At 67.8% G+C, this 56237-nt stretch carries 57 protein-coding genes and 1 tRNA gene (1 of these 58 running past the window's edge); 24 read left to right on the top strand and 34 right to left on the bottom strand.

The genetic code is table 11. The annotated features are described in order from the left end of the window. The 5 genes from I6N91_RS15480 to I6N91_RS15460 all read left to right on the top strand — a co-directional run. On the top strand, positions 1-734 hold the 3' portion of the coding sequence (locus tag I6N91_RS15480; protein ID WP_198814031.1) for a GDSL-type esterase/lipase family protein. 427 nt of this gene lie to the left of the window's left edge; the window shows 734 of its 1161 coding nt (coding positions 428-1161); its start codon lies off the left edge, out of view; its stop codon occupies positions 732-734. 33 nt (positions 735-767) lie between these two features. Continuing rightward, positions 768-1526: a hypothetical protein gene (locus I6N91_RS15475; RefSeq protein WP_307843386.1), complete on the top strand. Its 759-nt coding sequence runs from the start codon at positions 768-770 to the stop codon at positions 1524-1526. Between the two features lie 125 nt (positions 1527-1651). Next, entirely contained in the window at positions 1652-2680 is a 1029-nt protein-coding gene (locus I6N91_RS15470; protein WP_307843385.1) for an ion channel, read from the top strand. Positions 2681-2751: 71 nt separating this feature from the next. Next, positions 2752-3075 carry a helix-turn-helix domain-containing protein gene (locus tag I6N91_RS15465; protein ID WP_269823101.1) on the top strand — a complete coding sequence of 108 codons (324 nt, stop codon included), beginning with the start codon at positions 2752-2754 and terminating at the stop codon, positions 3073-3075. A 137-nt stretch (positions 3076-3212) separates the two neighbouring features. Further along, a complete protein-coding gene (locus I6N91_RS15460) occupies positions 3213-3686 on the top strand; it encodes a cupin domain-containing protein (protein WP_198814027.1) in 474 nt (157 codons plus the stop codon). A gap of 53 nt (positions 3687-3739) precedes the next feature. Here I6N91_RS15460 and I6N91_RS15455 read toward each other — a convergent pair whose 3' ends face one another. Further along, positions 3740-4138: an MmcQ/YjbR family DNA-binding protein gene (locus I6N91_RS15455; RefSeq protein ID WP_198814025.1), complete on the bottom strand. Its 399-nt coding sequence runs from the start codon at positions 4136-4138 to the stop codon at positions 3740-3742. Between the two features lie 111 nt (positions 4139-4249). On the opposite strand from I6N91_RS15455, the gene I6N91_RS15450 reads away from it, so the two are divergent. The 4 genes from I6N91_RS15450 (at position 4250) to I6N91_RS15435 (ending at position 7590) form a co-directional block, all read left to right on the top strand. Continuing rightward, positions 4250-5533 carry a cyclopropane-fatty-acyl-phospholipid synthase family protein gene (locus I6N91_RS15450; protein WP_198814023.1) on the top strand — a complete coding sequence of 428 codons (1284 nt, stop codon included), beginning with the start codon at positions 4250-4252 and terminating at the stop codon, positions 5531-5533. A gap of 211 nt (positions 5534-5744) precedes the next feature. Then, the gene (locus I6N91_RS15445) at positions 5745-6485 is read left to right on the top strand and encodes an alpha/beta fold hydrolase (protein ID WP_198814022.1); all 741 of its coding nucleotides are present in this window, start codon (positions 5745-5747) and stop codon (positions 6483-6485) included. A 103-nt stretch (positions 6486-6588) separates the two neighbouring features. Then, entirely contained in the window at positions 6589-7281 is a 693-nt protein-coding gene (locus I6N91_RS15440; protein ID WP_198814021.1) for an LmeA family phospholipid-binding protein, read from the top strand. Between the two features lie 120 nt (positions 7282-7401). Next, a complete protein-coding gene (locus I6N91_RS15435; RefSeq protein ID WP_198814020.1) occupies positions 7402-7590 on the top strand; it encodes a hypothetical protein in 189 nt (62 codons plus the stop codon). A gap of 25 nt (positions 7591-7615) precedes the next feature. On the opposite strand, the gene I6N91_RS15430 is transcribed toward I6N91_RS15435, so the two are convergent. Both I6N91_RS15430 and I6N91_RS15425 read right to left on the bottom strand, forming a co-directional pair. Continuing rightward, positions 7616-8284, bottom strand: a complete 669-nt coding sequence (locus I6N91_RS15430; protein ID WP_269823100.1) for a VOC family protein — start codon at positions 8282-8284, stop codon at positions 7616-7618. A 185-nt stretch (positions 8285-8469) separates the two neighbouring features. Next, entirely contained in the window at positions 8470-9216 is a 747-nt protein-coding gene (locus I6N91_RS15425; protein ID WP_198814019.1) for an SDR family oxidoreductase, read from the bottom strand. Positions 9217-9429: 213 nt separating this feature from the next. On the opposite strand from I6N91_RS15425, the gene I6N91_RS15420 reads away from it, so the two are divergent. After that, entirely contained in the window at positions 9430-10029 is a 600-nt protein-coding gene (locus tag I6N91_RS15420) for a hypothetical protein (protein ID WP_198814018.1), read from the top strand. Positions 10030-10113: 84 nt separating this feature from the next. Here I6N91_RS15420 and I6N91_RS15415 read toward each other — a convergent pair whose 3' ends face one another. After that, on the bottom strand, positions 10114-11655 hold the full coding sequence (locus tag I6N91_RS15415; protein WP_198814017.1) for an LTA synthase family protein: 1542 nt from the start codon (positions 11653-11655) through the stop codon (positions 10114-10116). 362 nt (positions 11656-12017) lie between these two features. Between I6N91_RS15415 and I6N91_RS15410 the strand changes: the two genes are divergently transcribed. Together I6N91_RS15410 and I6N91_RS15405 are read left to right on the top strand one after the other, a co-directional pair. Then, positions 12018-12791, top strand: a complete 774-nt coding sequence (locus I6N91_RS15410) for an isocitrate lyase/phosphoenolpyruvate mutase family protein (RefSeq protein ID WP_198814015.1) — start codon at positions 12018-12020, stop codon at positions 12789-12791. 46 nt (positions 12792-12837) lie between these two features. After that, positions 12838-13104 (top strand): hypothetical protein, encoded by a 267-nt coding sequence (locus tag I6N91_RS15405; RefSeq protein ID WP_198814014.1) that lies wholly within the window; start codon positions 12838-12840, stop codon positions 13102-13104. 62 nt (positions 13105-13166) lie between these two features. Here I6N91_RS15405 and I6N91_RS15400 read toward each other — a convergent pair whose 3' ends face one another. Further along, positions 13167-13712, bottom strand: a complete 546-nt coding sequence (locus I6N91_RS15400; protein ID WP_198814013.1) for a hypothetical protein — start codon at positions 13710-13712, stop codon at positions 13167-13169. Between the two features lie 103 nt (positions 13713-13815). Here I6N91_RS15400 and I6N91_RS15395 point away from each other — a divergent pair, with 103 nt between their 5' ends. The 3 genes from I6N91_RS15395 to I6N91_RS15385 are packed head-to-tail and all read left to right on the top strand — an operon-like array spanning position 13816 to position 15854. Further along, positions 13816-14523 (top strand): histidine phosphatase family protein, encoded by a 708-nt coding sequence (locus I6N91_RS15395; RefSeq protein WP_198814012.1) that lies wholly within the window; start codon positions 13816-13818, stop codon positions 14521-14523. A 9-nt stretch (positions 14524-14532) separates the two neighbouring features. Continuing rightward, the gene (locus tag I6N91_RS15390) at positions 14533-15087 is read left to right on the top strand and encodes a DUF3090 domain-containing protein (RefSeq protein ID WP_198814011.1); all 555 of its coding nucleotides are present in this window, start codon (positions 14533-14535) and stop codon (positions 15085-15087) included. After that, the gene (locus I6N91_RS15385; protein WP_198814010.1) at positions 15087-15854 is read left to right on the top strand and encodes an SCO1664 family protein; all 768 of its coding nucleotides are present in this window, start codon (positions 15087-15089) and stop codon (positions 15852-15854) included. The genes I6N91_RS15390 and I6N91_RS15385 overlap by 1 nt, the downstream gene beginning before the upstream one ends. Positions 15855-15928: 74 nt before the next feature. Here the strand turns inward: I6N91_RS15385 and I6N91_RS15380 are convergent, their stop codons facing one another. Next, positions 15929-16822, bottom strand: a complete 894-nt coding sequence (locus tag I6N91_RS15380; protein WP_198814009.1) for a helix-turn-helix domain-containing protein — start codon at positions 16820-16822, stop codon at positions 15929-15931. Positions 16823-16996: 174 nt separating this feature from the next. On the opposite strand from I6N91_RS15380, the gene I6N91_RS15375 reads away from it, so the two are divergent. Beyond that, entirely contained in the window at positions 16997-18040 is a 1044-nt protein-coding gene (locus tag I6N91_RS15375; RefSeq protein WP_198814008.1) for an NAD(P)-dependent alcohol dehydrogenase, read from the top strand. A 68-nt stretch (positions 18041-18108) separates the two neighbouring features. Here the strand turns inward: I6N91_RS15375 and I6N91_RS17255 are convergent, their stop codons facing one another. The 10 genes from I6N91_RS17255 to nrdH form a co-directional block, all read right to left on the bottom strand. Then, entirely contained in the window at positions 18109-19236 is a 1128-nt protein-coding gene (locus I6N91_RS17255; RefSeq protein ID WP_233091924.1) for an MFS transporter, read from the bottom strand. Positions 19237-19324: 88 nt separating this feature from the next. After that, positions 19325-20221: a dihydrodipicolinate synthase family protein gene (locus I6N91_RS15365; protein WP_198814007.1), complete on the bottom strand. Its 897-nt coding sequence runs from the start codon at positions 20219-20221 to the stop codon at positions 19325-19327. An 86-nt stretch (positions 20222-20307) separates the two neighbouring features. Next, positions 20308-21198, bottom strand: coding sequence for a DMT family transporter (locus tag I6N91_RS15360; RefSeq protein ID WP_198814059.1), 891 nt, complete (start codon positions 21196-21198; stop codon positions 20308-20310). Between the two features lie 10 nt (positions 21199-21208). Then, positions 21209-21814 (bottom strand): cupin domain-containing protein, encoded by a 606-nt coding sequence (locus I6N91_RS15355; protein ID WP_198814006.1) that lies wholly within the window; start codon positions 21812-21814, stop codon positions 21209-21211. Between the two features lie 76 nt (positions 21815-21890). After that, positions 21891-22544, bottom strand: a complete 654-nt coding sequence (locus I6N91_RS15350) for an HAD family phosphatase (RefSeq protein ID WP_198814005.1) — start codon at positions 22542-22544, stop codon at positions 21891-21893. A 60-nt stretch (positions 22545-22604) separates the two neighbouring features. After that, entirely contained in the window at positions 22605-23477 is an 873-nt protein-coding gene (gene ppk2, locus I6N91_RS15345) for a polyphosphate kinase 2 (protein WP_307843384.1), read from the bottom strand. Positions 23478-23774: 297 nt separating this feature from the next. Next, positions 23775-24749 (bottom strand): class 1b ribonucleoside-diphosphate reductase subunit beta, encoded by a 975-nt coding sequence (gene nrdF / locus I6N91_RS15340; RefSeq protein WP_120168956.1) that lies wholly within the window; start codon positions 24747-24749, stop codon positions 23775-23777. Between the two features lie 143 nt (positions 24750-24892). Then, positions 24893-27058: a class 1b ribonucleoside-diphosphate reductase subunit alpha gene (gene nrdE / locus I6N91_RS15335; RefSeq protein ID WP_198814004.1), complete on the bottom strand. Its 2166-nt coding sequence runs from the start codon at positions 27056-27058 to the stop codon at positions 24893-24895. Beyond that, on the bottom strand, positions 27055-27513 hold the full coding sequence (gene nrdI, locus I6N91_RS15330; RefSeq protein WP_198814003.1) for a class Ib ribonucleoside-diphosphate reductase assembly flavoprotein NrdI: 459 nt from the start codon (positions 27511-27513) through the stop codon (positions 27055-27057). The genes nrdE and nrdI overlap by 4 nt, the downstream gene beginning before the upstream one ends. Positions 27514-27556: 43 nt before the next feature. Next, entirely contained in the window at positions 27557-27802 is a 246-nt protein-coding gene (nrdH, locus tag I6N91_RS15325) for a glutaredoxin-like protein NrdH (protein ID WP_120168950.1), read from the bottom strand. A gap of 669 nt (positions 27803-28471) precedes the next feature. On the opposite strand from nrdH, the gene I6N91_RS15320 reads away from it, so the two are divergent. The 3 genes from I6N91_RS15320 (at position 28472) to I6N91_RS15310 (ending at position 31778) form a co-directional block, all read left to right on the top strand. Continuing rightward, positions 28472-29398 carry a LysR family transcriptional regulator gene (locus tag I6N91_RS15320; RefSeq protein WP_198814002.1) on the top strand — a complete coding sequence of 309 codons (927 nt, stop codon included), beginning with the start codon at positions 28472-28474 and terminating at the stop codon, positions 29396-29398. 169 nt (positions 29399-29567) lie between these two features. Further along, complete coding sequence (locus I6N91_RS15315; protein WP_198814000.1) at positions 29568-30545, top strand: SDR family oxidoreductase; 978 nt, start codon at positions 29568-29570, stop codon at positions 30543-30545. Between the two features lie 150 nt (positions 30546-30695). Further along, a complete protein-coding gene (locus tag I6N91_RS15310) occupies positions 30696-31778 on the top strand; it encodes an FUSC family protein (protein WP_233091923.1) in 1083 nt (360 codons plus the stop codon). Here the strand turns inward: I6N91_RS15310 and I6N91_RS15305 are convergent. Next, positions 31775-32839, bottom strand: a complete 1065-nt coding sequence (locus I6N91_RS15305; protein ID WP_233091929.1) for an App1 family protein — start codon at positions 32837-32839, stop codon at positions 31775-31777. The genes I6N91_RS15310 and I6N91_RS15305 overlap by 4 nt on opposite strands. A gap of 262 nt (positions 32840-33101) precedes the next feature. On the opposite strand from I6N91_RS15305, the gene I6N91_RS15300 reads away from it, so the two are divergent. Further along, entirely contained in the window at positions 33102-34658 is a 1557-nt protein-coding gene (locus I6N91_RS15300) for a CHAD domain-containing protein (RefSeq protein ID WP_198813996.1), read from the top strand. An 8-nt stretch (positions 34659-34666) separates the two neighbouring features. Here I6N91_RS15300 and I6N91_RS15295 read toward each other — a convergent pair whose 3' ends face one another. Then, positions 34667-35437 carry a TM2 domain-containing protein gene (locus I6N91_RS15295; RefSeq protein ID WP_198813994.1) on the bottom strand — a complete coding sequence of 257 codons (771 nt, stop codon included), beginning with the start codon at positions 35435-35437 and terminating at the stop codon, positions 34667-34669. A 179-nt stretch (positions 35438-35616) separates the two neighbouring features. Between I6N91_RS15295 and I6N91_RS15290 the strand changes: the two genes are divergently transcribed. Then, positions 35617-36504 carry a YsnF/AvaK domain-containing protein gene (locus I6N91_RS15290; RefSeq protein ID WP_198813992.1) on the top strand — a complete coding sequence of 296 codons (888 nt, stop codon included), beginning with the start codon at positions 35617-35619 and terminating at the stop codon, positions 36502-36504. Between the two features lie 60 nt (positions 36505-36564). Further along, positions 36565-37014, top strand: a complete 450-nt coding sequence (locus I6N91_RS15285) for a GNAT family N-acetyltransferase (RefSeq protein WP_198813990.1) — start codon at positions 36565-36567, stop codon at positions 37012-37014. 130 nt (positions 37015-37144) lie between these two features. On the opposite strand, the gene I6N91_RS15280 is transcribed toward I6N91_RS15285, so the two are convergent. After that, complete coding sequence (locus tag I6N91_RS15280) at positions 37145-37327, bottom strand: PspC domain-containing protein (RefSeq protein ID WP_133404792.1); 183 nt, start codon at positions 37325-37327, stop codon at positions 37145-37147. Between the two features lie 130 nt (positions 37328-37457). On the opposite strand from I6N91_RS15280, the gene I6N91_RS15275 reads away from it, so the two are divergent. Then, the gene (locus I6N91_RS15275) at positions 37458-37718 is read left to right on the top strand and encodes a hypothetical protein (protein WP_198813982.1); all 261 of its coding nucleotides are present in this window, start codon (positions 37458-37460) and stop codon (positions 37716-37718) included. A 51-nt stretch (positions 37719-37769) separates the two neighbouring features. Here the strand turns inward: I6N91_RS15275 and I6N91_RS15270 are convergent, their stop codons facing one another. The 13 genes from I6N91_RS15270 to I6N91_RS15210 form a co-directional block, all read right to left on the bottom strand. Next, positions 37770-38546: a hypothetical protein gene (locus I6N91_RS15270; RefSeq protein WP_198813980.1), complete on the bottom strand. Its 777-nt coding sequence runs from the start codon at positions 38544-38546 to the stop codon at positions 37770-37772. A 194-nt stretch (positions 38547-38740) separates the two neighbouring features. Continuing rightward, positions 38741-38816: transfer RNA gene (locus I6N91_RS15265), tRNA-Ala, on the bottom strand. A 94-nt stretch (positions 38817-38910) separates the two neighbouring features. Further along, on the bottom strand, positions 38911-39591 hold the full coding sequence (locus I6N91_RS15260) for a histidine phosphatase family protein (protein WP_307843382.1): 681 nt from the start codon (positions 39589-39591) through the stop codon (positions 38911-38913). Next, positions 39588-40010, bottom strand: coding sequence for a ribosome silencing factor (gene rsfS / locus I6N91_RS15255; protein ID WP_120168924.1), 423 nt, complete (start codon positions 40008-40010; stop codon positions 39588-39590). Before rsfS ends, I6N91_RS15260 begins: the two co-directional genes overlap by 4 nt. A gap of 18 nt (positions 40011-40028) precedes the next feature. Beyond that, a complete protein-coding gene (locus I6N91_RS15250) occupies positions 40029-41372 on the bottom strand; it encodes a hypothetical protein (RefSeq protein WP_198813978.1) in 1344 nt (447 codons plus the stop codon). A 7-nt stretch (positions 41373-41379) separates the two neighbouring features. Further along, on the bottom strand, positions 41380-42030 hold the full coding sequence (nadD, locus tag I6N91_RS15245; protein ID WP_198814055.1) for a nicotinate-nucleotide adenylyltransferase: 651 nt from the start codon (positions 42028-42030) through the stop codon (positions 41380-41382). Positions 42031-42125: 95 nt separating this feature from the next. Further along, a complete protein-coding gene (locus tag I6N91_RS15240; RefSeq protein WP_198813976.1) occupies positions 42126-42362 on the bottom strand; it encodes a hypothetical protein in 237 nt (78 codons plus the stop codon). A 103-nt stretch (positions 42363-42465) separates the two neighbouring features. Continuing rightward, positions 42466-43866: a glutamate-5-semialdehyde dehydrogenase gene (locus I6N91_RS15235; protein ID WP_198813974.1), complete on the bottom strand. Its 1401-nt coding sequence runs from the start codon at positions 43864-43866 to the stop codon at positions 42466-42468. A gap of 69 nt (positions 43867-43935) precedes the next feature. Next, positions 43936-45066, bottom strand: a complete 1131-nt coding sequence (proB, locus tag I6N91_RS15230) for a glutamate 5-kinase (RefSeq protein ID WP_198813972.1) — start codon at positions 45064-45066, stop codon at positions 43936-43938. Between the two features lie 7 nt (positions 45067-45073). Then, positions 45074-46654 (bottom strand): GTPase ObgE, encoded by a 1581-nt coding sequence (gene obgE, locus I6N91_RS15225; protein ID WP_198813970.1) that lies wholly within the window; start codon positions 46652-46654, stop codon positions 45074-45076. A 121-nt stretch (positions 46655-46775) separates the two neighbouring features. After that, positions 46776-47036 (bottom strand): 50S ribosomal protein L27, encoded by a 261-nt coding sequence (rpmA, locus tag I6N91_RS15220; protein ID WP_026545518.1) that lies wholly within the window; start codon positions 47034-47036, stop codon positions 46776-46778. 57 nt (positions 47037-47093) lie between these two features. After that, the gene (gene rplU / locus I6N91_RS15215) at positions 47094-47402 is read right to left on the bottom strand and encodes a 50S ribosomal protein L21 (protein ID WP_120168912.1); all 309 of its coding nucleotides are present in this window, start codon (positions 47400-47402) and stop codon (positions 47094-47096) included. 380 nt (positions 47403-47782) lie between these two features. Beyond that, on the bottom strand, positions 47783-51196 hold the full coding sequence (locus tag I6N91_RS15210) for an Rne/Rng family ribonuclease (RefSeq protein ID WP_198813968.1): 3414 nt from the start codon (positions 51194-51196) through the stop codon (positions 47783-47785). A gap of 488 nt (positions 51197-51684) precedes the next feature. Between I6N91_RS15210 and I6N91_RS15205 the strand changes: the two genes are divergently transcribed. Continuing rightward, on the top strand, positions 51685-52263 hold the full coding sequence (locus tag I6N91_RS15205; protein ID WP_307843381.1) for a vitamin K epoxide reductase family protein: 579 nt from the start codon (positions 51685-51687) through the stop codon (positions 52261-52263). A 14-nt stretch (positions 52264-52277) separates the two neighbouring features. Here I6N91_RS15205 and dxs read toward each other — a convergent pair whose 3' ends face one another. Continuing rightward, the gene (gene dxs, locus I6N91_RS15200; protein WP_198813964.1) at positions 52278-54284 is read right to left on the bottom strand and encodes a 1-deoxy-D-xylulose-5-phosphate synthase; all 2007 of its coding nucleotides are present in this window, start codon (positions 54282-54284) and stop codon (positions 52278-52280) included. 177 nt (positions 54285-54461) lie between these two features. Beyond that, the coding region (acnA, locus tag I6N91_RS15195; protein WP_198813963.1) for an aconitate hydratase AcnA at positions 54462-56237 on the bottom strand (1776 nt) is incomplete at its 5' end.

The following is a 56237-nucleotide window of genomic DNA, read 5'->3' as shown; positions in this document are numbered from 1 at the left end:
AGTCCGTCGAATTGGTGGAACTCCGGGCGGACGCTCCCGTTGCTGTGGTGGCTCCGGCCGGGCCGGTCTGGCTTCACCACGGCAGCTCCATCAGCCAGGGCTCGAACTCGAGCACTCCGACAGGGACCTGGCCGGCAGTCGCGGCGCGCGCAGGCGGAGCCCAGCTTCACAACCTCGGCTTCGGTGGAAGCGCACTTGCTGATCCTTTCGTCGCCCGGGTGATCCGTGACACCCCCGCTGATTTCATCAGCGTCAAGCTCGGCATCAACCTGGTGAATCTGGACGTGATGAGGATGAGGGCGTTCGAATCCGCGGTTCACGGGTTCCTCGATACGATCCGCGACGGTCACCCCGAAACACCACTCCTGCTCGTCTCTCCAATCTTCTGCGGCATCCACGAGGACACACCCGGCCCGGGAGCCATCGATCCTGCAAGCTTCGGCACATCTCAGATCCGGTTCATGGCGACCGGCGAGGAGGCTGATTCAGCCCAGGGCCGTCTGACTCTTCGCACCATCAGGGCCTGCCTGGCATCGATCGTTGAACGGAGATCGGAAGATGAAAACCTCCACTTCCTCGACGGCCTTCACCTTTACGGTCAGGACGACGCAATCGAGCAACCGCTGCCGGATGCGCTCCATCCCGATATGGCCACCCACGAGATGATCGGCGAACGGTTCGCCGCGTACGCATTCTCGCCCCTAGGGCCCTTCGCCCGCAGGGACGGTTCATGATTGAAGCATGGACCGCCACGCCCTCGCACAGCTGTGAACTCCAGCAAAACCCTCCGCCGCCGCACGCGGCCGATTGTGGGCGTGCTCCTGCTCGGGATCCTGCTCTCCGTGCTGGTACTTTTCGGACCCGGACTGCTCAGCGCCCTGCGCCTCGGGGACGGCCCGCTGCTGGCGGGCTCGGAGTGCCTGGTGCAAACCGCGGACGGAGCGATCGGGCTTGACCGGGAGGAGGCGAAGCTGGCGACGACGGCGGTGGCACTGCGGGCGCGCGGGGCGGAGGCCCCGGACACCTCAGGGATCGACGAAGCGGTGCTGCAGCGGCTGGCCGAGGGACCGTCCGGGGATGCCGGCCCCAGTCTGAGCTGCCGTGGCTCCGCCGCCGATGACTTGCCGGAACAGCAGCTGACTGCCGCTGGCCTGACGCCGCGCGCCGAGCAGGTGAGGACGGCGATGACCGAGGTGTTCGGTGAACAGAGCCTCGGCGGGTTCGTTCCAGGCGGCGTCGAGCAGGGGCACGGGGCGGACTCGACCCACTACGACGGGCGGGCCATCGACATCTTTTTCCGCCCGGTGAGTGAGGAGAACCGGCGTCAGGGGTGGATTCTCGCCCATTGGCTCGTCGCCCATGCCGAGGACCTCGATATCCAGTACGTCATCTTCGACGACCTATTCTGGAGCGCACATCTTCCCCGGGGCCGGTGGCACGACTATGACGCACCCGATCCCGGCAACGAAATCCTGCGCCACCTCGACCACGTCCATGTGGACGTACTCCGTGGAGGTGCCGGCTAAGGATTGGTCCGCGCCCGGCAGAGCCCGCCCAGCTCCCGCCGCGACACGCCCAGACGGCGTCCCCGCCCGGTAGTGGGGGTATGGTCAATCGGTATATGCCGGCAGGGAACGAAGGGAACGCAGGGGTGCCATTTGTACTATCCCGTCTGATCCGGCGGCTTGGACGTGCGCGCTTCTGGGTACTGCCGGCTTTCATCATCGCCGCTGTGTTCGTTACCAGCTGGCCTCTCATGGTGTGGGCCGAGCCCTCCAGCAACTCGATCACGTCGGTGAAGACGTACTGGTGGTGGTTTCTGGTCACCGCCGCCACTGTGGGATACGGCGATTTTTTCCCCACCACGGTCGGCGGCCGCCTCGTCGGGGTGTATGTCATCGTCGGCGGCATCGTGACGCTGACCACCTTGTTTACCAGAATCGCAACCGCGATCGACAATGCGAAGGGACAACGCATGAAAGGCCACCGGCATGTGGAGCTGTCGGATCACCTCGTGATCGTGGGCTACACCCCAGGACGAACCGAACGCCTGATTCAGGAAATCACGGCGGACGATGCCCGTCGGGTCGTCCTGTGCGCCGCGGAGGACGTGCGGGAAAATCCGATGCCCGAGCAGCACGGTCTGGATTTCGTCCGCGGTGATCTCGCCGAGGAAAGCGTTCTGCAGCGTGCCGGGGTGCACCGGGCCGCCCGTGTGCTCATCGACGCCCGCGACGACAATGAAGCGCTCGCCGTCACCGTCGCCGTCACGCATGTGAACCCCACCGCGCACACGGTCGTCACGCTGCGCGATATGGGCCGGGCCCGCAACTTCTCCTATGTCGACGCCAACGTCCGCTGCGTCCAGTGGCACTCGCCCCGCCTCGCCACCGAGGAGCTCGAAGATCCCGGGATCGCCGTCGTGTACGCCGACCTCATGAGCCACGGCGGCCGCAACACCTACAGCACGCGGCTGCCCGATGCGCTGCCGCCGGTGAACTTCGGACAGATTCAGGAAGTCCTGGGACGCAGCTTCACCACCACGGTGCTCGCCGTGCAGCACGAGGGCACCATCATCAATCCCGGCTGGGATACGCCGCTGCCCGAGAGCGCTGTCCTGTTCTACGTTGGCGAGCGCAGGCTCTCCGACGAGGAAATCCTCGGCGCCCTCGCACCGTAGCCCGCGGACGTCGCCCTCACAGATGACCGCCCCGCGCCCGACGGGCCGCGGAGCCCACGGGCTCCCTGGGCTTGCCGGTCATTGCCCCGCCGAGCGCCCAGAATCCACTGGGCTTCCGGTCCGCACAGCGGAGACGCCAAGCAGCTTCGCGCAAGTTCCATAAGGAGACCGGAACTCTACCTTTGCGCTGGCTGACCAGCCAGCGGATGGCCGGGGCGTGCCGTCTGCTCGAAACGACCGACCTGACTGTGCAGGCAGTTGCCGCCAAGACGGGCCTGGGAACGCCAGCCAATTTCCGCCTGCACTTCACGCGCGAGCTCAACACCACGCCCTCCAGCTACCGCCGCCTCTACCAGGGACGGAACCGGTCTGCGATTGCACTCCGGTCCTCCTGACCGCCTTGCCTCCGTAGGCTCTGGTCCGCCAGTTGACGCATCGAAGCCGCCGTTTACGCCTTCGCGCTGCTCCCGGCTGGGCCGTGATCGGCCGGGGCGCCTTGGCGATCCCGGGGCGAATGGGACAGAATGCGGTCATGGACATCACTGACAACGGCCCACAGCCCAACGCCTTTGACATCGAGAGCGCGACGACGGCGAACTCCGACTACCGCCGCGTCGCCTGGACCGGCAAGCACCTGCAGGTGACCCTCATGTCGATCGAACCCGGAGGTGCGATCGGCCTCGAGGTGCATCACGGCACCGACCAGTTTCTGCGCATCGATGCCGGGAAGGGCCGGGTGAAGATGGGGCCCTCGAAGGACGACCTGTCGTTCCAGCAGGACGTCGGGGACGGCTGGAGCATCCAGGTGCCCGCCGGCACCTGGCACGACGTCGAGAACACCGGGGACGAACCACTCCGCCTCTACACCATCTACGCGCCCACGCACCACGCGCAGGGCATCGTGCAGGCGACGCCGGAGGACGCCGAGAAGGACGAGGAACAGGGCCGCGACGAGCCGCCGGCGTGGGTCGAGGAAGTGGACGACAAGGGCGAAGAATCCGCCTGAGTCCTTCTTCATGAGCCGTCCGCGAAAGTTCGCTGGACGGCTCATGGCGTTTGTCAGGGCGTGCCGGTCGACCAGCCCAGTCCCTCCCGGTCCGCCGCGGGCAGGGATGCGACGATCAGGTCGTAGGAGTCCTCGATCATGTCGTGCACGGTGCCCGCGGGCAGGCTTCCGTCGAGCCTCACTCCGTTCCAGTGCCTCTTATTCAGGTGCCAGGCTCCGGTGATCTCGCGGTGCGCCGCGCGGAGCTGGACGGCAAGCGCCGGATCGCACTTCAAGGAAATGGACAGCGGGCGGGCGTCGACGCCGACCAAGGCGAAGATCTTCCCAGGCACCGGTCTCCTGTCCTGCTGCCGGATCCTGACACGGAACACCGCGGTCTCCGGGCCGAAGGGGTAGTCCTCATAGGCGCCGGGGAAGGACAGGCACGAGGCGCGGAGCCAGTCGAAGTCCATGCGACCACCCTAACCGTGCCTCCTTCGGCGTGACCAGCAAGGGCCGGGTGCGGGATGTCCGCCGCCGAACTGCCTCTGGCTCCCCCGGACGAGTCGTAGTAGACAGGGGGCATGACGAAGAGGACCGGAGTGGCACCCCGCCTGGCCGAAGCCCTGGGCATCGTGCTTGGCACCCAGGAGATCCCGCTGAGGCTCCGGGCCTGGGACGGTTCGGAAGCCGGGCCCTCCGGTGCGCCCGTGATCGAGTTCCGTTCCCGGCGGGGGCTTCGGCGGATGCTGTGGTCGCCAAACCAGCTCGGGCTGAGCCGTGCATATGTGGCCGGCGACATCGACGGACCCGGCGACCTCTTTGAGAGCTTCTCCGTGCTCAGCTCGGTGGGCAAGTTCGCCGAACTGAAGGCGTTCCGCCCTCTCACTTTGGGTGAGCGTTCCTCACTTCTCCGGGCAGCAGTCCGGGTAGGTGCGCTCGGACGTCCGCCTGCACCGCCGCCGGAGGAAATGAACGTCACCCGGTTCGGAAGAAAGCACTCCAAGAAGCGTGACGCCGCGGCGATCTCCTCCCACTACGACGTCGGCAATGACTTCTATGCGCTGGTGCTCGGACCGTCAATGGTCTACTCGTGCGCAGTCTGGGAGGACGGAAGCACGGACCTGGACGCGGCACAGGAGGCGAAGCTCGACCTGGTCTGCCGAAAACTCGCCCTTCGGCCCGGTATGCGGGTGCTCGACGTGGGCTGCGGCTGGGGCAGTTTTGCGCTGCACGCCGCACGGAACTACGGAGTCGACGTCGTCGGCGTCACGCTCTCCAAAGAGCAGGCGGCCCTCGGGCGGAAGCGGGCCGCCGACGCCGGGCTCGCCGACCTCGTCGAGATCCGGGTCCAGGATTACCGCGATGTCACCGATGGTCCATTCGACGCTATCAGCTCGATCGGCATGGCCGAACATGTCGGCCGGGAGCAGATCGGGAACTACGCGTCCCACCTCTACGGCCTGCTGCGTCCCGGCGGGCGACTGCTCAACCACGCGATTTCGTGGAACGCCGGCGACATGCCGCCGGATCCGGACTCCTTCATCCCCCGTTACGTCTTTCCCGACGGCGAGATGCTCAGCCTCACCGTCATGCTCGGGGCGCTCGAGTCGGCCGGCCTTGAAGTGCTCGACGTCGAAGCGCTGCGCCTGCACTATGGGCTGACGCTGCGCGCTTGGGTGCGCAACCTTGAGGAGAACTGGGACGAAGCGGTACGGCTCACAAGCGAGGGGCGGGCCCGGGTGTGGCGGTTGTACATGGCGGCGAGCGCGCTCGGCTTCGAGCGCGGGCTGAACGGCGTCAACCAAGTGCTGGCGCAACGCCCGGGCGGCGGAAACCCACCACTGCGGCTGCGCGAATGGACCTAGGCGTCAGTTAGAACACCGACGTCACGAGCTCAGTGAGGCCGGCGCGCCCGGTGCCGCCTGAAGTTCATCTGCCGTCCTCATACCTTGACGCCTGCTTGAGCGCGTCTTCACATTTTCCGGCCACCATTGAAGGTGGGGGCTAATTAATCCCTGGACCGGTTGCAGCCTGAGCACAAGCGAGGGCAGCCCGACCTCATTCAAAGGAGACAACATGACGCAGTCCACCCCCGATTCGGCCGCTGGCCCCACAGTGGTCCTGATCCATGGCGCCTTCGCCGACAGTTCCAGCTGGAACGGCGTCGTCGAGCGGCTCCTGGCCGCCGGCGTCCCGGTGACAGCTGTCAGCAATCCACTCCGCGGCATCTCCCACGACGCGGCGTACGCCGCCAGCGCCATCCGGCAGATCCCCGGACCGGTGCTCGCCGTCGGGCACTCCTATGGAGGAGCGGTCATCACCAATGCCTCTCCCCAGACCGACAACGTCGTCGGTCTGGTCTATGTCGCGGCCTTCGCCCCCGATGAGGGCGAAACCCTCGAGGGCATCGAGAACGGCTCCACCGACAGCGTCCTCAACACCGCACTGATCCCCACTCAGTATCCCGTGGGGCAGGACTTCGAGACAGCAGTCGAGCTTACTGTTGACCCCGCCAAGTTCCATGACGCCTTTGCCGCCGATGTGTCCGTGAAGGAGGCTGCGGTGATGGCCGCCACGCAGCGCCCCGTCGCCGCCGCCGCCTTCGGCGAGCCGACCGGAACGCCCGCCTGGAAGACCCTGCCGTCCTGGGCCGTCGTCCCGACCGGAGACAAGGCCGCCGGCAGCGACGTGCTGCGTTCCATGGCGCAGCGGGCTCAAGCGACGATCACCGAGACCGAGGGTTCGCACGTCATCATGGTGTCCCAGCCCCAGATCGTCACCGACGTCATTCTGCAGGCACTGGAGGGCGTCCGATAATTCAGGCCTAGCGGCGCACCGCGAACTCCGGGCAATGTGACCTTCGGCGTGTCCGACCAGCGGGGGTATCGCTCCTCAGGCGGTGAGCCATCAGACTGTCCTCATGGAGTGGAAGCGTGCGAAGGACTGGCTGATCGGTGCTGTGGGGATGGTCCTCGCCCTGGGCGTTGCGCTCGTCGTCCTCTGGTGGGCGGCAAGCGACCCGGCCAACGGGAACGAAGCGGAGCCTGTGCCGTCGCCCACACAGGGCACCGGGCGCCCGACGGATGCCGTGCCCCCTGACGGGCTGCGCGAGGACGAGGTGTGGCTCGCCGACCTTGACCTCGACGCCGGGACGGTGATGACGGCGGGGTCGTTGCTCCACGACGTCCGGGCGGTCGGCCAGGACGTGGTCTCGCGTCCCGAGGGGCTTGTCGCCGGCCGGCTCACCGTGGATGCGACGGTGCCGTTCGAGGTCGTCGCCCAGGAGCTTGGCGGCGGGTCGGTGATCCGGGCCGCCGACGGCGGCCAGGCCACCGTGGTCCGCACGGTCGAGGCCCTCGGCCGCGAACTGCGCGTCACCGCCACCGGAACCGTCGATGTTGAGGAGGGCAGGCTCGTTGTCGACCCGCGGTCGATCGACATCGGCGGACCGGACTTCCTCTCGGATGCCACCGCCGCCGTCGTGCGCAGGTTCGTGACTATTGAGCACGACATCGAGGGCCTGCCGGAGGGCCTCGTACTCCAGGACGTCGTGGTCCGGGTCGACGGGTTCCGTGCCAACCTCCGGGGCGAGGACATCGAGCTCGCCCCCTGAGGTGTGCTCGCCCTGAAATATTCTTCCAAGATCCTGCGCGATTCGGGAGAATGGTCCCCCGGCGACCCGCGCTGCGGCTCCCGTCAACCATCAGCGACCAACGTTTGGGAAGGACCACCAATGGACGTGTCGACACTGACCTCACTTCTCCATGAGGCCGAGGAACACCACGGCAAGTACGAAGCGAACTCCGCTCCTCATGCCTGGCCAGACTGGTACGCAGCGTTTATCGTCTCGCGCGAGCAGGGCCGCACCCCGGAACAGGCGTACGACGACGCCGTCCAGCACCTCGAGGGAGGAGCGCAGTAACCACCCCCGGGTGGCCTCCCTGATCCTATGACGTCTGTTCTTCGCCGCTCTGCTGCCGTGCGAGGTACGAGGCGTACCACTGCGCCCAGTTCGGGTCCTCCTGGGTATTGCGCTTCTCCAGGTCCTGGTAGGCCGCGGCGGCGCGCTCGAGCGCCTGTGCGAGGTCGGCGGGCGAGCCGAACGTGGTCCCGCCTTGGACGCGGCCCGGGAACCGCTGAGTGATCTCCTGCAGGATCCAGCTGTTTCCGTCCGGATCACTGAACGAGACGAATGACCCATACGTACCCCGGTCGGGGTGGGGTCCCGGAACGGGCTCGTCGTTGCCTGGAAACCTGCACGCGTAGCCGGACTCGCAGTGGAAGACCTCGCTGGCATCAACACCGCGGGAGACGAGGTCGCGGCGTGCTGCTTCGATGTCGGTGACGATCAGGTGCGTGCCCTGAGCGGAACCAGGCTCGGCCAGCGTGACCTGCCTGCCGAACTGGACCGAGCATCCGGAGCCGGGGGGTGTGTATTGAAGGCTACGGAAGTTCCCGTCGACGCGCTCACCGTCGAGTCTCCACCCCAGGCTGTCGTAGAACTCCTTGGCGCGGTCGACGTCGGCAACCGGTATAACGATCACCTCCAGCTTCATGTCCACCGCGACGCTCGGAGCGGCGGCCTCGGTGCTGGTATCGGATTCTGTCGGGTTCACGTTGGCCTCCCTTGTCGTACCCTCTCAGGTCAGCCTTAGGGTGGCACCGTGGAGCACCCGGCGCAAGGGTCCCCCGCTGGTATTACGTGCCGGGAACGCCTGCTCGCGGTCGCAGCTCTGCGAGCGCCCGGGCACGTCCTAAGCGTCCGAGCGTCGACGGGGTCGATCTCTCGAGGACACCGGAATCAACCGTCGGCGAGGAGGGCGTCGGCCCGGCGGGGCGCAAGACGGTGCAGGAGAAGAAAAGCCCTGGCCTTTCCCACGTGGATTTCGGAGCGGTCAGCACGCAGGCCGGCGAGGATTTCGCGGGCGGCCTGCTCGGCGCTGATCTTGCCGGTGCCGCGGCCGGCGTTCATGGGAGTATCGACGAGGGGCAGGACGACGTCGACGGCGTTGATGCCGGGAGCGTCCACGGCGAGCTGGTAGCGCAAAGCCTTTGTGAAGGTGCGCAGCCCGGCCTTGGCCGCTCCGTACACCGCCGCGCTGCGCTTGGGGGAAACAGCGAGGCCTGAACTGATGTTCACGACGGCGGCACTCGGTGCCTTCATCAGGTGGGGCAGGCTGAGGGCGGTGAGCTGAATCGGAGCGGTCAGGTCGGTGCGCAACTCGAGCTCGACCTCGGTGAGCACCTCGGCCACCGGCCGGGTGGCCAGGTGATAGTTGAGTTGAATTCCGGCATTGTTCACCAGCAGCGAGAGTCCGCCCAGCTGCGCGAGCGCGGCATCGACCATCCGCGGCAAATCCTCCGCGCGGGCGAGGTCAGCCGCCAGCGTCCGGAGCCCGGGAATCTGCGTCGCGGCCACGTCGAGGCGTCCCTCGTCCCGGCCGGTGATGAGCACATCACCGCCTGCGGCGACCAGCTGGCGGGCCAGTTCCAGCCCCACGCCCGAGCCGCCGCCCGTGAGAAGTACCTTGAGTCCCTGGAGCTCCATGAGGAATCCGTTCTGTCCCGCGGACGATGATGGTCTTCGACGCGGTACGGCTCATTTCGGGTGTCACTCCACGTTCCAGGCCATTGTGCCATTCGACGGGGAAACCCCGACCACGGTGCGGCAGGATCTGCGGCCTGCCCGGGCGCCACTGGGATAGGCTCGATCGCAACCGGATCGCGCATCGATCCCGACTGCAGGGGGCGGGGAAATACCTTGGATCTATTGGGCGGCATCAGCCTCGACGTACTCCGCATCCTTCCGTGGGTCGCGGCCATCGTCTTCGCGCTCGCGGCCGGCCTCTGGCGTCCGCGGAAGCTTCATTGGACCGCGCTTGCCTCAGTCCTCCTCTTCGCGGCACTCAATGCGGGTGCCGCCATTTACGTCCTGAATCATTTCGACGATCCGCGCTGGTCTTCAGGGGAAGACCCGTCGCTGAGCGCCCCCTCGCTCTCGGAGACGCCCATCGTGGGTGAGTATCTGGGCCCCCTGGATTCCACTCTGGATGGCGTGATCGGCGGGGTAAACCAGTTCCTCGCGTTCAAGCAGGCGCTTCCCGTCGCACTGGACTTCCTTGCCGCGTCCGGCTGGGCCCTGCTGGCGTCGTTCCCTCTTGCCATTCTCGCCGCCGGCATCGGCTTTACGATGGCCCGGCGCCGGACGGCTGCCTTCGATCGGTACCGCGCCGACGTCGACCTGCTCAAGAAAGAGGTTGAGCAGCTCAAACGGCAGATGTCGTCGGGGCACTCCGGCGCCACCGCACTGCCTTCAGGGCACGCGGACAGCGAGGTACTGCCCAGACGCACGCGGAGCTAAGCATTCAGGGGGTCTGCTGACGTCGGCGCGTGACGGGACTTCGCGGCCGGAAGGGCCGCGCTTCGCCGTCGGGCAGGTAAAGCACTACCGGGCGTTTCTGCCGGCCCAGGCCTCCGTGTAGAACAGCGGGGAACGCGACTCCAGCAGTTCACCATAGGCGTCCGGTTTCATCCCCTGAGCCGAGCCCTCCGGGACCGCCATGACGAAGGCGGACACGCCCAGCCCGGCCTCCTGATCCTTCAGGGTCAGCCCGGCGGCTTCAAGCAGAGTGGGGTAAAGGTTGAGCTGATCGATGCGGGGGCGCAGCGCGCCGTCCGTGTCCCCGCCCGGAATCCAGATCCGGTTGAAGATGGTGCGGTTGGGGTGGTTGTCCAACTGCTCGTGAAAGGCGTCATTCGCGCCCATGTGCTTGAGGTGGTCGCCCATGATCACCACGGCGGTGTCGTCGAGGTAGCCCTTCTCCTTCATATGCTCAACGAACCCTGCCACCTGGGTCATGGAGCAGGAGAACACAGAGGTGACCTCCTCCTGGGTGTCCACGTCGCAGTAGTCGAAGATGTACGCCGGCTCGTGGGTGTCAAGCGTCAGCACGGTGAGGTTGAACGGCTCACCGGTCCTCTCCGCTTCGGCGTGCAGCCCGTCGATCTCGTCCTTGGCGTAGGCCATCAGGCGTTCATCGCTCAGGCCCCAGTCGCTGCGAAAGTTCTTCTCCGGTTCGCCGGCGGCGCGCCAGTCGGAGAGATCCTTCTGCTCGGCGTAGCCATGGCTGCTGAGGAAGGTGCCCTTCGCGGCGAAGGCGGCGTTGGCGCCGCCCAGGAAGACGCTGGTGTAGCCGTGCTCATCCAGGACATCACCCATACAGGTGAGCCCTCCCAGGTAGGTGTCGAGACCGCCGCCGAGGTCGTTGCCCGCGGCGGAGCCGACGCCCTTCAGCGGAACGCCGCACTGCGTCGCGACCAGACCCGACATGGTCCAGCCTCCACCCTTGTACTGCTGGAAGTCATCGACGCTCTGCCAGCCGTCCGCGGCCTTGGTCGCCTCCTTTAAAGGAGCGAACGCGTCCTTCTCAAAGAGCCGGTCGTTGGCGAGGGTGGCCTCACCGGACTCGAGGTAGATCACCACCAGGTTGCGCTTGTCGTCGTCGTTAGTGACGACCGGCTTCACGTAGTAGTCGCCGATGTCGTATTTGGAGTTCGCTGCCCGGATGTAGTCCCCCAGGCCCACCGTGGTGGCGAAGGCCGTGGTGCCGCCGACGACGACCGTAGCCACCAGAGCGGTGGAGACGGTGTGCATCATCCACTGACGGCGACGAGGACGGTCGCCGTCGCCGTTGCGGCGGCGCCTGCGGCGGCGGAGGGACTGCCAAATCGCGACTCCGACGGTAAGGAGGAGGGGTACGACGCCGATTCCCAGGATTCCGGTCCACACGATGGGTCCGCCCCCGCCGTCGGTTTCCACGGAGACGAGATTCAGGAGCATCTGACCCACGGAAATCTCGCCCCAGTACATGCGGATGCCGGCGGAGGCGATGAACAGCGCGAGTCCGGCCCAGATCAGGACGTAGACAACGATGCGGCCCACAACGACGCCGACCCGTCGGGTCACGTGAAGAATCCGGTCAGACATCGCTACACCTCGCATTCCAACTACCGGGGCGTTCGACAAACAACCCGTTTCTGGGCCGATCGAAGCCTAGTGCCGCTACCCTACCCGTTCAACAGTCGTTCACCCGTTGGTAACGGGCCGTACACCGCAGCATGTGGTGGTTCAACGCCCAGGTGCCGGGAATCGTTCGGCGGCAGTGCGAGACAGCGGTGGAATTGCCGCGTTGCATAATGGGTCGAGCGGAAGTCCGCTCCCTGTCACGATGCGGAGAGCTCCGGAAGGGCGTGAGGTGAGGTGATCGTTTCTGATCCATATTTTGGGCGGGGCCACTTTCTTTGCCTTTCGGCACATTTCGGATGTGGCGTTGCAGCGGAGGTGATCCTTTGACATTCCTGGATCTCCACCACGGCACCTCACCGCTCATTCTTCCCAACGCCTGGGACGTCGGCTCTGCGCTGATGTTCCGGCAGGAGGGTTTCCCCGCGATCGGCACCACGAGCTTCGGCCTCGCTGCACGCGACGGGCACGCCGATGCCCGGCGCTCCGTCCAGGACAGCACTGAACGCCTGGTCCATCAACTCCTGAACCTGGGCTGCTACGTTTCGGCGGATTTTGAGGATGGATTCTCCGATTCACCAGCCACCGTCGCCCATTACGTCGACAGGCTGAAGGCGCATGGGATCAATATTGAGGACAGCACCGGGGGAAGCCTCATCGATCCCGACCTGCACGCAGCGAAAATCGCGTCGATCAAGGAGAGAAGTCCGGGCGTTTTCGTCAATGCACGGATAGACACCTACTGGCTCGGTAAGCAGGCCACAGTCGAGTCCACCCTGGAACGGGCCCACCGGTACGTCGGGGCAGGTGCAGATGGAATCTTTGTTCCGGGCGTTCTCACACCCGCCGAAATTCGGGCGTTCACCGAGGCAATCCCTGCCCCATTGAACGTACTGACCAGTACCGTCCACACCTCAGCCGAGCTCGGCGAGATGGGAGTGCGACGGATCAGTACGGGCTCCCTGCCGTACCGGGCAGCCCTGGATGCGGCTCTGCGCGTCGCCACGGACGCGCGGGACGGAAGACCGGCAACGCGAGCGACACCCTATGCCGCCATCCAAGGTCTGCTCGAGGAATTCGAGCAGACGACACACCACTGATGCTGAGGAGCCGCAACGCCCTGGCTCGCTTCCAGTCGTCGGTTCATTGCAGACGTTGCAGGGGCTGGTTAGGCTCGGCGGTCAAAGCCGCCGACCAGGGAAGGAGACTCCGATCAGAATCTTTCTGGCCATTGCCGGGAGTCTACTGGTCGCCGCAGGAATCCTGAGCCTCATCCTCGACAACTGGGACGTGCTGATTGGCATGACAGTTGCGCTAGCCATGATTGCCGTTGGTGAATGTGCCGCCGAGTGGACCTACAGGCACTCCGAGGAGGCCGAAAAGCAGCGCGATGGTTTCGTCCAATCCCCATGAGCACCACTCATGGCCCGGTACCGCGCATCAGGCCCATCTGGTGTCTGCGTGCGAGCGCGGTCTCAGCCCCAGTATTCTGCCTGCGGGCAGAGGTCTTCGAGTCTCTCAAAGTCGTAGGTATCGATCTCCGAGTACGGGCTCCAGCCGCCATCCATGTCGATGAAGGCCTGGAGTGAGGGCATGTCGGGGGCTTCGTATCCTTGCTTCGCCAGACAGTCCGATGATTCCATGACGGCTGAAAACATTTCCGACCACTGCTCACCGGTAAACGTTGCCGGGTCCGGGAGCAGGCCCTCCCCGCATTCCTCCGCGTCCTTCCGGTACAGGTCCAGCTGCTCTTCGGACACGGACGAAGATGAGATCGAGATTGCGCCGTCATCGGTGATGGAGACCTCCCAACCCCGGTCGCGCAGACAGGCACTCTGGCGGCTGGTTGCGTCTTCCGCCGAGGTTGCGTGGGAGGTGGGTTCCCGTGGCTCCTCGCCGGAGCAGCCGGTGAGCAAAGCAAGGACAGCCGCCGCCAGAAGCGACCCCACCCGATGAACCAGGGTTAGCGGGCGGCGCGGCCCCGTTGTGTCCTCACGTTCAAAGCCCCCCACGGTCTTCATGCGAGCAACCTAACATGCGATTCAGGTCGGCGTCAGGAAAGATTGTGGAGGCCCTCCCCCACGTCAGGCGTCTCGCCGTCGAGCGGATGGTTAGGCTGGGTGGATGGCCACAGTTATTCTCGTGCGGCACGGCCGCACCACCGCCAATGCCACCGGGCTGCTAGCCGGCCGAGCTGCCGGCGTCGAACTGGATCAGATCGGGCGCGACCAGGCGACCCTGACCGGTGACCGGCTCGCAGCCGTGCCCGTCGTCGGGGTGGTGTCCAGCCCCCTCGAGCGTTGTCGGCAGACCGCCCAGTTCATCCTGGATCGCCAGGCCGGCACCCCGCACGCACCAGTCGATCCCGACCTCACGGAATGCGATTACGGCCAGTGGCAGGGACGGATGCTCAGCGATCTCGCGACCGAGGATCTGTGGTCGGTGGTGCAGTCGCAACCGTCCGCCGTCACCTTTCCCGGCGGTGAATCCATGGCCGCGATGCAGGCCCGGTCCGTGGCAGCGATTCGACGACACGATGCAGCCTTCGAAGCCGAGCACGGGCCAGGCGCCGTGTGGGTGGCGGTAAGTCACGGCGACATCATCAAGTCGATCCTTGCGGACGCGCTCGGCATGCACCTCGACCTGTTCCAGCGCATCACGGTCGGTCCGGCCTCGGTGTCAATCGTGCGCTACGGCACGAGCCGGCCGAACGTCTACGCCACAAACACCGACGCCGGAGATCTGTCCTGGCTGGCGAACAGCGCCCCCTCCGGCGATGCACCGGTGGGCGGTGGTGCAGGGCACACGGCGCCACCGGCTTCCTCAGCCTAAAATAGGTCTATGCCTACAATCGTTCACGAGTTCCCCTGGCCTGACCGGGTCGTCATCGGCACCATCGGCGCACCGGGGGAACGAACGTTCTACCTGCAGGCGCGCACCGGGAAGCAGATCGTGAGTATCGCCCTGGAGAAGCAGCAATCCGCACAGCTCGCGGAGAAGATCGACGAAATCCTCGATCAGCTTGGCACCCTCGACGGCAACCCATTCAGCGTTCCCGCAAGTACCCCCATCGAACTTGTCGACAATGACCAGCTCGACGCCGTCGAGGAGCAGTTTCGGACCGGCGCCATGAGTCTGGGGTGGGACCCGACGACGGCGCAGATCGTCGTCGAGGCCTACCCTCTGGCCGATCTCGAAGCCGATGACGACGCCGAAACGCTCGATGACGACGACGCCGACGGGTCCGAAGTGCTGCGGGTGCGGATGCCGGTCGGCACGGCCCGAGCGTTCGCCAAGCGCACCCGCGAGGTCGTGGGTGCGGGGCGTCCGATCTGTCCGCTCTGCGGCTACCCGATGGACGCCGACGGGCATACCTGCACACTTCCCGAGGACTGATGTCGGCACCCGACCTGGTCGCCGCCGAGCTGACGCTCACCGGCCGCATCACGACGGCGTCGAACGCCACCTTTCTGGGCAGCATCGGCGGCACCGCGGTCGTCTATAAGCCGGTAGCAGGCGAGAGCCCGTTGTGGGACTTTCCCGACGGCACCCTGGCTCAGCGGGAGGTGGCTGCCTACCTCGTCTCCCAGGTGCTCGGCTGGAACGTCGTGCCGAAGACCTGGCTGCGCGATGGTCCGCTCGGCGAAGGAATGGTGCAGCTCTGGCAGGAACAGGACCCCGCCCAAAACGCCGTCGACCTGGTCGCCACGGACAAGGTGCCCGAGACCGGATGGAAGCCCGTTCTCGAGGGCCAGGATGAGGACGGACGAATGGTCGCCCTCGTTCACGAAGACTCGCCGGCGCTGAGACGCATGGCCGTGTTCGACGTCGTCGTTAACAACGCCGACCGCAAGGGCGCCCACATCCTCGCCATGACCGACGGACACCGGCACGGCGTGGACCACGGACTCACCTTTCACAGCGACCACAAGCTGCGCACGGTGCTGTGGGGCTGGCTGGGGGACGCGCTGACCGCCGATGAACTCGACGGCATCGACCGGATCAGCGAAGGACTCCAGGGTGAGCTGGGCCGCAGCCTGGCGGACCTGCTTACCGAAGAAGAAATCGCTGCACTCGCCGCGCGCTGCGACCGGTTGCGCCGGGCGGCGCGGTTTCCGGCTCCGAGCGGTGGCATGCCGGCGGTTCCCTGGCCGCTGTTCTAGCGGAGTGTTGCCCTGGCCGGGCAGATCGTGTCCGGTGGATTTCATTGATTCCGGTGGTCGACCAGCTGTCGCGGCTAGTTCTTCGTTTCCGCTGTCTGCTGGACCGGGGCCGCCCAGCTTGCGAGGAGTTGCAGCCGCTCTTCGTGGGTTGTGCCGGGTTCGGCGGTATAGACGCTGAGGCTGTGGACCGCCCGCGGAAAGGTGGGCAGGGTCAGGGACTGATAGGTCAGTTCCAGCTCCCCTGCCACGGGGTGCCGCAGCCGCTTGACCCCCTCGTGGCGGAAGCGGATGTCATGGGAGGCCCACAGAGTGCCGAACTCGGGGCTCAGGGTGGACAGTTCTCCCACCAGCTCACGCAGGGACCTGTTATTGGGGTCCCGGCCGGCTTCGGCTCGAAGCAGTGCTGCGGTCGCCGCGGCCCCAGCCTCCCAGTTGACGACGAAGTCCCGGGCGGCAGGCTCAAGGAAGTGGAATCGCGCGAAGTTCGCCTGCCCGTTGGCCGTGGTGGATGCGCTGGTGAACATCGGGGCGTGGAGCGCCCGGCCCAGGGGGTTGCTGGCGACGACGTCGAGCCGGCCGTTACACACGAACGCGGCCGAGAGCGTCATCGAGTCCAGCAGCCACTGCACCGACGGCGCCACGCCGGCTTCCGCCCGGCGGGGTGCCCGGCGCGCTGGGCGGGCGGCCCGCGCCAGCTCGAAGAGGTACAGGCACTCCTCATCGTCCAACTGCAGCGCGCGGCAGACGGCCTTGAGGACGTCGTCGGACACGCCGCTGATGTTGCGCTTCTCCAGCCGCGCGTACCACTCGGTGCTCACACCGGCGAGAACCGCAACCTCCTCGCGGCGGAGTCCCGGAACGCGCCGCCGACTGCCGGCCGGCAGGCCGACCTGCTCGGGGCGGAGTTTCGCGCGGCGGCTGGCCAGGAAGTCCCGGATGTCGGCGCGGTTGTCGGGCTGCTTGTCCATGAAATCCACGATAGCCCTCCGTCCTGCGGGCTGAGGGGTAGAACCTGTCCCCCCGATAAAGGCAGCCTTCTTCGCGCGGGGGAAACAGGGTCCAATTGATAGAAACGGCACCGAGGATATGCCGATGCGCCCCCGGGACGGCGCCGTTCAAGCCCAGCTTTCTTAGGAGAAACCATGATTTCCGTTACTGCTTATGCAGCGCCTTCAGCGACCGAAGGCCTGATCCCCACCACCATCGAACGCCGCGCCGTCGGCCCACACGACGTGCTCATCGAGATCAAGTTCGCCGGTATCTGCCACTCGGACATCCACACCGTCCGCGGCGAGTGGGGGCCGCAGCAGTACCCGCTGGTCCCCGGCCACGAGATCGCCGGAATCGTCACCGAAGTGGGCCCGGAGGTCACCAAACACGCCGTCGGCGACCGGGTCGGTGTTGGCTGCATGGTTAACTCGTGCCGGGAGTGCGTGAATTGCCGGAAGGGCGAGGAACAGTACTGCCTCGCCGGGTCCATCGGCACCTACGGCGTGGTGGACCGCGACGGGACCATCACCCAGGGCGGTTACTCCACGCACGTCGTGGTGACCGAAGACTTCGTCGTCAGCATCCCCGAAGGGATCAGCCTCGACGCTGCTGCCCCGCTGCTGTGCGCGGGCATCACCACCTACTCGCCGCTGCGCCACTGGGGTGCCGGCCCCGGCCGCAAGGTCGCCGTCGTCGGGCTCGGCGGCCTCGGCCACATGGCGGTCAAGCTCGCCGACGCCATGGGGGCGGAGGTCACCGTGCTTTCCCAGTCGCTGAAGAAGCAGGAGGACGGCCTGAAACTGGGCGCCGACCACTACTACGCCACCAGCGATGAGAACACCTTCACGGACCTGGCCGGGTCCTTCGACCTGATCATCAATACGGTCAGCGCCCCACTCGATATCAGCGCCTATCTTCAGTTGCTGGCCCTCGACGGCGCCCTGGTGAACGTCGGAGCCCCGGCCGAACCGCTCCCCGTCAACGCGTTCTCCCTCATCATGGGCCGCCGCTCCTTCGCCGGCTCGATGATCGGTGGTATCCGTGAGACCCAGGAAATGCTCGACTTCTGCGCCGAGCACGGACTCGGTGCGGAGATCGAGGTCATTCCGGCGGACAGAATCAATGACGCCTACGAACGCGTCCTCGCCTCCGACGTGCGGTACCGGTTCGTCATCGACACATCGACCCTGGCCTAGCAGGAACCCGGGACAGTGGCCCGTGCCCCGTCCCCCGGAAGCGCGGGCCGACTCGGCCTTGCGCAGCGCTAACGGGGTGGCTGGTCGCCCGACCGGGACCGATCGAGCATGCTGATGGCTGCGGCCCCGACGGTCGCCGCCGAAGCAAGGCCCAGCGGAACCCAGGAACCGAACGTGATGAGGGCGCCTGCGGCCGCAGTCCCGGCCGAGCCCGCAGCGATCTTGAGTGCGCCGACCCAGATGAAGACCTGACCGCGCGCGGCCCGCGGGGCATATTCGCTGCGGCCAGCGAGCGTTGCGGCGAAGAACAGCGCATTCGCGGTCCCGGTGAGGCAGAACGCCGCGAGGGACGCCTCGAAGGTGGGGGTGAGCAGAGTGAGGGTGAGCATCGCCGCCACGAGGAGAGCCAGGGAGCTCATGAGGCGGTCGGCATCCCTGCGAAGCGGGCGGATCATGAGGGCCCCAGATCCCAGGAGGTTCCCTATTCCATATGCCGCGACCAGGGCGCCAGCGGCCGGGGGCGTGTCGAGCGTGGCAGCGGCCGCGCTGATCGGCAGTGCCGCCACCGAGAAGGCTACGGTGACGGTGAGCAAGAGGGTACGGCGCAGCGGGCCGGAATGCCACATCAGGCGCAGGGTCCGTACAGGCCCCGGCACGTCGGCGCCCCTAACGGGTGGCTCCTGCCTGGGCAGCGCGAGGATGCCACCTGCTCCGAGGACTGCGGCCGAGGCGAGGAGGAGGGTTGCGGTGAGCGGATCGGCCGCTGCAGCGATCCAGGCGACGGCGGCGGGGCCTAGGGTTCCGGCCAGCCCATAACTTGCCACGTCCCAGCTCTGCGCCCTGCGCTGGCTCCTCAGCTCCGGACCGGCGATGGCGGGCAGGCGGCTGCTGATTCCACCGGTGAGCATTGGTCCGAAGAGGCCCGAGGCGAAGAGCAACAGGGCCGGCAGGGCCCCGGCGCCGAGCAGCACCCCGTGGAGGACCGCGGACAGCGCGATGAGCTTCCTGCCGTCGTCAGCGGTGTCGAGGCGCCTGGCGATGAACGGACCGAGCAGGTGCGGTGCGGTGATCGAGGCACCGAGGACGCCGGCCAGCCATCCCGGCAGCCCGCAGTCGAGGGCGAGGAGCACGATGGCGACGACCGCACCGCCGTCGGCGCCGCGCACGAGTGTCGCGGCGACGACGTAGCGGGCCAATGCCGCGGTCCGGCGGTCCCTGGGGTGGCGGGATCCGGTGCGGGTTCGTCCTAGGTGGTGACTGCCGGGGCCGGGGGCGGTTCCGGGCTCAGCCGTCGAGTCGGAGTTCACGGATCACCCCGGCCACGCGCGCCCGCTGCCGGTCGTTCAGCCCCTGCATGGGCAGCGGAAGGCTGTTCTCCGACACCAGCCCCAGCTCTTCCGCGATGGCGGGCACTACGCGGATGCTGCCGCCGTATTCGCTGAAAAGCTGCCACAGCGGGGCGAGGCGCTCGGATTCGGCGGCGGCGTCGTCGTTCCGTCCCTCCTGGGCGGCCCGGGTCAGGCGCAGGGCCGGGGCGGGCAGCGTGCCGCCGACGACCGAGTACCAGGCATCGCATCCGGCGGCCAGTCCCGCGGCAGCTGCGGCGTCCCCCGACACCCCGACCGTCACGTGGGCAGGGATAGCCGACCGGATCTCCCGGACGCGTGCCCGGGCCGATTCCGGATCCGATGGTACGGCCGGGATCTTGATCGAGGCGATCCCGGGCAGCTGGGCGATGCGCCCGTAGAGACCGGTTGAAAAGGTGAAGTGGGTAGTGCCGGGGTTGTCGTAGACAATGACGGGCAACGGCGAGTGCTCGGTCACCGCCCGGTAAAGGCCGAACACCTCGTCCTCGGTGAGGGGCTGGTAGGTCATCGGCGCCAGCAGGAGGGCGGATGCTCCGGCCTGTTCGGCTCGATCGGCGTGGCGAAGAACCTGCGAGGTCCGCATCGCCCCGATCCCGACAAAGACCGGGACCGGCCCGGCATGCTCCACCGCCAGGCGGGTGACGCGGGCGCGCTCGTCGGTGCTGAGGTAGGCGTAGGACCCGGTGGAACCTAGTGCAGTGATGGAGTCGACCCGTGCTTCCCGAAGCCGTGCCACGAGGCGGACAAAGGCGGCTTCGTCCACGGCGTCATGGGCGAGCGGGGTGAGCGGGAAGGCGCTGAGGCCTGTGAACATTTTCGGTGCTCCGTTTCTGGGAGGACTGGGCTGCCAGCGCCCGCCGGAAAGGCGGTGGCTGCCTGGAGTGGGCGCCGGGCGCCCGGTCAGCCGGGGAGGTCGGCGGGGCGGACGGTTGATGGGTGCTGGGTGGAGCGGCGTCCTCCCCGCTGCGCCAGGGCGCCGGCGAAGACGACCAGGAGGATGCCGAGCAGTTGGACAGGAGAGGGCTGCTGGCGCAGGACGATCAACCCGAGGAGCAGCCCGATCGCCGGCTCAAGCGCCATCAGGGTACCGAAGGCGGTGGCCGTCATCCGCCGTAGGGCGAGCATTTCGAGTGCGAACGGCAGCACCGGCAGCAGGAGGGCTAAACCCGCGGCGGCGGCAAGGACCTCGAGGCTCAGGTGCCCCGCCGCCTGGGGAATCCCGACGACGGCGGCGGTCACCGCGGCGATGGGGATGGTGAGTGAGAGGGACGAGATGCCGCTGAAACGGTCTCCGACGCGTTGGCTGAGCACGATGTAGAGCGCCCAGCCGACGGCGGCGAGTCCTGCGAAGAGGATGCCAAGGGGATTCACCTCACCGCGCCAGGGTTCGGTCAGCAGCACGACGCCGCCCAGGGCGAGGATCGGCCAGATCAGCGCCCGGGAAGTGTGGCTGCGCACGGCGGCGACGGTCAACGGGCCGAGGAATTCGATGGCAACCGCGGTACCCAGGGGAATGTATTCGAGGGCGGCAAGGAATCCGACCGTCATGAGCCCCGTCATGATGCCCAGTCCGAGCAGAACCGGAACATCACGGCGGCGCACCCGGCGCAGGGGCGGACGGGCAAGGAGTATGAAGATCACGGCCCCCATACTGAGCCTGAGCCAAGCGGTGCCCGCCGGCCCGATGGACCCGATCAGGGGCACCGACAGCGCAGACCCGAGCTGGACCGACATCATCGCCGCCACGGCGAGCCCCCACGGCGGAACGGGGCCCCGTGCGCGGGAGTTCATGACCACCTGCTCAGCCATTCAGGGCCTCCGGCTTGTGCCCGAGCCCGACGCCGGGCTCGAAGACCGCCAGGGTGAATCGGGCCGCCCGCCCGCCGGGGTTCGTGTAGGAATGGTCGACATCTCCGGGGAAGGTCATGGCATCACCGTCGGCGAGGACCGCTGTCTGGTCGGCGACTCGAATGGTAATCGACCCCTCCCGGACCTGCAGGAGCTCCTTCGTGCCGGCCGAGTGCGCCTCACTCCGGTGGGACTCTCCGGGCTCCAGCGTCCAGTCCCATAGTTCGACCACGTCCGGTTTTCCGGTCCCCGCGACAAGCACCCCGCGCCCGCCTGAGTCGCCCGTCCAGAGGGCGGCGCCGTCCCCGCTGCGCGTGATTTTCACCGGCTTCGGCCGGGGTGGCTCCACCAGTGCCGGCAGGCCGAGGCCGAGCGCATCGCTGATCCGCAGCAGGGTGCCGACACTGGCGTTGGCCAGCCCCTGCTCCACGTTGACCAGCATCCGGCGGCTCACCCCGGCCGCCTCCGCGAGCTGGTCGAGCGTCAACCGCCGCGTCTGCCGCTCTGTTCGAACGCGCTCACCGATCGCCGAGGCCAGCGACGTCGTACCTTCATCCATCAGTGCATCATAGTGCACTTTCCGTGCACTGCGAGGGGAACGTCATCTTTTCCCGGTCGGGGTCAGATTGAGAGGTTCACAAGTGGGTCGTCAGATCTGCGTCGAGTGTTGCCCGCGGATTGTGAGAGTGCCGCACGCCGACCGTGAACGCGCCGAGCTTCCGCCCCAGCGCCAGGTAGGTGTCGCTGTCTTCCAGGACAACGCATGGGGGAATGCAGAGATCACGGAAGAGTGCTTCCTTGTCGCGTCCCGGAGCCCGGCGGGCTACCGTGACGAAAGGCTGCAGGTTCCAGCCTGCAAGCAGGGCGGCGATCAGGTCCGGATCACCATTGGAAACGACGACCTGCTCGTCGGCGACTCCATCGAGCTCGGGCATCAACCGCGAAGCCAGCCACGAGGGTTTCAAGCTAACTTGGGCGAGGGCAGCGACAACTTTTCCCCGCTCGCGGTGTAGGTTCGGGACTTCGGATACCTCAGCTGGGAACCCCTGCGAGATGAGGCGCTCCCATATCCACTGCTCGGTGTGCCCCACAAGTTCGGCGAAGAAGTCTGGGGCGAACCCGTAGCTTCGGCGCTCCGCCAACTCGCGGTAGCTGGCTTCATGCAGGGGCTCAGTGTGACCGACCACGCCGTCGAAGTCCCAAATGACCCGCGATCCGGCCGCTTCTCGCAGCAACGCTGTTATCAAGGATGCTGCTTCTTCCGCGTCCGGCATGTGCCACTCCCCCACCCGTCGATTCCTTACCCCGGGACAACGAGCCCTCGTCGCAGCAGTCGACGGTTGATCCACTCAGCGGGACTTATGCTTGGCGGAATCCTTTTTCTTGCCCTTCGGCGCTTTTTTCGACTTTTCGATCTCGTAGCGCTGGGGCACGAACCGCTGGCGGTCCAACGGCGGTCGCTCATAAGTCCGGTTCTGACGATCGGGCAACTCGATGTCCGGCAAGTCCGGCTGCTCGTAAGGCAACAGCGACAGCAGATGGGCCATCAGGTTGAGCCGGGCCTCCTTCTTATTGTCAGCGTCCACCACCCACCACGGGCTGCGCTCGGTGTCACTGAACTCAAACATCTTGTCCTTGGCCTCGGCGTAATCGACCCAGCGGGACTGCGCCTCAAGGTCCATGGGGCTCAGCTTCCAGCGCTTGGCCGGATTATCGATGCGGCTCTGGAATCGACGGCGCTGCTCGGAGTCGGAAAGACTCAGCCAGTACTTCACCAAGACGATCCCATCGGAGATCAAAGCCTCCTCGAGCATGGGCACCGTGTCGACGAAGTCGGCATACTGTTTGTCAGTGCAGAAGCCCATCACCCGCTCCACCCCGGCCCGGTTGTACCAGGAACGGTCGAACAGCACCATTTCCCCGGCCGCCGGCAGATGGGCGATGTAGCGCTGAAAGTACCACTGCGACCGCTCGCGCTCGGTCGGCGCCGGGAGTGCAACAACCCGGCAGGAGCGCGGGTTGAGCGCACCGCTGATGCGTTGGATCGTTCCGCCCTTACCGGCCGTGTCGCGTCCTTCGAAGATAACCACCAGCCGCGTCCCGGTTTTGCGCACCCACTCCTGACAGGCGACCAGTTCTTCCTGCAACCGCAGCAATTCCTTCTCATAGTCCTTCTTGGACAGGACCTGGGAGCTTGCCTCATCGGGCGATTTCTTGACCACACCTCACATCCTGCACCAGACTCGAGCATTCAGGGAGGTGCTTCCCCCTGTCCGGGCCGAAGGAATACGAGAATTTGACATTTTCGGAGAACCGTTCGCGCAGATTCTCGAAGCTTGTTATGACGCCCTTCCAATAGCCGGCCCAACACGACTGCCTGATTTCAGGAGACCGCCCAAAATCGATGCACCTCGGCGAACGAAAAAGCGCACCTAGTTGGATGACTTCCAACTAGGTGCGCTGCATCTTTCAGCTACTAGACCCTCATTCTTCCAATAGGGCCTGCACATCCGATCAGACTAGAAGTCCCAGTCGTCGTCCTCGGTGTTGACTGCCTTGCCAATGACGTACGACGAGCCCGAGCCGGAGAAGAAGTCGTGGTTCTCATCCGCGTTCGGTGAGAGCGCCGACAGGATCGCCGGGTTCACATCGGTCACCGTGGACGGGAACATCGCCTCGTAGCCCAGGTTCATCAGGGCCTTGTTGGCGTTGTAGTGAAGGAACTTCTTGACGTCCTCGGCCAGGCCGACGGAGTCGTACAGGTCGTGGGTGTACTGGACCTCGTTCTCGTACAGCTCGAACAGCAGCTCGTAGGTGTAGTCCTTGATCTCCTGCTTGCGCTCCTCCGACTGACCCTCGAGGCCCTTCTGGAACTTGTACCCGATGTAGTAGCCGTGCACGGCCTCATCGCGGATGATCAGGCGGATCAGGTCGGCCGTGTTCGTCAGCTTCGCCCGCGAGGACCAGTACATCGGCAAGTAGAACCCGGAGTAGAACAGGAAGCTCTCCAGCAGGGTGGAGGCCACCTTGCGCTTCAGCGGATCGTCGCCCTGGTAGTAATCCATGACGATCTGCGCCTTCTTCTGAAGGTTCACATTCTCGGTGGACCAGCGGAAGGCCTCGTCGATCTCCTTGGTGGAGGCCAGCGTGGAGAAGATCGAGGAGTAGCTCTTGGCGTGCACCGACTCCATGAACGCGATGTTGGTGTACACCGCCTCTTCCTGCTGCGTAATGGCGTCGGGGATCAGGCTGACGGCACCGACGGTGGCCTGCACCGTGTCGAGCAGGGTGAGGCCGGTGAACACGCGCATGGTGAGCTGCTGCTCGTCCGGGGTCAGCGTGGCCCAGGACTGGACGTCGTTGGACAGGGGCACCTTCTCCGGCAGCCAGAAGTTGTTGACGAGGCGGTTCCAAACCTCGACGTCCTTTTCGTCCCGGATGCGGTTCCAGTTGATCGCCTCAACATGGCTGAGAAGCTTCAGTTTTTCGGTCATGACTCCGACTCGCTTTCTGAGGTAAAACTTGGTTCGGCTGAGTCTTCGATGCAATACCTGCAGTCGGCTTTCTCAATGCCTTCGTTGTGGGAGGTCTGATGGGTGGGTCATCCCCTCGGGAACGACCCACCCAATCTAGTTGACTAGAGCATGCAGCTGACGCAGCCGTCCACCTCTGTCCCTTCCAGCGCGAGCTGGCGGAGACGGATGTAGTAGATGGTTTTGATGCCCTTGCGCCACGCGTAGATCTGCGCCTTGTTGATGTCGCGGGTGGTGGCGGTGTCCTTGAAGAACAGCGTCAGGGACAGGCCCTGGTCCACGTGCTGCGTCGCCGCGGCGTACGTGTCGATGATCTTCTCGTAGCCGATCTCATACGCGTCCTCGTAGTACTCGAGGTTGTCGTTCGTCAGGTACGGAGCCGGGTAGTACACGCGGCCCAGCTTGCCTTCCTTGCGGATCTCGATCTTCGAGGCCACCGGGTGGATCGAGGAGGTCGAGTTGTTGATGTAGCTGATCGATCCGGTCGGCGGCACGGCCTGCAGGTTCTGGTTGAAGATGCCGTGTTCCATGACCGAGGCCTTCAGCGCACGCCAGTCCTCCTGCGTGGGGATGTGGACGTCCTTGAACAGCTCTGCCACGCGCGGGGTCTGCGGAACCCACGTCTGGTCGGTGTACTTGTCGAAGAACTCACCCGAGGCGTACTTGGACTTCTCGAAGCCGCCGAAGGTCCGGCCGGTCTCGATCGCCAGCAGGTTTGAGGCCCGGATGGCGTGGTAGACCACGGTGTAGAAGTAGATGTTCGTGAAGTCCAGGCCCTCTTCGGAGCCGTAGTGGACCCGCTCGCGCGCCAGGTAGCCGTGCAGGTTCATCTGGCCCAGGCCGATGGCGTGCGACTGCTCGTTGCCCTTGGCGATCGAGGGAACCGAGGTGATGTTGGACATCACCGAGACGGCCGAGAGGGCACGGATCGCGGTCTCGATGGTCCGTCCGAAGTCCGGGGAGTCCATGGTCTTGGCGATGTTCAGCGAGCCCAGGTTGCACGAGATGTCCTTGCCGGTCTCGGCGTAGGACAGGTCGTCGTGGTACGTGGTGGGCTCCGAAACCTGCAGGATCTCCGAGCACAGGTTGCTCATGATGATCTTGCCCTCGATCGGGTTCGCCCGGTTCACGGTGTCCTCGAACATGATGTACGGGTAGCCGGACTCGAACTGGATCTCCGCGAGGGTCTGGAAGAACTCGCGCGCCTTGATCTTGGTCTTCTTGATCCGCGCGTCGTCGACCATCTCGTAGTACTTCTCGGTGACGTTCACGTCGGAGAACGGCATGCCGTAGACCTTCTCGACGTCGTACGGGGAGAACAGGTACATGTCCTCGTCACGCTTGGCCAGCTCGAAGGTGATGTCGGGGACGACGACGCCGAGCGACAGGGTCTTGATGCGGATCTTCTCGTCGGCGTTCTCGCGCTTGGTGTCCAGGAACCGGTTGATGTCCGGGTGGTGGGCGTGAAGGTACACCGCGCCGGCTCCCTGGCGGGCGCCGAGCTGGTTGGCGTAGGAGAAGCTGTCTTCGAGCAGCTTCATCACGGGGATGACGCCGGAGGACTGATTTTCGATCTGCTTGATCGGCGCGCCGACCTCGCGGATGTTCGTCAGGGCGAAGGCGACGCCGCCGCCGCGCTTTGACAGCTGCAGGGCGGAGTTGATGGAACGCCCGATGGACTCCATGTTGTCCTCGATGCGCAGCAGGAAGCAGGAGACGAGCTCGCCGCGCTGGGCCTTGCCGGCGTTGAGGAAGGTGGGGGTGGCCGGCTGGAAGCGGCCCTCGATGATCTCGTCGACGAGCTGGGTCGCGAGGGCCTCGTCGCCGGCGGCCAGATGCAGGGCCACCATGCAGACGCGGTCCTCGTAGCGCTCCAGGAAGCGCTTGCCGTCGAACGTCTTGAGCGTGTACGAGGTGTAGAACTTGAAGGCGCCGAGGAACGTCTCGAAGCGGAACTTCTTGCTGTAGGCGCGCTTGTAGAGGTCCCGGATGAAGTTCATCGTGTACTGGTCGAGGGTTTCCCGCTCGTAGTACTCGTTCTTCACCAGGTAGTCGAGCTTCTCCTCGAGGTCGTGGAAGAAGACGGTGTTGTTGTTAACGTGCTGCAGGAAGTACTGGTGCGCGGCTTCCTTGTCGGCCTCAAACTGGATCTCTCCGTCCGGCCCGTAGAGGTTAAGCATCGCGTTGAGCTCGTGATAGCCCAGATCCTTGTAGCGGGCATCGACGCTGTGCTTTGTCGCCCCAGCTGTGTCCGTCTCAGCAACACTCATGTCCAAAACTCTTCCAATCCTTGATGTACCCGGTCTACGTCCTCGGACGTCCCCATAAGTTCAAACCGATATAGGACGGGGACCCCGCACTTGGCGGCGACGATGTCGGCCGCCAGGCAGTAGGTTTCCCCGAAATTCGTATTACCCGCTCCAATGACTCCCCGGAGGAGCGAGCGGTTTCCTTCATTGTTCAAAAACTTGATGACCTGCCGCGGCACCGCTCCCCTGCCGGACTCTCCCCCGTAGGTGGGCAGGACCAGCACGTAGGGCTGGAGCGCCTGGAGGGTGGGATCCTTCGTGAGCAGCGGGAGCCGGGCCGAGTGCATGCCCAGCTTGGTGACGAACCGGTGCGTGTTGTCCGAGACCGACGAGAAGTAGATCAGCGGCGCATCGGTAACCCCGCCCCGAGCGGTCTGCTCCAGGCGGGGTGTCTCGGTATCCACGGTGGTTGTCATGATCGGCGGTGACAGCCGGCCTGGTCCTGCGAAGGCAGGAAAATCAGGCGACGGAGGTGACGGACAGCTCGGCCAGCTCGTTGATCTTGTCGGGGCGGAAACCGGACCAGTGGTCCTTGTCCGTGATGACGACCGGGGCCTGCATGTAGCCCATCGAACGGAGGCGCTCCAGTGCGGCCGGATCCTGTGAAATATCGACGCTCTGGTAGGTGATTCCCTTCTTGTCCAGAGCCCGGTAGGTGGCGTTGCACTGTACGCATGCTGGCTTGGTGTAAACCGTTACGGTCATGTCCCTGTCCCCTTCTTGATGCTGCTGTATTGCCGTGTCCGTGGGTGGTGGTGGAGCGTCCCGAGAAGGGGGAAATTCCGGGGAATTTCCGGCCCTGCGGTCTTTGCCCGGCCAGCGGTTGATTCGATATCTAGATACTACATCTAGTGCGGGCTGCCGACACAGACCCCAACATGATGTATTACAAGTATGTCATTCACCCGCTCCTGAGTCCACATGAAATCCACAGGCGGGGCCCTCCCGGACCCGCGGATTTGCGCCGTTTTGCTCCCCTGGGTGCACACCCTGTGGAGTACTTGCACACAGCAAAAAATTGCCTGTGTCGTCCTTTTCTCGGCGTGTCGCGGTGACCTTCCGCGGAGTGTCCGAGGGCACACCCCGGAGGCGCCGCCGGCCCCTACGGTCGGCGGTCGAGGAGGAACTGCTGCACGTCCAGGTGCCCCGCCTGAAAGCCGTCCCTGGAGTAGCAGAGGTAGAAGCGCCAACCCGCACCCCGTTCCCGGCCCCACCGGCCCGGCCTCGCAGGGCACGACACATTCCGTGCGGAGCACCGCGGGCTCGACTTTGCGGGCACCGGCTCGGCTAAAGTTCGGAGTCCCCCACCTGTGGATCGCTCCGCCGCCCCGCGGACCGGAGCATCGCGCCATCGTTCGCCGGAAAGGACCGCCCATGGTCAATCCCGTCCACCTGAGGACACTGCTCGAGGTGATCCGCCACGGGTCCTTCGCCGGAGCCGCCGCCACCCTCGGCTACACCGCCTCCGCCGTATCCCAGCAGATGTCGGCGCTGGAGAAGGACACCGGCGCCACCCTCTTCGAACGCAGTGCCCGCAGCGCCGTCCCCACGGAGGCCGCCGTCGTCATGTCGCGGCACGCAGCGAAGGTGCTCACGGACATCGACGCGCTGCTCGCCTCAACTGCCCGCGCCCAGGCCGAGACGTCCCAGGAGCTCCGGCTGGGCCTGTTCCCCTCCCTCGCGACCTACGCGCTGCCCCGACTGCTCAGCACCCAGCAGTGGAAGTCCCTCGGGATCAACCTGAAGGTGTACGTCGCCGAACCCGCGCAGACCATCCAGGGCCTGCGCACCGGCGGTGAACTCGACCTCGCCCTCGTATACCAGGTGGGCCAGGCGGGCCTGGCCTGGCCCTCTAGCGTCAGCCGGCAGTGGATCGGCGACGACGACTTCCGGGTGGTCCTGCCCGAGGCCTGGGGCATCCGGGCCGGATCCACGGTCAGTGCCGACCAGCTGGCCGACATGCCCTGGATCCTCCACCATCCCGGCACTGCCGACGCCACGGTGATCGAGCGCCTGTTCGCCGGCTGCAACCTCCACCCGCGGGTGGTGGCGTACTGCGACGACTTCAACGCCAGCCTCGAAATGGCCGCCGCCGGGCTCGGCGCCGCACTGGTTCCGGATCTGGCAATGCTGAACCGCCCCCCCGGCATCGTCGCCCTGGACGTCCCGGAGATCCGGCTCGCCCGGAGCATCTTCGCCCTGCAGATCGGGGACCGCCAGAACGTCCGGGTGCGGTTGTTCATGGACCAGCTGGCCGACATCCTTCGGCAGCGGAGCATTGAACCCAAACACATTTCCTGACGATCCGCACTCCCTCCCCGGGCGCCCGAAAAGCATTGTCGGGCCCTCCCTGCCTCGGTAGCCTCAGGAGCGGGTGGGCGGCCCCCAGCCGTCCACCCGCTCCACCGGCCGTGCCGGGGTCCATACCGCTATTCATGCCTCAACTCATGCCGAAGGTAGGGAGAACCCAGTGAGCAAGAAACCGCCAGTCGTCGTGATCACCGGTGCATCGAGCGGCATCGGCCGCGCGACGGCCCTCCACTTCGCCCGCAGGGGTGCCGACCTCGTCCTGGCCGCCCGCCGGGAGGAAGCCCTCGAGGGGCTGATCGAGGAGTGTGAGGCCTACGGGTCCCGGGCCTTCTACGTTCCTACCGACACCAGCGACCCGGAGGCCGTCCAGGAACTGGGGGCGCGGGCCGTGGAGGCCTACGAGCGCATCGATGTCTGGGTCAACAACGCCGCGGTCTCCTTCTTCGCGCCCTTCCTCGAAGTCCCGCTGAAGGACTTCAACCGGGTGATCGACGTCAATATCATGGGCTACGTGTACGGCGCCCGGGTGGCGCTGCAGCACATGCGGAGCCAGGGCTCGGGAGTGCTCATCAATGTAGCCTCGATTGTCGGCGTCGTCCCCCAGCCGTACACCTCCGCCTACTCGATGTCCAAGGCCGCGGTCCGCGCCCTCGGGGTGAGCCTGCGCTCGGAACTGCTGCTCGCCAAGACCCGCAAGATCCATGTCTGCACGGTGCTGCCGGCCACCATCGACACCCCCTTCTTCAACCAGGCCGCCAACTACACCGGCCGCCGGGCCCTGGCGATGCCGCCGGTGTACAGCCCGCAGAAGGTGGCCGCCACCATCTACAAGCTCGTCGACTCGCCGCGCGGCGAAGTGGTCGTCGGCAGGATCGGCCGCTCGATGGTGCGCCAGCATCGGTTCGCCCCCGCGAAGGTGGAGACCGCGATGGCCCACCAGGTGGACAGGACCCACCTGTCGAAGAAGCAGCCTGCCGAGGCCACCAGCGGCAACCTGTACGAGCCCTCGGCGGACCGGCGCGACACCGCAGTGACCGGGGGGTGGAGCGGCAGTCGCCGGTCGGTGCAGCGTTCACTGCTCGGCACCGCCGCGCTGGCGACGGCAGGCGGCATCGTCGTCCGGCGCATGCTCGGCTGAGAGCGCGGTCCAGGATCCAGGACAGGGGCGCCGCCTGAGCGCCGAGCAGGCCGTGAACACTGATCCCACCGGCCCCCGCCTACACTCCGACCGCTCCCGGACCGGGCCGCCGGCCCGACCCGGCCCGCCCCGCATTGCAATACTGGAGGGATGGCTTCACCAATTTCACCCGTCCCCCGGCCGCTGCCGAAACGCCTCGGCGCCTACCTGCGTCACGGGCGTGTCCTGCTCGCCCTGAAGGCGGCCATCGCCGCCGGCATCGCCTGGTGGGTGGCCCTGCTGATCCCCGGAGTGGCCTCCAACTACCCGTACTATGCGCCGCTCGGAGCATTGGTGTGCATGTACCCAACGGTGGCCGGCTCGGCGCGCACGGGCCTGCAGACCCTCATCGGGCTCGGGGCCGGAATATTGCTGGCCTTCCCGGTGATCCTGCTCGGCAACCCCACCAGCCTGACAGTCGGACTCGTCGTCGGGCTCGGCGTGCTGCTGGCCGGGCTTCCCCGCCTGGGTGCCGGACGGGACTGGATACCAATGGCGGCGCTCTTCGTGCTGCTGCTGGGCGGCGACCACGCCGACACCTACTCACTGGGGTACTCGATCCAGATGCTGGTAGGCATCGCCGTCGGGCTTGCCGTCAACGCCCTGGTCTTCCCGCCACTGCACCTCAACGGCGTCATCCAGAGCCTTGAGGAACTGCGCTCCGCGCAGGCCCTGCAGCTCAGCGACATGGGAGCGGCCCTCGAGGAACGCTGGCCGCCCGAGCATGAGGAGTGGGCCTCCCGGCAGGACCGGCTCGGCCGGCTGGCCCGGGACGCACGCGCGGCGGTGCAGCTGGCCGACACGAGCCGCCGGGGAAACCTCCGCCGCTACCGCAACGGCCGGGACCTTGAGGCCGACTACCACGCGCTGCGGTCCCTCGAACGGATCACCTTCTACGTCGAGGACATCACCGAGGTGCTCTCCGGAGCGATCTGGCGCTCGGCGACCGCCGCACCGCTGCCCGCCGGCCTGGGCGTGCCCCTGGCCGAGGCCAGCCGGCTGACCTCGGAGGCCATTGGCACCTGGGATCCCGAAGCGCCAGCCCAGGCCGCGGCGGAGGACGCCGTGGAGGCCCTCATGCGCGAGGTGCACGCCAGCGCCGTCAGCGAACGGATCGACGCCGCCGCGACCTTCGGCATGGGGCTCCGGCGGATCCTGCTGACGATCCGCCTCGACTCGGTCCCCGCCCGCTAGCTGTCCTCGCGGTGCGGGTAGGGCTCGGGGACCGGATCCGGATCGGGATCCGGAGCGATGATGCCAAGCTTCTCCAGCTGCTTGGACATCCCGGCGCCATCCGGGGCGTACACCCAGTCGATGTTCGGCGTCATCGCGGAGGCGTTGGTCTTGGACCGCCCGCCCGCGAGCACCGCCTCGCTGGCCGAGAGCTGCCGGATGGCGATGGCACGCACCCGGTCTGGATGCCGCTGAGCGAACTCGGCGTAGATGGCCTCGTCGTGCTGCCCGTCGTCGCCCACCAAGAGCCACTTCACCGAGGGGAACTCCTCAGCCAGGCGCTCGAGGGAGGTGCGCTTGTGGTCCTGGCCGCTGCGGAACCATCGGTCGCGGGTGGGGCCCCAGTCGGTGAGCAGTTTCGGGCCGGCCGGGTAGAGGTTGCGCGAGAGAAAGCGGGTCAGGGCAGGCGCCACGTTCCACGCCCCCGTCGAAAGGTACAGCACCGGCGCCGACGGCATGCTGCGGGTGATCCGCTCGTACAGCACGGCCATGCCGGGGGTCGGCGTCCGGGCGTGCTCATCCAGCACGAACGTGTTCCAGGCGGCCAGGAACGGTCGTGGGAGAGCCGTGACCATGACCGTGTCGTCGATGTCGGAGACCACCCCGAAGTCCACTGAGTCGTCGACCACCCGCAGGGGCGCGTCGGCGAGCCGCGAATCGCCCGACCGCAGCCGGACCGTGTGCCAGCCGGGGGTCAGTTCCACGTCGATCCGGGCATCGATCACTCCGCCGTGGTCGGCCTTCACGGTGTGCGTGCTTCCGTTGATCTGCACCTGCACGACGGCGTCGCGCACGGGAGCACTGGTGAAGTTCCGCCATCCGCGGATGCCCTCCTTGAGGGGCTTGAGCGGACCGGTGTCCTCCACTGGACCGCTGTCGCGGGGATCGGTCAGCACCACCCGGGCCAGCACCCGCACCCACTTGGTCGTCCCGTAACCGGTGTAGGGGATGACAGTCTGCACGTGCCCGCGGCGGATAGCGAGCCGGCGCTGGAACCCCAGCCAGGTGTCGTCGATCTTCATGCCCAGGTGGGTGCGTTCCTTCACCTCCACGCCCGGTACCTTTGCCGCCGGCACCTCCGTGGCCGAGGTGGTCTCGATGATTTCTGCCTTGTCGGCCGGACGGTCTGTTGGCTGTTCAGCAGGAGTCGTCATGGGTTCAGTGTGCCACGAGTACGCTCTGGAAACCCTCCCTTCTTGCCCTCCTGCGCACTGCCGGCGCAAGAGCCCCCAGCACTGCGGGAACCCCGTGGCCCTCCGGCGCCGGGCAGCACCATAATGACTCATGACCCAGAGGATGGAAGCACCCGCAGCCCGCCGGTATGTCGCGGACACCGACGCCGTCCTGCCGGACCTGCCGGGCGGCCCGGGTGCACCACCCCCAGGCGGAACCGCAGTTCTTCGGCGTGTCCACTGGGATCTCGACGATGCTGAGCTGGCGCACGCGGGGATCACCGTGGCGGTCACCGGTGAGGGTAAGGCGGCCCGCTGGGACGTCACCTTTCCCCCGGCGCTAAGTCAGCTGGATTTTTCGGTTGCGTCACCGGAGACCGGCGTCCCGCCTGAGGTTCTCGAGCGGGTCCGGGTCCATGTCCGCGACCGGGACCTGCGGCAGGTGGCCGACCTGGTCCTCCGGCGTCGGGAGTTCACGCTCCCGGGATCCGACGGCGTCGGGCTGCGGGTGCGGGACGACGTCGTCGAACCCGGTGAACCCGCCGATCCCGGCGGCTGGCGGGAGTGGACGGTGGAGGCATACCCTGACCCGGCCGCGGACGGTGGACCCGCCGGCGGCGGTGACAGCGACGGCGGCGACAGCGACGGCGACGGCAATGCGGCCGGGGAACTGCTTGACACCATCGAGGCCCTGCTGGTCGCGGCGGGCGCCTCCCACGGCGGCCCCGCGGAGCGGCTCGCCAGGCAGGCGGAGGGCCGTGCCGCCGCCCCGGAGTCTCCCGCGGACGGAGAAACGCCGATCGGCGCGGTCCTCGCCACAGTGTTTTCGACGCTCGCGGCCGAGCTCAAGGCCTGGGACCTGCGCGTACGGGTGGACGAGGAGGACGCCGTCCACCAGCTGCGGGTGCGCTCCCGCACCCTGCGGAGCGTGCTCAAGACGTACGGGGAGCTGCTCGATGAAGCCGCCGCGCGGGACCTCGAGGACCGGCTGCAGCGGCTTGGACATGCCCTTGCCGCCGCCCGCGATGCCGACGTGATCCGCGGCTGGGTGGCTGAAAGCGTGAAGGCCCTTCCGGACGGATTAATTCCCGCCCACGTTGCCCGGCGGCTTCAGAGAACGGCCGCGGCCCAGTACCGGCAGGCCTACGGGGAGCTGCTTGAGGAACTGAGCTCCCCTGACTATTTCCTGCTCCTTGATGTGCTCGACGGGTTTGCCGCCCGGCCGCCGCTGGCGGCCGGCCCGGAGGGGCGCAGCGCACGAAAAGCCATCCGGCGGGCCGTCAAACGCCAGCAGCGCAAGGTGCTTGAACTCGTTGACGGGGCCGCCGGGGAGGAGGACGCCGTGGCGCGGATCTATCTCCTTCACGGCGTGCGAAAGCGGTCCAAGCGGCTTCGGTACGCCATTCGATCGGTCTCCGCCGCCACCGGGTTCGACTTCGGCAGCAAACTCGATGCCGTCCTGGCGACCGCCGAGGACATCCAGGACGCCCTCGGCGTCCACCGCGACAGCATCACGTTCCAGGAGTTTGTGGCCGCCACCGCCCGCGAGGCTCACCGTTCCGGCGCAAACACTTTCGCGTACGGCGTGCTCCACCAGGCCGAGGCTCCCCGCCAGGAGGCGGCGGCCGCGGCGTACCGGGAGGCGGCGGAGCGCCTGCGGCAGGGCTGAGGCGGGGACTATTCGATGCTGCCTCCGGTGAATTTGTCGATGGTGGCAGACCAGCGGGTCTCGGCCGGAAGGACCACCAGGCTCCACTCCCCCGGATCCACCCGCTGGGTGTGGGTGCCCGAACCCGGCTCGAGCCTCGAGATCAGCGGCTCCTCGCCTTCGGGTACTCCGTCCGTCCCCTCCGCCAGCAGGTAGATAAAACCCGGCCCGTCGAGGGTGTATTTGATCCGCACCGCACCTCCGGTGAGGGCGAACGGTTCGGGCGCCGGCCGTCCGGGCCCGCCGGCGAGCACTGCCACCTCGGTCCACCGGGGTGGGGGCTCCTTGGTCGGGAGGACGGAGCTGAGGGCTGTCATGGCCGATCCGGCCCCGGCTCGCAGCAGGGTCAGCGCCGGGCCCGAGGCGAGGGTGAAGGCGGTGAGGATCACCACCAGTGAAGCCACAAGCGCGGCGGCGCGGTGGCCGCGGCGCCCCGCCAGGGGATGCCCTCCGCCGTCGACCGCCGATCCCAGGGCGAGCGCCAGAACATCGGCGGCCCACCAGAAGCCAGCGCCGCCCAGGGTGAGCAGCTTAATGAGCCCGGACACCGGGCGTCGAAGGTAGAACCGGTCGACTCCGAAGAACCCTCCCAGCAGGGACAGCAGCCAGGGTCCGCGGAAGTCGATCAGGCGCAGCTCGGGAACCGGGTCGGTCCGGGCCTTTACGGCGGAGCGCGCCCGGGCTGCGGCGGTCACTCGGTTGGACCACCGCTTCGCTGCAGGACCGGCCTCCGCGTCCATGGCTGAACACTATGCCCGCGGTCGCGGCCGGGGTAGGGCGGACGCCGCCTTGCTTAATGTGCCGACATCGGCGCGGCGTGGCCCACCGTGTACTAAGCATGCTTGGTATATGGTGGTGAGCCTCAGAACATAAATGCATTAGGCATCCCGGACCATCTCCACTGCGGAAAAGAGACCCCATGATCACCCAGGAACAGATGAAGGAGCTCATCAGCGCCGGCGGCAACGTCCTGAGCGCGGACGGGCAGGTCCTCGGCCCGCTGGGGCGCCTGTATGTCGACGACGGGACAGGCCGGCCCACCTGGGTCACCGTCGACACGGGAACCTCCGCCGCCGAGTCCTTTGTGCCCCTCGACGGTGCCACCACCGCGGGTGGCGACGTCCAGGTCGCCTACCCCCGTGAATCGGTCCTGGCCTCCCCGGGCATGTCCCAGGACGGACACCTGAGCCAGGCGGAGGAGAAGCACCTGCTGCGCCACTACGGACTCCTCCCCGGCGTCGACGAGGCCGCCGGCGGCCGGTCCGACGAGCACGCCACGTCCCGGCTTGAGAGCGACCACGTGATGATCCGCTCCGAGGAACAGCTCCGCGCGGGCACCGAAATCCGGGAGACCGAGCGGGTGCGCCTGGTGAAGAGGATCGTCACCGAGGAGGTCACCATCACGGTGCCGGTCCGGCGGGAAGAGCTTTCCATCGAGCGCGTCCCCCTCGACGACGTTCCGGGCCACCGCAACGGCAACGGCAACGGGCACACCAACGGGGCCGCCCCCACCGGCGGCGGGTCGTACACCTATGTGGAACGCGACGAGGAAACCGCCGTGGACCGGGACGACCTGTATGCCGCCGTCGGGTCCGCCTTCAGCGGAGACGAGGTGACCATTGTGCTCTACCAGGAGCGCCCCGTGGTGCAGACCGAGATCGTCGCCGTCGAGCGGATCCACGTGCTCAAGGAAATCATCACGCACGAGGAAACCCTCAGCGGGGAGGTCCGCAAGGAGGTCATCGAGGCCGAATCGTTCGATGCTCCCGGCCGGGACGCAGCGGCACCGCGGAGGACCGGCGGCTGATCCTTCCCAACCGGTTCACCTCAGCGGCACCGCCTCGGCGGTGTGGGACAGGAAAAGGCAATGTTGATACGCCGCGCCGGTTCGGCGGACGCTCCCGCGGCGATCCGCGTCTTCCGGGGCTCCCGCACGGCCGCCGCCGCATACCTGCCCTCGGCCGCCCACACCGAGGCGGAGGACGAGGAGTTTGTCCGCGGGGTGCTGATCGCCGAAGGGCAGACCTGGCTTGCGGTTGACGGGGACGGCCGGGCCGCCGGCCTGCTCAGCCTGAGCCCCGGGTGGATCGACCAGCTCTACGTCGCCCCTGAATACTGGGGACGCGGGGTCGGCACCCTCCTGGTCGGCCACGCCAAGGCGCTGCAGCCCTCGGGCCTGCAGCTGTGGACCTTCGAGTCAAACCTCGGCGCCAGGCGGTTCTACGAAAGGCACGGGTTCGTCGCCGTCGAACGCACGGACGGCGCAGGGAATGAGGAGCGGGCACCGGACATCCGGTATGCCTGGTCGGGCGCCTGACCGGGTGGGACTGACCGGGTGGGACTGACCCACCCGGCCGACCGGCCGGGCGCCCGACCAGGCAGCCCCGAACCGGCGGGCCCGCTCGGTGATGCCGGCCGGACCCGGCGGGTCCGGCCGGTTCGTGGTGTCAGTACGACTTGGGGATCACGATCCACAGGATGATGTAGGCGATCTCCCCGGCCCCGACCAGGCCGAAAATCACGAACAGCAGCCGCACGAGGGTCTTGGAAATGCCGAAGCGGGCGGCGAGGGCCGCGCAGACACCCGCGATCACCTTGCCGTTGCGCGGACGTACAAGTTGAGAAGCCATGCCCGTACCCTACCAACGCGGGCACGCGGGTGGACAGGACCAAAAACCGCGGGCTCCGGGAAAGGCCTTGTGTGCGGTGCGCCGAGCGAGCACCATTGCTGCATCAGCTGAAACCACCCGAGGAGCTGATGTGTTTGGAAACGCGGACAAGCCGCCGCAGGTTGACTTCCACCCCTGGCCCAGCGGCCTGACGTCCCGGCATTTTTCCCTCCTGAGGAGGAGCGCCTTCGTCGTCCTCGTCACGGTGTTGATCTTCGGCGCCTACAGCACCGAACTGACCCTGATACGGGTCATTACCAACTGCCTCGTGGTGTACGTGGTGGTGATCTGGTCGCGGCGCTGGCTGTCCGAAAACCGGGACGGCCCGGGGCAGCCGGGACCCGCCCGGTAGCGGCCGCCCCCGCCGGCGGCCCCGTAACGGGACGCCGAGCCCGGTGACGGCCTACCCCGCGGGGCGCAGCGAGGTGATCATGGTGCGGATCTTCCCGAACTCGTCCGTCTCGGCGTACACCTGCGGCGTATCGGCGTGGGGCGGGTTGCCGGGCGTTGTGTCGAAGGGGTCGTAGATGCCCCCGAAGGCCGCGCCGCTTGGAGGCCAGGTGAAGAAGTGCGCGATGGGGCACGCCGTCGGGCCCACCGGCTCCGGCGCCGAGCTGATGCCATAGGCTCCGCTGAATCCCTTCTGCGGGTCGGCCTGCGCTGGGTCGCTGCGGATTTCGAAGACGAAGCGGGGGGTACTTCCGGCGTGGGTCAGGGCGGGCAGCGGCCGCGACTCGATCACCCCGTAGGGACTCTTCTGGGCGCACTCGGCGCCGGTCACCAGATTGGTGCGGAGGTTCGCGATCGACTTTCCGGTGTCGCTGACCACCTCGATGGACACCCCGCCGGGCGCTGCCCCGTCGGCCGCGCGGATCGCCCAGTTTTCGGGATAGTCGAAGGCCAGCTCGCCGTCGAGGGTCGTGTAGGTGTTCCAGCCCGGCGCCATGGGCGGGTCGGTCGGCGGTGCGGGGCTGGTGGGGGCCGTGGAGCTTGGTGTTGTGGAACTTGGCGCCGCGCCCGGAGCCGGAGGGGATGGCGTTGAGGACGCCGGGGCGCTGCTTGAGGCCGACGGTGCGGGCCCGGAGACCGGCTCCGAAGCGGCCGGAGCGCAGGCTCCGAGCAGGACGGCGAGGCCGAGGACCCCGCCGAAGGACTGAACGGATGTGCGCCTCTTGCTCATGGGGACCTCCCGGACGGCCGCTGATCGATCCATTGTGCGTCGCTCGGTCCATTGTGAGGCCCGCCGGTGCGTGCGTGGGCGGGGACGCCGGAATCGTTCCTTAACTGTTGCAGGTTCCGGTCCGCTCGGGCCGCCAGCCGGGCACGGAAAAGCCGCCAGGTTCCGGGAGCAATTCCCGGATCCTGGCGGCGGATTGGTGGAGCTGAGGGGACTCGAACCCCTGACCCCCTGCATGCCATGCAGGTGCGCTACCAGCTGCGCCACAGCCCCAATCCGTTGTTTCCCTCCGGCTAACCGGCTGAAGCAACTCGTTTAGTTTAGTAAAGTTTTCCGCTCCTGCAAAATCGGCCGGAACTTGCCCCCGCTAGCCCTCGATCGGCTCCGCAGGGAAGGACCCGAGACCCACATTATGCTCCCGCAGCTGCCACGAATAGAGCGCCTCCGGGGTGCGGACCTGCTCGTCCAGAAGCGACCAGTGGCAGTTGGATACTCCAGCCAGCGCACCCCAGGTGGTTGAGGGCAGGCCCATCAGGGCGGCGAGTCCGGCGCGGATCGCTCCGCCGTGACTGACCACCACAAGGGTTTGTCCGGCGGCGAGGTCCTCCACCGCTTCGAGGGTGGCCTCGCTCATTCGGCGGCCTACCTCCTCGCGGTTTTCCGCACCGCCGGCGCGGACCAAGGGGTCGCCCCCGCGCCAGGCGGCATTGTCCTCGGGGAACCGCTCATCGATTTCGGCGAAGGTGAGCCCCTGCCACGCACCGGCGGCCGTCTCCCGGAAGCGCTTGTCCAGCCGCACCTTCAACCCGGTGATGGCGGCCAGGGCGTGGGCGGTGTCGGCGGCCCTACTGAGGTCGGAGGAAACAATGCGCGCCGGGTGGCGCTGGGCGAGCAGCCCGGCGGCTCGGGACGCCTGGCGCCGGCCGGTCGCATCGAGCGGAATATCTTCCTGGCCCTGGAACATTCCGCCGTGGTTCCAGGCCGTTCTCCCGTGCCGCCAGAAGATCACCCTGCGGGCGGCAGGGTCATTGTGCCGGTGTCCCGTCACTCCGCTTCGGTGCTGACGGCGCTGGGCGCATCGGGGTTCTGCGGTGAGCTCTGGAGGGAGCCCTCGAGCTGCAGGTCGACGGACGGGCAGTCGTTCCACAGCCGCTCCAGGGCGTAGAAGACGCGGTCCTCCTCGTGCTGGACGTGGATGACCACCTCGGCGTAATCGAGCAGCACCCAGCGGCCTTCACTGCGGCCTTCACGCCGGACGGGCTTCAGGCCCTGCTTTGACAGCTCCTCCTCGATGCCGTCGACGATGGCATTGACCTGCCGTTCGCTCGGCGCCGAGGCGATGAGGAAAACATCGGTGATCGCGAGGCGCTCGCTTACATCGATGGCAACAATGTCCTGGGCAATCTTGTCCACTGCGGCGTGTGCCGCGGTGCGGGCAATCCCGATGGACGATTCGGTAGCGCTCACTGATCTCCTTGTGTGTGGTCAGCCGCCGAAGCCGCTGACAATCATTAGAATTCCGGCCAGGAGTGCAAGCACGCCCAACCCGAGTATTGAAAACTGCAGGTACCTCATCCGCCGAACCCGGGCCAGGCCCGCAGTCATTGCGTCAAGGGGGTCGAGCCCGTGGGCGCTCTGGGCACGCACGGGGGTGGCGCCGTCGTCGGTGGCCCGGCCGTGGTTGCGCGCGAGGGTTTCGGCCTGCGCCAGCACCTGCGACCGCCGTTCGGGGCCCTTGCCGGTGGAGGCAGGAGCCGAGGCGGGGGCCGCAGGCTGGGCGGATGGCTTCGACGGAAGGGGCCGGCGGACGACCGGAACGTGGGAGGTGGTCGGGGCCTTCAGGACCGGGCCGCCTACCCCGGGCACCTTAACGTATTCGGGCGGCGCGACGATCGAGAGGTTATGCGCGGTGGTCGGATCGCTCGACTGCGGACGCCGCTGGGAGTTTTCCTCGGAGAGCTGCTGGATCTTCTGCGCCCTGCTGTTGAGGACGGCGGCGCGTTCGGCCAGGGCCTTCTGCTTGGCCAGGATGGCGGGGTCGACGGCGAACGGGTCGGCGCCCTGCGCCGCCTCGATCATCGCGACCTGGTCCCGTGCCTGCGCGGCGATGGCCTCGCGGGCCGCGAGGGCCTGCTCGATACTCAGGTCCTCCCCAACGGCTCCCTGACCGGCGGGGGCGGCACCGGGTGCCTGCGGCCCGGCCGCGCCGTCTCCCTCGGTGCTCACGCGGCGGCGGCGGTCGCGCCGGCCTTCGAGCGGCACCTGGGCGATCCTCCGCTCGATGGGGGTTCCATCGGGGTGCAGGGGACGGCCTTCCGCATGCGGCGCGGCCGTCTCCGGTGCCGTCCGCGCACCCGAAGGGGCCGCTCCGGCGGATCCATGCGCGCCGCTGCCGTCGCTGGCATTGGCGCGAGTCGAAGCATCGGAGGCCGACTCAGCGGCGGTCGAAGCAGCGGCGGTCGAAGCAGCAGGCGCGGAATCACCCTGAACCGTGCCGCCGGGAGCAGTCGCGGGAGCCTCCGCCCTGGCGGCCTGGGCTTCCTGCTGCTGCAGCCGCAGCTGGCGGCGGGTGGGCATCGCGTCGTATGAGCTGGCGACCGCGGGCACGGAGTGTTCGGCCAGGGCACGGTAGGTGCGCAGGGCCTCACGGTCCCTCGCCCGCACCAGGGATACTCGCTCGGAGGTGTGGACCTCCGCGTCGACCGGCGCATCGGCGGCACGCCGGCTCCGCCGCTGCACCCCGCCTGCGGTTCCGATTCCCGACACAGCGGAAGACCCGCGGCCGGAAGCGGCGGGTCGTGGGTCCTTCTCGTCGTTAGCCTTGCTCATTGCTTTCTCATCCGGTCGTCTGCGGAAGCGCTGTGGGATTGACACCGTGGGGCGGCGTCCCGGGCCCGGCGCCGTCGTCGGTCCCCTGCGCGGCGGGAGCGTCGGTCCTTGCATAAAGCCCGTACTTGGCGATGTACTGCACCACCCCGTCCGGCACCAGGTACCACACCGGGTTGCCCGATTCGACCCGGCGGCGGCAGTCGGTCGAGGAAATGGCCATGGCCGGGACTTCAAGCAGGCTCACGTCGTGCCCGCCGCCGTCGAGCTCGTGCCCGGGGCGCGTCACTCCGATGAAGTGGGCGAGGGTCCACAGTTCGTCGACGTTCTTCCAGGAGAGGATCTGCGCCATCGCATCCGCCCCGGTGATGAAGAACAGCTCGGCCTCGGGCCGGGCGGCCTTGAGGTCGCGCAGCGTGTCAATGGTGAAGGTCGGACCGGGCCGGTCGATATCCACCCTGCTCACGGTGAAGTCCGGGTTCGAGGCCGTGGCGATCACCGTCATCAGGTACCGGTGCTCCGCCGACGTCACGCGGGTGTCAGCCTTCTGCCACGGCTGTCCGGTGGGAACAAAGACCACCTCGTCCAGGCCGAACACGGCGGCGACTTCGCTCGCCGCCACGAGGTGCCCGTGGTGGATCGGGTCGAAGGTGCCGCCCATGACACCGAGCCGCCACGGCCCGCCGTCACGCCGCCGGTGCGGTGCGGTGTCCCCGGTGCCCGGCTCGCCGGTCTTCGTCGAATCGCCCAAGGGAACTAGCGCCGGGTGGCTTCGCCGTGGTCGTGCTTGTTGGGGTGCTGCTTGTGCGGGTCGAGGTGCTCGCGGGTGGCCTGGTGCCGGTGGCCGAGATTGGAGAACGAGAGGGTGACGATCATGAGCAGAAGCAGGAAGCCCCCGACGATCAGCGGATACACGATCGCCGGAAGCGGCAGCTCGTGGTGCACCGCCGCCTCGCCTGCAAGCACCGCTGCGTCGGCGTAGAAATTCAGCATGTAGTTCCCCTTGAAATGTATTGGCGGACCGCCGGAGCGCCCGGGCCGGCGTGCAGGTTCGGTACCATATTACGCGCTGCTCGATCGGAGCCGCACACGCGCGTCACTGCCGCACCTGCCCTTCGCCCTGGATGATCCACTTCGTGGTCGTCAGTTCGGCAAGGCCCATGGGTCCGCGGGCGTGCATCTTCTGGGTGGAGATTCCGACCTCCGCACCCAGGCCCAGCTCCCCGCCGTCAACAAACCGGGTCGAGGCGTTCACCAGGACCGCCGCCGAGTCGACGCCGGAGATGAACCGCTCAGAGTTGGCCAGGTTGTTGGTAATGATGGCCTCGCTGTGCCCGGTGCTCCAGCGGCGGATGTGAACCAACGCCTCGTCCACCGAATCGACGACGCCGACGGCGAGGTCGAGGGCCATGTACTCCCGGCTCCAGTCGTCGTCGGTGGCCGGCTCGGACGCCGTCCCCTCGGGCAGCAGGGCCTGGGCCCGCCCGTCGACGTGGAGGCGGACGCCGGCCTCTGCGAGCCGGCCGAGCACCGCGGGTGCGGCGGCGGCACCGCTGTGGATCAGCAGGGTCTCGACGGTGTTGCAGACACTGGGCCGCTGGGTCTTGGCGTTGAGCAGGATGTCGGTGGCCATCTCGGCGTCGGCGCTCTCATCGAGGAAGATGTGAACGTTGCCCTCGCCCGTCTCGATTACCGGCACCGAGGATTCACGGACCACCGTCTGGATCAGGTCCCGCCCGCCGCGCGGAATCAAAACGTCGACCCGGCCGCGGGCGCCCATCAGGGCGGCAGCCCCGGCCCGGCCGTACTGGTCGACACTCAGCACCGCGTCGGCCGGCAGTCCGCTCTCCTCGAGCACCGCGCCGATGATCTCCACGAGCGCGGCGTTGGTGTGCGCCGCGGCGGATCCGCCCCGCAGGATCACCGCGTTGCCGCTCTTCAGGGCCAGGCCGGCGATGTCCATCGTGACATTGGGTCGAGCCTCGTAGATGGCGGCGACGACGCCAAGGGGCACCCGCACCTGGCGCAGCCGGATCCCGTTGGGCAGGGTCTGCCCGCGCACCGCCGAGCCCACCGGATCGGGAAGGGCCGCGAGTTCCTCAAGGGCCCGGGCCAGCCCGGCCACGCGGCCCGGGTCGAGGCTGAGCCGGTCAAGGAGGTAGGCCGATGTGCCGTTGGCACGGCCCGCCTCGACGTCGAGCGCGTTGGCGTCGAGGACGGCGTTCTGGCGTTCGATGAGCGCAGCTGCCACGGCGCGCAGGGCCCGATCCTTCTTGGCGCGGGTCGCCGAGGCAAGGATGCGGGAGGCGGCGCGGGAACGGTCGGTCAGGGCGTACACGGCCGGGGTGATGTCCGATTCCGTGACGTCCGGTTCGGCGGCGGTCGGTTCCGAGATGGTCGGTTCAGCGGCGGTCGGTTCACCTGACGCGGCCTGGACGGCGGCGTCCTCGGGCTCGGCGGGGGCGTGCCCGCCCTGCAGCGTCTGGGGTGGAATCATGAGCACAGTCTACCGAGAGTCGCGCAGTGCCGCGGCCCGGCTCCCGCCGCCGGAATGGGGCGGTTCGGCTTAGAGCACCACGAGGTCGTTGACGTGGACCACCGAGCGTTCGTACTCGTGCCCGAGTTCCTCGGCGAGGTCCCGGGTGGAGCGCCCCAGCATGGGCGGCAGTTCGGCGGAGCTGTAGTTGACGAGCCCGCGGGCGACGGCGCGGCCGGTGGTGTCGACCATCTCCACCGGATCGCCGGGCTCGAAGTCGCCCTTCACGGCAAGGATGCCCGCCGGCAGCAGTGAGCGCCGCCGCTCCCCCACTGCCTTCACGGCGCCGTCGTCGAGGATCAGAGTGCCCTGGATACGCGCCAGGTGGGCCAGCCACAGCAGCCGGATGGGCTGCCGACGGCCTCCGGCGGAGAACCAGGTGCCGACGTCGGCCCCGTTCAGGGCCGCTGCGGCGTTCGCCGTCGAGGTCACGAGCGCGGGGATGCCCGAGGCCGCCGCGATCCCGGCGGCTTCCACCTTGGTGGCCATGCCGCCGGTGCCGACTCCGGCTGCGCCGGCGCGTCCGATGGTGACGCCCTCGAGGTCGGCTGCCGAGTGCACGTCCGAGATGCGCTGCGCGCCGTCCGTCGGCGGGCCGTCGTACAGGGCGTCGACGTCGGAGAGCAGCACGAGGGCGTCGGCCTTTACCAGGTGGGCCACCAGCGCTGCGAGGCGGTCATTGTCGCCGAAGCGGATTTCGTGGCTCGCCACGGTGTCGTTCTCGTTGACGATCGGCACGACGCCGAAGTTCAGCAGCCGCTCCATCGCCCGGTGGGCGTTGGCGTAGTGGGAGCGCCGGATCAGGTCATCGGCCGTGAGCAGCACCTGGCTCACTGTCACCCCGTGGGCGCCGAAGGCCTGCGTGTAGCGGGCCATCAGCAGTCCCTGCCCCACACTCGCCGCGGCCTGCTGGGAGGACAGCTGCGCCGGACGGCGCGCGAGCCCCAGCGGGGCGAGGCCCGCCGCGATCGCCCCGGAGGACACCAGGATCAGCTCGGTGCCGGCCAGGCGCCGTGCCGCGAGGATGTCGACGAGGCCCACGAGGGCCTCGGTGGAGATCCCGCCCGAGACTGAGGTCAGCGAGGACGACCCCACCTTGACGACGACCCTCCGGGCTCCGGGCAGCCCGGAGCGGTCCGTCAGGGGTGAGTGTGCTGCCATCGCGTCCCTACGCCTGGTCGCCCGCGTTGTCTGCGGGGGCGGGGGTGCGCTTGGCCTTGTTGTTCACGGACTCGGTCCAGATGCCCGCCTTGCGGTCGGCCTCGAGCTCGGCGCGCGCGGCGGCCTTGGCGTCCTTGCGCTCCTGGTATTCCTCGCGCTTCTGCTCGCGGGTGGGGCGGACGTATTCGGCCAGGCGCAGGTCGGTGCCGCGGGGGCCGGCCAGCAGCTCCGCCCCGCCCATCATGGTGGGCTCCCAGTCGAACACGACGCCGTCGCCTTCGCCGATGACGACGGTGTCGCCCGGCTTGGCACCGGCCTTGAACAGCTGCTCTTCGACGCCGAGCTTCGCCAGGCGGTCTGCGAGGTAGCCGACGGCCTCGTCGTTGGTGAAGTCGGTCTGCTTGACCCAACGCTCGGGCTTCTCACCCAGCACGCGGAACAGGGGCAGGGCGTCCTTTTCCTCGTTGCGGATGCGGAATCCGGCGGAGTTGACGGCGCGCGGACGCAGGACGGGAGGCGCGACCTTCGGCGGGGCGGCCTTCACGGCGTCGCGGGCAGCCTGGACGATCTCGGCCATGGCGAAGCCGAGCTGGCGCAGCCCCTCGTGGCTTGAGGCGGAGACCTCGAACACGCGGTAGCCGCGCGCCTCGAGCTCGGGGCGCACCATGGCGGCCATGTCGCGGCCGTCGGGCACGTCCACCTTGTTCAGCACCACGAGGCGGGGACGTTCGTTGAGGGGGACGACCTCCCCGTCGGAGCCGGCGAAGCTCATGTCGACGGCGTACTTGTCGAGTTCGCGTTCGATCACGGTCAGGTCGTTGAGCGGGTCGCGGTCGGTCTCGAGGGCCGCGGTGTCAAGCACGTGCACCAGGGCGGCGCAGCGTTCGACGTGGCGCAGGAAGTGGTGGCCCAGGCCCTTGCCTTCGCTGGCGCCCTCGATCAGGCCGGGGACGTCGGCGATGGTGAAGCGGGTGTTGCCGGCCTCGACGACGCCGAGGTTGGGGACCAGTGTGGTGAACGGGTAGTCGGCGATCTTGGGCCGTGCGGCGGACATCGCGGCGATCAGGCTGGACTTGCCGGCCGAGGGGAAGCCGACCAGGGCGATGTCGGCGATCGACTTCAGCTCCAGGACGACGTCGCGCTCGTCGCCGGGGATGCCCAGCAGGGCGAAGCCGGGGGCCTTGCGCTTCTGGGAGGACAGCGAGGAGTTACCCAGCCCGCCCTGGCCGCCGGCCGCGGCGACGAACTCGGCGCCCTCGCCGACGAGGTCGGCCAGCACGGTGCCGTCCTTGGCCTTGACGACGGTACCGTCGGGCACCGGAAGGATGAGCGTCTCGCCGTTCTTGCCGCCGCGCCAGTCGCCCATGCCGTTGCCGCCGTTGGTGGCGTGCCGGTGCGGGGCGTGGTGGTAATCGAGCAGGGTGGTGGTCTGCGGGTCGACGCGCAGGATCACGTCGCCGCCGTCGCCGCCGTTGCCGCCGTCGGGCCCGCCCAGGGGCTTGAACTTCTCGCGCTTGACGGACACGCAGCCATGGCCGCCTGTGCCGCCGGAAACGTGCAGGACTACTCGGTCAACGAAGCTGGCCACGTTGATCTCCTTCTGAAATGCTTCACTGTGCCGGGTCTAACCGGCTTAAAAGAAGGCGGGGTGAGCCATGTCGGCCCACCCCACCTCAATGCTTGGAGCATCGTGCGTTGAAAGCGGCAGATTACTCCGCGGCTGCTCCAACGATGTTCACGACGCGGCGCCCGCGGCGGGTACCGAACTCAACGGCACCTGCTTCGAGGGCGAACAGCGTGTCATCCCCGCCGCGGCCAACGTTGGCACCGGGGTGGAAGTGGGTGCCGCGCTGGCGGACGATGATTTCGCCGGCCTTGACGACCTGGCCGCCGAAGCGCTTCACGCCGAGGTACTGCGCGTTGGAGTCGCGACCGTTGCGAGTGGAGCTCGCGCCCTTCTTATGTGCCATGAGTTATGCCTGCCTTCGCTGAAGATACTGTTTGACCGACCGAGCAACCGCAGAGGGTTACTTGATACCTGTGATTTTGACGCGGGTCAGCTCTGAACGGTGACCCTGGCGCTTCTTGTAGCCGGTCTTGTTCTTGAACTTCTGGATGACAATCTTCGGGCCGCGAAGATTCTCAACGATCTCGGCAGTGACGGTAACCTTCTCGAGGTCCTTCGCTGCTGAGGTGACCTTGTCGCCGTCTACCAGAAGGAGGGCAGGCAGCGCAAAGGTGCTTCCTGCCTGACCGGTGACGCGGTCAAGGGTAACGAGGTCTCCAACGGAAACCTTTTCTTGGCGGCCGCCTGCGCGGACAATCGCGTACACCACTTGGGAACTCACTTCTCTCGACAATCTTGACTTCTGATGTGAAAAACTGGTTGCGCTCTGCGGCTGGCATCCGGGAAGGACACTTCAAAGAGCCATATCTGCGCCGTGCGTCTACGCCCCGGATACACCGGTTAGAAGGCGAACGCACCGAAGATCAAGGTTACGTCAGTGGGGCGGCTTCCCGCAAATTCAGGCCTCGTCCCGGCAGAAACGGCGGGCGAGAGCACCCGGCGGAGGTCAATTCTGCTTGGCGACGCCGTTCCGCGTCCTCGGAGCCGCACGGGTGTGCGGTCCGCCGGAAACTCCTCTGGACAGCCAAGGAGCCGGCCCCCGCGGTGCGGGGTCCGGCTCCTTCGCGCTCGAGGAAGCTGCGGTCCTGACTACAGGTCGGAGGCGGGCACGCCGACGCCGAGGATCATCGGCTCGTCTCCCCCGGTGTCCTCCCGCGGGGCGGGCTTCCCGGCCCGGGCCACGTGCTGCGCGCCGGGCTGGGCTTCGCCCGCACCGGAGGCCGTCACCGTCTCGATGGAGGCGTTCGAGCCCTGGGCGCTGGCGGCCCGGCGCCGCGGGCGGCGGCGGGACCCCTGGGCGGCCGGTGCTGACTGGGCGGCAGGGGCTGCCGGGGCCGAGGCTTGAGCCGCAGCTTCCGAGGGCTGGACCGCGTCCCGGGCCGGGGCCTCCGCGGCTCCCGCACCCCGTCCACCGGCCGGCTTCTTGTCGAAGGCCTCGGCGAGGCTGTCGAGCGTCAGCCGCGGGCCCTCGGGTGCGGCGGCCGCCGCGGCCGCTTCCGCACGCGGCAGGGTGACGGTCTCACCATTGATGGTAAGGACCGCCGCGGCTGCCTCGGCCCGGGACCTCTCGGTGGCGGGCGCCGTCTCCGGGGCCGGTGCCTTCTCCGGCGCTACCGCCAGCGCCTCCTCGCTGTGTGCGGCATGGTGGGTGGCCGCGGCGATACTCGCGAGGGCAGCACGCGCCGCCTCCGCCTTGGCTGCCCGTTCCGGGTTTTCCGTTCGCGGCTCCGGGGCTGCCTGCGGCTCTTCGACCGGCTCGGGGGTGCGCCCGCGGCTGCGCTTGCGCTCACTGCGGGACATCTTCTCCTGGCGGAGGTGCTGCTGGTGGTTCTCGGTGGAGACGGCGTGGCGGCGGTGTTCGACCGGCTCGTCGTGGGTCACCACGCCGCGGCCGGCGCAGTGCTCGCAGACCTCGCCGAAGACCTCGAGCAGTCCGGTGCCCATGCGCTTGCGGGTCATCTGGACGAGACCGAGAGAGGTCACCTCCGCCACCTGGTGCTTGGTGCGGTCCCGGCCGAGGCACTCGACGAGCCGGCGCAGCACGAGGTCGCGGTTGGCTTCGAGGACCATGTCGATGAAGTCGATGACGATGATGCCGCCGATGTCGCGCAGCCGCAGCTGGCGCACCACCTCCTCGGCCGCTTCGAGGTTGTTCTTGGTGACTGTCTCCTCGAGGTTGCCGCCGCTGCCGGTGAACTTGCCGGTGTTGACGTCGACGACGGTCATCGCCTCGGTGCGGTCGATCACCAGCGAGCCGCCGGAGGGAAGGTAGACCTTCCGGTCAAGGGCCTTCTGGATCTGCTCGTCGATGCGGCTCGCGGTGAAGATGTCCTCCTCCGAGGTCCACTTCTCAAGGCGGCCCACCAGGTCCGGCGCCACGTACATGACGTAGGCCTCGATGGTGTCCCAGGCCTCCTCGCCGGAGACAAGGAGCTTGGAGAAGTCCTCGTTGAAGACGTCGCGGACCACCTTGATGGTGAGGTCAGGCTCGCCGTAGAGGAGCTCCGGAGCGAGCGTCTTGGTCGAGGAGGACTTGCGTTCGATCTCCTCCCACTGGGCGCGCAGCCGGTTGATGTCGTGGGTCAGTTCCTCTTCGCTGGCGCCTTCGGCCGCGGTGCGCACGATGACCCCGGCGTTCTCGGGCAGGCGGTCCTTGAGGATGCGCTTGAGCCGGTTGCGCTCGACGTCGGGCAGCTTGCGGGAGATGCCCGTCATGGAGCCGCCCGGCACGTACACGAGGTAGCGGCCCGGCAGGGAGATCTGGCTGGTCAGGCGAGCTCCCTTGTGGCCCACGGGATCCTTGGTGACCTGGACGAGCACCGGGTCGCCGGACTTCAGCGCCAGCTCGATGCGGCGCGGCTGCCCGTCGAGGCCGGCGGCGTCCCAGTTGACCTCGCCGGCGTAGAGCACGGCGTTGCGGCCGCGTCCGATGTCGACGAAGGCAGCCTCCATGCTCGGCAGGACGTTCTGCACCTTCCCGAGGTACACGTTGCCGATCAGCGAGTCCTGCTGGGTCTTGGAGACGAAGTGCTCGGCGAGGATTCCGTCCTCGAGCACGCCGATCTGGATCCTGTCGTCGCGCTGGCGCACCACCATTTGGCGGTCGACGGATTCGCGGCGCGCAAGGAACTCGGCCTCCGTGATGACCTGGCGGCGGCGGCCGGAATCGCGGGATTCACGCCGGCGCTGCTTCTTCGCCTCAAGGCGGGTGGAGCCCTTGACGCTGGTCACACGGTCCGAGGGGACGTCGTTGCTCTGGCGCGGGGCGCGGACCCGGGTCACGGTGTTGGGCGGATCGTCGTCCTCCCCGCCGGTCAGTTCGAGGTCCTGGTCTCCGCGGCGGCGACGGCGGCGGCGCCGGGATGTGACGGCGTCCCCTGCCTCGGAGGAGGGTCCGTTGGACTGTCCCTCCGCGGAGTCACCGGTCTCGTCGTCCTGGACGTCGCCGGTGCCGTTGTCGCTGCGGTTCCGGCCACGGCGGCGGCTGCGCCGGCGGCGCGGTCCGGAGTCTTCGGTGTCGTCGTCCTCGTCGTCCTCAAGCGCCGGCTCGGTGACCTTGACGGCCTGGACCGCGGCGCTCAGGTCGGGGGCGTGGAAAAGCAGCGAGAGGGGCGAATCCGGAACGGCGAAGGGGTCGACGTACGAGGGTTCGGCGCTCTTCGGTGCGGACTCGGCGGCCGTCTCCGCCGTGCCCGGCCCGGTCTTTCCGGCCTGCGTAGCATCGGGCCGCTGTGCGGCGGCCGCCGGGGCCTCGGTTCCGGCGTCGTCGGCCGAGCCGTCGGATGCCTCCTCGGCTTCTTCGCCGTCCGCGGGAACCTCGACGGCCTCCACGGCGTCACTCTTCATCCGGCGGGTGCGTACGGTCCGGCGGGCCCGGACCGGCTTCTCGGCGGCGGGCGATTCCTGCCCTACACCGGCTGCTGCGCCGTCGTCGGCGGCGTTGGCGGTGTCACCGGCGACGGCGGCCGCGGCCACGGCGGCCTCTGCGGCGGCGGGCTCTCCGAAGGGAACCTCGGGCGCCGGCGCTGCCGGTCCTGCTTCGGCCGTTGCCGCCCTGCGGCGGGTGCGGGTGGCCTTCGCCTTCGGTGCCGGCTCCGCGGCGGCTGCCGTGTCGCTAGCTGTCGTGTCGGAGCCGGTCGCGTTGGTGCCGGTCGTGTCCTTGGCGACCGTTTCGATGGCTGCCGTGTCACCGGCGGCGTCAAGCGGTGCCTCCACCGGCGATTCCGGCGCGGCGACCGGGGCCTTGCGTGCCCGGGTGGCGCGGCGGCGGGGCGCTTCGGCGGCCGTGTCGGCCGGTGCGGCGGCGGCCGGCGCTGCGGATGCTTCCGGCGCGGGGGTGTCCCCGGCGGTTTCGGCTGCCGGGACCTTCGTCGGCGCTCCGGCTGGCGAGCTCGCCGCCCTGCGGACCCGTGGGGCCCGCTTCACCGGCGCTGTTGGGGACTGCGTCTCGGCGGCCCCTGCTGCTGCACCCTGCTCGTTGATCTGCGTTTCGAACTGATCCATATGTATAGGCTCCAGCCCCTGCGGCACCGGCCACATTCCAGCGCCCTCCAGGGCAGTATGTCGGCCGTCCGCGGACCCTACGCCCTAGCGGCGACCGGAAGTCGTCATTGTGTCGTTTGAGGTCGCACCGGCTGGAGGGTGCGGCATCACTCAAAGACCAGCGGCGCTTTTCCAACTCATCCGTCGTAATCACGGTGGCCTGCGAGGCGGATTCCGGAACCGCCCACCAGGATTGGTGGGCTCGGTGTGCCGGAAGCATCGCCCGCAGAGCGGAAGCCTGTCGCTGGACCGGAACGGAAATGTGGTTCCCGAACCAGCCACGGTAATTGTCTCACACCAGCATGCAAATCAGCCGTTCCGGCGGTTAGAGTGGCGGAACCATCGGCGCACGGGATGCCGGCGCCGACCGCCCACCCGAGGACGACGACAACCCCATGGCACACACCGCGCACGCTGCTCCCTCCGGCACGAATCCGGAGAAAGGAGCCGTGACCCGACGGCCGGAGCGGCGGTTCGCTTTCCTCCTGGTTGCGGCCGGCTTCATCGGCTGGCTCGCCTCGGGGCAGCTGGTCCTCGAACGGCTCGCCCTCTACGCGGACCCGGGGTACGTCACGAGCTGCGACGTGAACCCGTGGATCTCCTGCGGCGAGGTGTTCCGGACGGAGCAGGCCGCGGTGTTCGGCTTCCCCAACCCGCTGATCGGGCTCGTGGCCTTCGCCGTCGTGATCACCACGGGCGTGGCGCTGCTTGCGGGCGCCGAGCTGCGCCGCTGGTACTGGCTCGGCCTGCAGGCCGGTACGGTCCTCGGCGCTGCGTTCACGCTCTGGCTATGGTTCCAGGCGCTGTTCGTGATCTCGATCCTCTGTATCTACTGCATGGTGGTCTGGGTCGTGATGATCGTCCTGACGGTGCAGCTCACGGCGCGTAATGCCGCCTCCGGGGTGCTGCCGGTTCGTCCACGTACCGCACGGCTGCTGGCCGAATGGTCTTGGGTCCTGGTGGCGCTGCTGGTCGTGGCGGGCGCCGCGTCGGTGTTCCTGCGCTTCGCCGGGGCCCTCCTGGGCTGACGCAGGCAAGGAGCCTAGAGGGTCGGGAACTGTCCCGTGGTCGCGTCCTGGCCGGAAGTGGACTCCCGGCCGGCAGCGGACTCCTGGCCGGGCAGGGGCCGGGCCACCGGGACCTTCGTTCCCAGGACCTGCGCCACGATGTCGTGGGTGACCTTCTGTGCGGTCAGGCCGACGCGCGCGAGCACCTCGCTCCGCGAGCCGTGGTCGAGGAACTCTACGGGGAGGCCGACCTCGTTCAGGGCGGTGTCGACGCCCGCGGCCCGCATCTCCTGCCGGATCCTCGATCCGACGCCGCCAGCGCGCACGCCGTCCTCGATCACAATGACGATGCGGTGCTCGGCGGCCAGCTCGATCACCGACGGGCAGACGGGCAGCACCCAGCGGGGGTCGATAACCGTCGAGCTTATGCCCTGGGCCCCGAGGCGGTTCGAGACATCGAGGGCGAGTTCGCTCATGGCGCCGACGCTGACGATCAGCACGTCGTTGGTCGTGGACCCGGAGGGGCGCCGGGCGAGCACGTCGACGCCGTCGCCCAGGCGCTCGATGGCCTCGACCTCCGCACCGACCGAGCCCTTGGAGTAGCGCACCACGCTCGGGGCGTCGGGGATGGAGACGGCCTCGCGCAGCTCCTCGCGCAGCCGGGTGGCATCACGGGGGGCGGCAAGGTGCAGTCCGGGCACCGTTTGGAGCATGGAGAGATCCCACATGCCGTGGTGGCTGGCGCCGTCGGGCCCGGTGACCCCCGAGCGGTCGAGGACGATGGTGACCCCGGCCTTGTGCAGCGCCACATCCATGAGGAGCTGATCGAAGGCCCGGTTCAGGAACGTGGCGTAGAGCGCGACGACGGGGTGCAGTCCGCCGTAGGCCATGCCCGCGGCGCTGGTGAGCGCGTGCTGTTCGGCGATGCCGACGTCGAACACGCGGTCCGGGTGGCGGGCGGCGAAACGGTGGAGCCCGACCGGGATGAGCATGGCGCCGGTGATGCCCACAATGTCGGGGCGCTCGTCGGCGATGTCGGCGATCTCGTTGGCAAAGACCGAGGTCCAGGACTGGGAGGCGCCGGACTCGACCGGCTCCCCCGTGCCCGGGTCGATGATGCCCACGGCATGGAACTGGTCGGCCTCGTGGGCGCGCGCCGGGGCGTAGCCGTGCCCCTTCTCGGTGATCGCGTGGACGATCACAGGGCCCTCGTAATTGCGGGCCAGGTGGAGTGCCTGCTCGACGGCGCCGAGGTCGTGGCCGTCGACCGGGCCGACGTACTTCATGCCGAGGTCCTCGAAGAGGCCCTGCGGAGCCCACCAGTCCTTCACGCCCTTTTTCGTGGCGTGGAGGCTCTTGTACGCGAAGCGGCCCGCGGGCCCACCGGCCTGCAGCCGGCCCGTGAACCACTCGAGGGTCCGCTCGTACACCTTGTGGGTGCGGACCGAGTCGAGCGCCGGCCGGAGGGAGGCGAGGTAGTCGGCGACGCCGCCGATCGTCGGGGCGTAGGAGCGTCCGTTGTCGTTCACCACGATCACCACGCGGCGGCGCTTGTCCGCGGCGATGTTGTTGATCGCTTCCCAGGCCATGCCGCCGGTGAGGGAGCCGTCGCCGACGAGGACGACGGTGTACCGGTCGCCCTCCCCATTCAGGACGCGGGCACGGGAGATCCCGTCGGCCCAGGACAGGGACGACGACGCGTGGGAGCTTTCGACGATGTCGTGGATGGACTCGGCGCGGGAGGGGTACCCGGAGAGGCCGCCCTGCTGGCGCAGGGTGTCGAAGTTCTGCCGGCCGGTGACGAGCTTGTGGACGTAGGACTGGTGGCCGGTGTCGAAGATGATGCTGTCGCGCGGCGAGTCGAACACGCGGTGGATGCCCAGGGTCAGTTCGACCACGCCCAGGTTGGGGCCGAGGTGCCCGCCGGTGCGGGAGACGTTGGTCACGAGGAAGGAACGGATCTCCCGGGCGAGGGCGTCGAGCTGGGATTCGGTAAGCCGGCTCAGGTCCTGCGGGCTGCGAATTGTCTCAAGAAGTCCCACCGGCGCCTCCTCAGGTCGTCTGCTGCGGCGAAGACTTCGCCAGGGCAATTTCCCTTAACTCTAACGTCACAGCTCCCCCTGAGGTGCCCGATCTCCGAGCGTCCGACGCCCGGCACGCCCTTCGCGGCGGCTAAGTGGGCGGGAGGTTCGGGCAGCTTTCCGGTGGAAATCCGGGGCTCACTGCGCACTGAGCTGCCTCAGAACGTAGTGGAGGATGCCGCCGTGGCGGTAGTAGTCGGCCTCACCCGGGGTGTCGATGCGCACGACGGCGTCGAAGGAAACCGGCTCGCCGTCCTCCTCCGGAACCGCCGTGACGCGGACTGTGTCGGGGATGCTGCCCGCGTTGAGCGCCGTGATGCCCTCCACCGAGAACGTTTCGGTGCCGCTCAGTCCAAGGGCTGCGGCATTCTCGCCCTGGCGGAACTGGAGCGGGAGCACGCCCATGCCGATGAGGTTGGACCGGTGGATCCGCTCGTAGCTCTCGGCGATCACCGCCTTGACGCCCAGCAGCGCGGTGCCCTTGGCCGCCCAGTCGCGTGAGGAGCCGGAGCCGTATTCCTTGCCGGCCAGGACCACGAGCGGCGTACCTGCGACGGCGTAGTTCCTCGCCGCGTCGTAGATGTAGGTCTGGGGGCCGCCAGTCTGGGTAAAATCCCGGGTGAAGCCGCCCTCGACGCCGTCGAGCAGGCGGTTGCGCAGCCGGATATTCGCGAAGGTGCCGCGGATCATCACTTCGTGGTTGCCGCGGCGCGAGCCGTAGGAGTTGAAGTCCCTGCGCTGCACGCCGTGCTCGAGCAGGTACCGTCCGGCCGGGGTGTCGGACTTGAAGGAGCCCGCCGGGCTGATGTGGTCGGTGGTCACCGAGTCCCCGAGCATCACGAGCACCCGGGCTTCGGCAATGTCACCCACGGGCTTCGGCACCGCGGTGATGCCCTCGAAATACGGGGGCCTGCGCACATAGGTCGAGGCGGGGTCCCATGCGAAGGTATCGCCGGCCGGCGTCGGCAGGGACTGCCAGCGCTCGTCGCCCTCGAAGATGGACCCGTAGCTCGAGGTGAACATCTCCTGATCGATCGAGGAGTCGATCACCGCCTGCACCTCGACCGGACTCGGCCAAATATCGCGGAGGAAGATGCCGTTTCCATCCGCATCGAGCCCCAGGGGGTCGTGCTCGAAGTCGAAGTCCATGGTGCCGGCCAGGGCGTAGGCGACCACCAGCGGCGGGGAGGCCAGGTAGTTCATCTTCACGTCCGGGTTGATCCGGCCCTCGAAGTTCCGGTTGCCGGAGAGGACGGCGGCGACCGTGAGGTCGTGCGCCGAGATGGCCGAGGAGATCTCGTCCTCGAGCGGACCGGAGTTGCCGATGCAGGTGGCGCAGCCGTACCCGACGAGAAAGAAGCCGAGCTTCTCGAGGTACGGGGTGAGACCGGAACGGTCGTAATAGTCGGTGACGACCTTCGAGCCCGGGGCGACGGAGGTCTTCACCCACGGCTTGGAGCTCAGGCCCTTCTCCACGGCGTTGCGCGCCAGCAGCGCGGCGGCGAGCATGACGGAAGGGTTTGAGGTGTTCGTGCAGGAGGTGATCGAGGCGATCGTCACCGCCCCGTGGTCGAGTTCGAACTCCCGCCCGTCGGTCATGGACACGGGCACGGCGCGGGAGGGACGCCCGCGGCCCGGGGAGGCGGCCGAGGCGACCAGGGGCGCCGTCATCGCCGGGACGTCGGAGGCGGGGAAGGTCTCGTCGAGGGCCTCATCCAGGGCGTCGTCGTCGACCGCGTGCACATAGTTCGCCAGATCCTTCCGGAACTGGCTCTTGGATTCGGTCAGTGCGACCCGGTCCTGGGGGCGCTTGGGCCCGGCGATGGAGGGCACCACCGTGGAGAGGTCGAGTTCGAGGTATTCGGAGAACCGGATCTCGGTGGACGGGTCGTGCCACAGGCCCTGTTCCTTGGC

The sequence above is a fragment of the Arthrobacter sp. MSA 4-2 genome, assembly GCF_016405885.1.
Lineage (GTDB): Bacteria > Actinomycetota > Actinomycetes > Actinomycetales > Micrococcaceae > Arthrobacter_D.
The sequence above is the reverse complement of the archived record's forward strand: the minus strand, read 5'-3'. Positions and strand labels throughout refer to the sequence as shown.

Bases quoted from the DNA above. Each gene is read 5' to 3' on its own strand.
- I6N91_RS15460 (WP_198814027.1), top strand. From the start codon at position 3,213: ATGGACATCACTGACAACGGCCCACAGCCCAACGCCTTTGACATCGAG.
- I6N91_RS15455 (WP_198814025.1), bottom strand. From the start codon at position 4,138: ATGGACTTCGACTGGCTCCGCGCCTCGTGCCTGTCCTTCCCCGGCGCC.
- I6N91_RS15450 (WP_198814023.1), top strand. From the start codon at position 4,250: ATGACGAAGAGGACCGGAGTGGCACCCCGCCTGGCCGAAGCCCTGGGC.
- I6N91_RS15445 (WP_198814022.1), top strand. From the start codon at position 5,745: ATGACGCAGTCCACCCCCGATTCGGCCGCTGGCCCCACAGTGGTCCTG.
- I6N91_RS15440 (WP_198814021.1), top strand. From the start codon at position 6,589: ATGGAGTGGAAGCGTGCGAAGGACTGGCTGATCGGTGCTGTGGGGATG.
- I6N91_RS15435 (WP_198814020.1), top strand. From the start codon at position 7,402: ATGGACGTGTCGACACTGACCTCACTTCTCCATGAGGCCGAGGAACAC.
- I6N91_RS15425 (WP_198814019.1), bottom strand. From the start codon at position 9,216: ATGGAGCTCCAGGGACTCAAGGTACTTCTCACGGGCGGCGGCTCGGGC.
- I6N91_RS15415 (WP_198814017.1), bottom strand. From the start codon at position 11,655: ATGTCTGACCGGATTCTTCACGTGACCCGACGGGTCGGCGTCGTTGTG.
- I6N91_RS15400 (WP_198814013.1), bottom strand. From the start codon at position 13,712: ATGAAGACCGTGGGGGGCTTTGAACGTGAGGACACAACGGGGCCGCGC.
- I6N91_RS15395 (WP_198814012.1), top strand. From the start codon at position 13,816: ATGGCCACAGTTATTCTCGTGCGGCACGGCCGCACCACCGCCAATGCC.
- I6N91_RS15390 (WP_198814011.1), top strand. From the start codon at position 14,533: ATGCCTACAATCGTTCACGAGTTCCCCTGGCCTGACCGGGTCGTCATC.
- I6N91_RS15385 (WP_198814010.1), top strand. From the start codon at position 15,087: ATGTCGGCACCCGACCTGGTCGCCGCCGAGCTGACGCTCACCGGCCGC.
- I6N91_RS15380 (WP_198814009.1), bottom strand. From the start codon at position 16,822: ATGGACAAGCAGCCCGACAACCGCGCCGACATCCGGGACTTCCTGGCC.
- I6N91_RS15375 (WP_198814008.1), top strand. From the start codon at position 16,997: ATGATTTCCGTTACTGCTTATGCAGCGCCTTCAGCGACCGAAGGCCTG.
- I6N91_RS15365 (WP_198814007.1), bottom strand. From the start codon at position 20,221: ATGTTCACAGGCCTCAGCGCCTTCCCGCTCACCCCGCTCGCCCATGAC.
- I6N91_RS15360 (WP_198814059.1), bottom strand. From the start codon at position 21,198: ATGAACTCCCGCGCACGGGGCCCCGTTCCGCCGTGGGGGCTCGCCGTG.
- I6N91_RS15355 (WP_198814006.1), bottom strand. From the start codon at position 21,814: ATGGATGAAGGTACGACGTCGCTGGCCTCGGCGATCGGTGAGCGCGTT.
- nrdF (WP_120168956.1), bottom strand. From the start codon at position 24,749: ATGACCGAAAAACTGAAGCTTCTCAGCCATGTTGAGGCGATCAACTGG.
- nrdE (WP_198814004.1), bottom strand. From the start codon at position 27,058: ATGAGTGTTGCTGAGACGGACACAGCTGGGGCGACAAAGCACAGCGTC.
- nrdI (WP_198814003.1), bottom strand. From the start codon at position 27,513: ATGACAACCACCGTGGATACCGAGACACCCCGCCTGGAGCAGACCGCT.
- nrdH (WP_120168950.1), bottom strand. From the start codon at position 27,802: ATGACCGTAACGGTTTACACCAAGCCAGCATGCGTACAGTGCAACGCC.
- I6N91_RS15320 (WP_198814002.1), top strand. From the start codon at position 28,472: ATGGTCAATCCCGTCCACCTGAGGACACTGCTCGAGGTGATCCGCCAC.
- I6N91_RS15310 (WP_233091923.1), top strand. From the start codon at position 30,696: ATGGCTTCACCAATTTCACCCGTCCCCCGGCCGCTGCCGAAACGCCTC.
- I6N91_RS15305 (WP_233091929.1), bottom strand. From the start codon at position 32,839: ATGAAGATCGACGACACCTGGCTGGGGTTCCAGCGCCGGCTCGCTATC.
- I6N91_RS15300 (WP_198813996.1), top strand. From the start codon at position 33,102: ATGACCCAGAGGATGGAAGCACCCGCAGCCCGCCGGTATGTCGCGGAC.
- I6N91_RS15295 (WP_198813994.1), bottom strand. From the start codon at position 35,437: ATGGACGCGGAGGCCGGTCCTGCAGCGAAGCGGTGGTCCAACCGAGTG.
- I6N91_RS15290 (WP_198813992.1), top strand. From the start codon at position 35,617: ATGATCACCCAGGAACAGATGAAGGAGCTCATCAGCGCCGGCGGCAAC.
- I6N91_RS15285 (WP_198813990.1), top strand. From the start codon at position 36,565: ATGTTGATACGCCGCGCCGGTTCGGCGGACGCTCCCGCGGCGATCCGC.
- I6N91_RS15280 (WP_133404792.1), bottom strand. From the start codon at position 37,327: ATGGCTTCTCAACTTGTACGTCCGCGCAACGGCAAGGTGATCGCGGGT.
- I6N91_RS15270 (WP_198813980.1), bottom strand. From the start codon at position 38,546: ATGAGCAAGAGGCGCACATCCGTTCAGTCCTTCGGCGGGGTCCTCGGC.
- I6N91_RS15250 (WP_198813978.1), bottom strand. From the start codon at position 41,372: ATGAGCAAGGCTAACGACGAGAAGGACCCACGACCCGCCGCTTCCGGC.
- nadD (WP_198814055.1), bottom strand. From the start codon at position 42,030: ATGGGCGGCACCTTCGACCCGATCCACCACGGGCACCTCGTGGCGGCG.
- I6N91_RS15240 (WP_198813976.1), bottom strand. From the start codon at position 42,362: ATGCTGAATTTCTACGCCGACGCAGCGGTGCTTGCAGGCGAGGCGGCG.
- I6N91_RS15235 (WP_198813974.1), bottom strand. From the start codon at position 43,866: ATGATTCCACCCCAGACGCTGCAGGGCGGGCACGCCCCCGCCGAGCCC.
- proB (WP_198813972.1), bottom strand. From the start codon at position 45,066: ATGGCAGCACACTCACCCCTGACGGACCGCTCCGGGCTGCCCGGAGCC.
- rpmA (WP_026545518.1), bottom strand. From the start codon at position 47,036: ATGGCACATAAGAAGGGCGCGAGCTCCACTCGCAACGGTCGCGACTCC.
- I6N91_RS15210 (WP_198813968.1), bottom strand. From the start codon at position 51,196: ATGGATCAGTTCGAAACGCAGATCAACGAGCAGGGTGCAGCAGCAGGG.